A 57,671-nucleotide genomic window follows, 5' to 3' on the forward strand; every position below is an offset into this window, starting at 1 on the left:
CAGTTCATGGCCAAGCACGCTGTTATAGCGGTCCGTGTCCTCGAACTGGCTGGGCACCGGCATGACGATCGTGTCACTGTCGGGGCTGTAATAGGCCATATCGCCCTTGTGCATCAGAGAAAAATCGATCCCGGCGAAGAAGATGTCGATCGCGTCGGGATCGATGACAGGCCGCTCGGGGATGACGTAACATTCCAGCGGCAGGCCCTCGATCTGCTCGGCGCAGAAGACCGTGTAGCTTTTCAGGAAACGGAGGATCTTCGGATCGTCACCGCCGTCACCATCGACCTCTGTGGTGCGATAGAGGATAGCGGGGCAGCCCTTCTCTCCCTTGCGCACCATCGCGCCCAGACCCTCGGCCTGCTTGAAGGTGTAAAATCGCGGGTTCGACCAGCCGTTCATGGCCATCTGCATGGCGAGCAGCCACAGATTCGTGCCGGAGAAGGGCTGGCCGTCGGCCCGTGTCGGTATCTGGGGCTGGGCGCTGGTCTTCCATGGCTTGCGCCAGGGCAGGTCACCCTTGTCCATTTGATCGATCAGGCGGGCAAGCAGGGTGTCTAGGGCAGTAACGCGCATGGGGGTCTCTCCTTCATTCGCCTCCCAGTGAGGCTCACCCCTCCCCTGCCCTTTCCTTGTCTTTGGAAAAGACTGAGGCAGGTCACCCCGCCCCCCCAACTCGACGCCCCTACATGGTGACATCCATCACCGGGTACTTCTCGACGATGGCGCTCAGCACGTCATCATTGGCCGGCACGAAGACCCTCGGCACCCCGTGCAGCAGCTCGATCACGCAGCCTAGGGTCCGCAAGGTTGGATACTCGGCGCGGTCGCCGCAGACCTCCATGCGACGTTCGCCCATGAAGCGGACCGACCGGATAACCAGTCCCGGCGAGAGGTTCAAAGACGCCCCCTGCCCCATGACCAAATCACGGCAATGCCCCGCCGTCGATGGCAGCGCGGACGTGACGTCGTGCCCCAGCACGCGCCTCAGCTTCAGAGCGTCTGCCTCGATCAGCACCCGGCCAAGCCACCGTTCGCCAGAGGGCGCCTTCAGACGTTTCACACGGGCTGCGTCGGTCGGCAGGTGTTTCCAGACAGGCAGCAGAAGACCCACGACCAGGAAGATACGGTTCGACACCCACGGATCGAGCGCATCGTGTTCGGCGACCCAGGCCGCCTCCCAGGCCGATGTCTCGGCCACCTGCCAGCTCGATTCCTCGTACGTCACCAGCGCATGGGTCTCACAGACCCCGGACGGGCGATAGATTTTGATAGCGGGGATGAGATTGTCCTGTGCATCGGTCGTCGTCAGCCCTTGAATGACGAGGCCCACTCGGCCGGACTTTTCATTGCGCGCCGGCAAGGCACGGTTGGGGAAATTCTCCATCACGCGGCGGGCATAGGCTAGATCGAAGAGTTCACGGCGATGACGGATCTGAAACTGCAACATCTGGGTCTCCGCGCCGGTCTCATCAACCCGCACGACCTGGGTGTCGATCAGGTCGATCTGTTCGGCCACGAGATCTTCGACCCCGGTCTCCAGCGTCCCATCTGCAACCGCTTTTTCGATGATGGTGCGCAGACGCGCTTCGAACGCGGCGAACAAGGCGTTCTGATCGCTGATGCGCAGGGCCAACAGACGATTGAGGAAGGTCGAGATCGGCGGCAGGTCTTCGGCTGATTTGAACACCCCTTCGGCATCACGCAGCTTCAGGGCGGTCTTGTCCTCGAACTCGCCAATTGTCATGCACTCGATCTCACCGCGGTTCATAGCGCTGAAGAAGGAGACGAGCGCCCGGCGGGCAAAGGCATTTTCCAGGCTGTCTTCGGCCCGGAACATGCCGTTTGAGGCGGAGCGGCGTTCCCCTTTCGATAGGGCGCCCAGACTGTCGAGACGGCGGGCAATGGTCGAGAGGAAGCGCTTTTCGCCGACGATATCCGTGGTGACCGGGCGGAAGATGGGTGCAGACACCTGATTGGTCCGGTGCGTGCGCCCGATCCCTTGGATGGCAACGTCCGCGCGCCAGCCGGGCTCGGCCAGATACTGCACGCGACGGCGGGTGTTCGCATAGCGCCGATCGGCATGATACGATCGGCCGGTGCCACCGGCGGCGGTAAAGCACAGGATCAGCTTTTCGCCGGAATTGAAGGCATCGGTCTCAGATTTGTTGGCGGTCGATCCACGACGCTCCAGTACCCGCTTGCCGCCTTTGACCACCACACGGCGCGAACGGCCTGTCACCTCTGCCACCTTTTCGGGCCCGAAATGATGGAGGATGGCGTCGAGCGCGCCCGGTACGGCTGGCAGAAGCGCCAGTTGCAACAGCGCCTCTTCACGCAAGGCCAGCGCCTCCTGCGAGACCAGCGGCTGACCGTCCTCGTCGAAAAGGGGCACGACGGTCTTATGTCCGTTGTCGTCCTCCATCTCCTTCATTGCGTGGATGGGAAAGGCATTCGACAGGTATTCCGTCACGAAGTCGCGTGGCGTGAGGTCGATATGCAGATCGTTCCAGTCACCGGGCGATACCTCGTTCAGCCGCCGCTCCATCGACGCTTCGTTGGTGGAAATCAGCTGAACCACACAGGCATGTCCGGCGTCGATCTGGCGCTCCATGTCACGGATGATGCTGGGGGCCTTCAGGCCGCACAGGAGGGCATTGAAGAACCGCTGGCTGGTCGAGGCAAAGGCGGATTTGGCGGCAGCCTTGTGTTGGCCGGAATTGGTCCCCTCCGCCCCGACAATGTTCGTCGCCTCAAGCGCGCGATCGAGATTCCTATGGATTGTGTGGAAGGCACCGGCCCAAGCGTCCCAGATGGCGACATCCTGCTCCGTTAACTCATGGCGCAGCGCTTCGATTTCTATGCCTTCGAAGCTGATCATACGGGCGAGGTAGAGCCCCTTGGCCTTCAGTTCGCGGGCCGCCAGTTCCATGAAGGCGATGCCGCCATCGGTTGCGGCAGTGAGGAAGTCTTCACGGGTCACAAACGGCGCTTCTGCGCTCCCCCACAGGCCCAGACGCGGCGCATAGGACAGATTGGTAGGCTCGGTGGCACCGGTGGCCGAGACATACATCACGCGGGCTTTGGGAGCTCGATACTGCAACAGCAGCCCGGCCAGACCTTGCTGGGATGCCTTCTTTACGCCACGCGAGCCTTTGCCTGACGCGGCATTAGCCATTTCATGGGATTCGTCGAATATCATTGCGCCGTCGAAATCCGTACCGAGCCAGTTGACGACCTGGTCGAGACGAGACTGTTTGCCGTTGCGCGCGGCCTGACGCAAGGTGGCGTAAGTGGTGAAGAGGATGCCCCGATCCATGCGGATGGCGGCGCCGAATTTATAGGTCGACAGGGGCACGATGTCGTGGGCATCGCCGCCGATCGAGATCCAGTCGCGCTGCGCATCCTCGATCAGCGTGTCATTGCGCGAAACCCAGATGGCTTTGGTGCGGCCCTGCGCCATGTTGTCAGCGATGACAGCGCAGACCGATGTCCCCTTCCCTACCCCGGTGCCATCGCCGAGGAAAAAGCCCTGGCGCAGCGGGAAGCCTGCCGGATCATCGGCCTTGGTTTGGCTATAGCCCTGAGCGTCTTCATCCAGCTTCCAAAGACCCGGCAGTATCTTCTCATGCGCCTGACCGGCATAAATGACGACCTCCATCTGTGCCTCCGACAACTGGCTGGCAATCGCCGAGGCCGGCAAACGCGGACGATAGGTGACTTCGGGCGCGGGAGTCGTGGCCATTGCCGATGATTCCACCAAATTGGCGGGGTGCGGACGGTCCCGGTCCGGCGTGAATCGTGACAGTTGATAGGCGGAATAGAGGCCAACATCGCGTGTCTGACCCGACCAGGGTTTAGGCGTGTAGTCGATGTCCGACACCGACCCTAGAAGGCGCAGGCGCCCAGAGGCGATGGGCGCGGCCACGGACCCTACTGCAGTCGGCCGGACAACCGATCGAAAGACCCGCATCTTGGCGTTCAGACGGGCTGACACCAACTGGACGACTGACACCGCCTGTTCGAGCGTCTCGGTCACTTGAACGGAGGGCAACCCATCCGTGGCCGGGCAGCGATCAACGACGAGGAGACCCGTATCAACACTGGTGCCGTGTTTGTAAAAGGCGTTGGTGGGTAACAGGATCATGGCGCGGATCTGATAGTGCGCGGCCAGGCGCGTTACGTCCTTGCTGTTGAAATAGCTGGCCGGAACGATGGCGCAGACGCGGCCATTGTCGGCCGCACACGCAAGCGCTGCCGTCAGGTGGGCCTGCAGATCGGCGAAGGGCGGGTTCATGACGACGGCATCGAAGCGGCCGGAGTCGCTCAGACTATCTTTGAGATGTAAGGCGTCGTGGCCCGTAAGCCCGGCTTGCGGGAACAGGCCCTTCAGCACGTCGTGGCGGGTCGGGGCCAGTTCGTTCAGATGCAGCTTCGCGCCGGCGACCTCTGCGAGAATGGCCAGCAGCCCGTTGCCGGCTGAGGGTTCTAGCACCAGATCGCCCGGACGGATTTGCGCCGATAAAACAGCGAGTGCGGCGATTTCGAGCGGAGTCGAGAACTGATCCATCTCGACCTGTTCTTCCGAGCGCCGGGTGTGGGTCAGGCCAAGCGCGGTATAGCCCGCCAACAGACGCAGCGTTTCACCAGGCACGTCCTCGATACGCGACAACTGCGCCGCCATGCGCCGCGCATTGAGCACCTGTGCGGTCTCGATCGCTTCATAGGCGTGTTTCCACGTCCATACGCCGTCGGCGTCGGTTCCGCCGAAGGCAAAGCTCATAACATCGCGTACCGCCGCCGCTTCGATCTTGCGGCCACGGGTGAGAAAGGGAAAGAGGGAGCGGCCAGCACCGAGGATGGCGGAGGCCGCAGTGATTTTAGCGGGTGAAGCAGCAAAGAGTGAAAGCGTCATCTCGGGATTCCTTCGAGGCCTGGCCCATCCAGGCGTTCCCCCTTCCCGTCCCTCCCTTTTTCTTTGACCGGTCCGCGAACGCCGCGGCCGCAATGCCGCCAAGAAAAAAGCCCCCTTGCGGGGGCTGCCAAACGGCCAGTGAATGAGAGGTCAGGCGGCTTCTTGCGTGTCCTTAGGCCCGGTATCGGCCTGTGTCCCCTCCTCCGCGGGGTCGTGGGCGTGAACTTCAGCGGCGGCGTCGCCGTCCCAGTCCTCTTCTTCCAGCGCGTCGGTCTCATCGTCGTCTTCCGCATCGGCCAGACTGAGGTAGTCGGCCTCGTGGAAGTTCAGCGCCGGCGGAATGTAACCCCGCTCGAAGGCCAGTTGGTGAACCGTTTCGGCCAGAGCCCCACGCTTCAGAACGCTGAACTCATCCGGATCAAGGCCCATCTGACCTATGATGGCCAGAAGCGCCTTTTTCGAGAACGACGCGTAGAATTCCGGCTCGACCGCCAGATGATCCTTGAAATCGTGTCCGATGGCCGCGGCTATAAGTATAGCTTCGGCGCGCGCTGCCGGGCGTACGTAATCGGTGCGCGATTCCGACATGTCGATCTGCAAGGCGGTGATCAGCGCCAGCAGTTCGAGCTTGAGATTGGGATCGAGGCTCGATACCCACTCAAAGGGGTGCTGACCACTGGATTCGTAGGCGTCGCGGAATCGCTGAAGACGTGTCAGGACTGGCTGATCGAGAACGGTGTCGGGGTTTCGCATCGCGTCAGCCCGCGCGCTGGCACAGACCTTCAGCACATACTTGCCGGCATCGTGGGATCGGCAGAGCACTGCTTGCTGAAACTGGGCGGACAGTTGCACATCCAGTGCGACCAAGGGCATTTCGCAAAGGCTGCGCGCCAAGGCCCGCCCGGCGAGTGCTGTGGTACGCTGGTGATGGGCGTGACCATAGAGCGTGACGTCTGGACGCAACTGGGTCTTTGGCAGCGGCGTGTCATCGACAGGCGGGGTGTAAGCGGAGGTCGTCACCGGGTCCTGTTCGGCCTGCGCGTTCAAATGCGCATCAAGTTCGTCCTGATCGACATAGAAGCTCACGCTGAGCATACCGATTTGCCCAACGGTCGCCTTGCAGGCCTTCGGGGTGAGCGGCTTCGCCTTCTCCTTAAACGCCTCCAACTGCTTGGTCACCAGCTCGGCACAGGCTGCGACGAACGCGGCCGTGTCCTTTGCCTGTGCAGCGTCGCGCGCCTGCCCGGTCAGGGTTTCGACTTCTGTCTTCAGGGCCGCTAGGCGGTCGTCGGAAGCGTTGGTGGGGTAGCGCCAGCCCAACTCGGCAAATCCCAACGGCGCACCATAGTTCAGATCAAGCCCGAATTCGACGAGGAGCCCCTGAGCCTTGAGTGATTTAACGATCGGCTTCATGGCCACCTCCCATAGGGTCCCGACGATCTGGGGATCGAGCAAGCGGTCGGGTTGTTCTTCGAACAGGTCCTGCTCGATGCGACCACCCTTCTTGAGATAGAGGTCGAGCGGCACGGCATTCAACAGAACGTCGGTGGCAAAGACGCCGTCTTCGAAAAACTCGCGGATATTATAGTCCCGGATCTCGCCGTCGGACTCTTCGATCATATCGATGAGTGCCGCCAGCCGTTCCGCATCCTTGATCCGGGCCATTTGCCGGAGGACACCGCGCTTAAATCGCTGGGCCTTGAAGGCCTGAAGGATACGCGCATCAAGCCTGGCAAGAGCCGCCAGCTTCCTTATCTCCTTCACCTCAAGGCCGAGGGATCTGGCCATATGGTCGTAGGTGTAGCGCTCGGAGATCAGACGGTTGAGGGTCAGAAGCACATCGGCGAACTGCACCTCGCGGCGCATGGCGTTGGCGATGATAACGGCCTGCGCGATTTCGTCGTCGGTCTCGCATACGACCACCTGCACCGGATGGTGAAGGTCGATCGCCCCCGCATCGCGCAGATCCGACCAGGCGAGATAGCGGCGGCGACCATCGAGGATGTCGAAGTTCCCCTCCCCTACACCGGCTTTCACCAGTAGCGGCAGGATTTGGCCGCTTGCGCCCGGCAACAAGGTGCGCGCTAGTTCGTCAATGCCCTCGTCAGCCTCCTCACCGGCGCGGAGGTTCAGATCGGAAATGATGAGCTGCGATAGGGCGATGGATACGGTTGGCTTAGTCGAGATAGCAAACATGTCAGAAGTTCCCAGACCGGCTGAGGCCCATCCCCAGCCCTGATCCGGCCTGAAAAGCCCTTTCCTCCTTCTTTGAACGGTCGATCCGCTAAGACAGGTCCCTTTAAAACCCCTGTCAGCATAGCGACCGCACGTGCGCTTCCCAGAGGCGATGGACGGGTGCAAGACTTACGCATTTACACATGTGTAAATGTGCACGTCACTGGTGGTCGACCTATTAGGGTGCCGACGTCAAGGGGGGGTGGACTATCGTGTTTTCAGGGACCGCCCTTACGGGCAAGTGTGACCCGATCTGGACGGCGGAGCCGCCGCTCTGCCTGCATTGGCACCTGAGCCGGTGAACGTGAAAGACAAATTTTCGACAGCTATCGTGTTTTCAGGGACCGCCCACTTCCCTAAACCGATAAACTGCGTACCCGATTGCCATTGTCCCGGTAAATAAGCGCGATTCTCTTCTGGTCACTATCGTGTTTTCAGGGGCCCCATGGTATTTTTTAGCTGCCCTATCGAAGTTCGGGCCTATAGCGCCTTCCTTTAGGCGCTTAGGGCCCGTCGCTATTTGCCTCCATTCAGTATGGGTTAAAAAGAGTCTTATTAAATAGATAAAGTTAGAAGGTTAAGCGCGAAAAAGGGAAGGTTTAATCTCAATAAATCAAATGATTATGACACCCGTTAACCCTTGATAGTACGATAGATCGGCCCCTAATCGCACGACGTCAGGGTCCTTGAAATCACGTGGCCAATGGTCCCTAAAAACACGATAGTTGGGAGGACTTATCCCCACCCTGTGGATAGGCTGCCGCCCCGTGCTTTCGGATGTGATATTCTGCCTTTTCAGAAAGCCGTTTCTGGCCCCTGAAAACACGATAGATCGCGGGCGGAGGGCGCTGCTGCATGACATGCGAAACTTGGCAGCGCGAGAAACGGCGATAATAAGCGAATCTGGTCCCTGAAAACACGATAGTGGAAGCGCTTAAGGTCGAATCCGGGGAAGCCAAAATTCAAGTGAAGCCAAAACGCCTTAACATTGGGCATGGCCCTTGAAAACACGATAGGTGAAGCGTCGAGATGGGCATCAGGAACGATGCTCGCCGGCCCAATTTTGCTCTCAATAACACGCAATAGAGAGCTGATTTTGTTGAAGGTTGCGATTGGAAGCTTCGGCCGCGTCTCAACTGGGCACAGAGGCCCCTGATAACACGTGCCGCAGGACCTAGCGCGAGACGCGCCTGGGCGACTGCCCGCTGTCGATAAGATCACGGCGCTCATCTTCCAAGGCCAGCCTTTTCAAGCGCTCGCTGTCAGACCCCAGACGGCTCAGATCGGCCTGAACGGCCTGGATTTTACGATCGATGAAGTGGGCGGCCGGTGTGCCATCCTGCAGGGTTGTCAATGTCATGACGTAGCGAGGCAGTTTGTTTTCCTTGATTGCCTTTTTCATCATCTCGTTGAATTTTTTTAAGGTCGACTCGCTACCGGTCTTGCGATGGAGGACCGGAAAGCCGCAGGTCCAGCCGTTTGGTTGATTGCCGGCGTGCTTGCGGGCGATGCGATAAAGGGCGCGATCCAGGCCGCTGGTCAGGAGGAAGTATTCCCGGTCAAGCGTCAGGACGTTATCGTTCTTCAGAATGGCGTCGTGGATCCACCGAGGCAGGGTCAAAGCGATGGATTTGACGTTTTCCATCTGTTCGGGAGAATCGATATTTCCCTCCCCTTCAACTTCCGCTAACCAGTTGAAACTGGCAAAGTTTTTCTTACCTGCGCGAATATTTGTCTCAACTGATGTGTGACGTAGACGGCGGATCGCTTCGAACAGGCGCGTATATTCGGTTCCGCTGACGCCACGGGCGATGCCCCGCAAGATCTCATAGGGCGTGGTATGGATGGTGCGAGAGTCGAAATTACTCCCCCTCGCCTTCTCGGCGACGACCTTTGAGATGCACCAGATGAGGATGTCATGGTCCCATATGGTGGCCATGCCAAAATCAGGATGCGGGAGCACCTTCACGAAGACCTGCTGGTCATCGCTGACATAGTCGATCGGCTTGTTCCGCTTACGCTTTGAGAGCGAGAAAAACGGTCGTTCCATCATCGTCCGTTCCTCTTTCGGGGAGTAGTCGATGATATCCTGAACGAATAGATCGCCCATCGGATAGGGATCGTTGCGCTTTTTCACCATGGCTACCGCCGCGACCGCTTATCCGGAACGATGGCTTCGGGGGGCACGTCGTATCCTGCGTCTGCCAGAGCCTTCAACAACAGATAGGTCCGCGTCACTCTCGCATTGGCCGCGCGAACAGCGATATCACGCGCTGTGACCTGAGGCAGGAAACAGTGAAAGCGCTCCTGCGGGATAGGTTCGGTAGCTGCCGAGGTGAAGCCTTTGTGATCGCGGGCGACGGTCTGGGCCACAGCGGCGATTTCCTCGTCCCGAGGGGTGCGGGTCAGGTTGCCTCTGAGGCTGGGTCTTTGGGGCGCGCCCTCCCCTGCCGCAGCCGCGTGGGTGAGATCGACTTTGGCCGGGCGGCGCGCGATGTTCAACAGATCCTGCGCGAGTGCGGACGAATCCATGGGTCTTTTCCCGTCAAGCGACATCGGCCTGCTCCCTCATTTTATAAAGCGTTTCAAGGAGTTCGTCGGTCAACACCGAAACTTCTTTCGTGGCGGCCGAGCTCTCGTCGATTTGGCGCGGCACCTCGCTATTGATGTGCATCTCCTTATAGACTGAGCGTTCGTGCAAGACTGAGGACATGGTCCGTGCGCCGGTTTGAGAGATGGCTTCGCGAATGGAACGGGCCGCTTTAGATTCGAAGTGAAACGGAATGCGCGTCCACAGGATCGTGTAAGGAATGGTTTCGTCGCCAGGCAGACCCTTCAGGTCGCCTGCTTCCACGATTTGCTGGATGCCGCGCATAGCGTCGCGAACATCCGGGCGCGAGGTTTGGCATGGTAGAATGACAAAGTCGCTGAGCTGTAGCGCTTTCAGGTTCAGCGTCGTGGTGGCGCCGGGCAAGTCAATAAAGACCAGATCGAAGGCCTCCGCAGCGCGACGAATGGCTTTAATAACAGTGGCGTCAGTAATATCGGGCTGAAAGGTCAGATTTTCGACGGTCGAACGCTCTCCGAACAGAGCGGCGTGCTGGTTCGGGTCCGCATCTAACAAGGCGACCGAGTAGCCGCGATGGGCGCATTCCGCGGCGAGGAGAATGGCCAATGTCGTCTTGGCGACTCCGCCTTTTGGCGAATTGAGAGCTATAACTGCCATGAGACCTCGTTGCGTATCTACACATGTGTACTTACGCATGTGTATTTGCGGCGCAGTTAACAAATGGTTAACGACCGTAATTTAACTGATTCTGGTCATGCGCAGTAGCGTATTTACACATATGAGGAACCACTCATAATTAACGGAGGGTCGTTAAAAAAGTATCGTAAAAACAGAAACATACAAAATACACGTTACGGCGGGGATAGTCTCTTTCCATGCACATGCGTAAATATGCATGTACGAATTTACAACACTGCGCGCAATCGCGCATACGGCCTTACGCATATACGCAAGTGTGCAAAATGTACTCATGTGCAAATATGCAGGCAGGCGGTGACGGACTACAAGCCGCCTGCCGTGTTCTCCATACAAAGGGGATGCGTCGCCCCCGAACCGCTTCTCGGTTTGCCAGAATGCACATCGATGGCGTAAATCCTTGGGACACGGAACCCGAAGCAGCCGATACCTCTCGCAAATTGTTACATAAATGCACTTGTACATATGCACATGCGTAAGTGTGCATATGTGAATGTACATTCGCTTGCGGCTCGGTCGTAGGAATTATCGCACACCGATGAGACGTATGAGGACCCTGGTTACGCTGAAGCGCCCGTCAGGACTAAAGGGCGATGGCACCAAGCGCTTCCCGGTGCCAAGGAGTTTGCGCAAATCCACATTTACACATGCGCACTTACGCATGTGTAAATGTGGATTTGTGCTTGGGGACCTGTCTCTCGGTCTCTTGGGTTCTAGCGATTATCGGCAAGGGCACTGTTACGATCGTCTAGCTGCCTACGTGATCTTCATACTCTGCTGGATGTAACGAGGTGAGACGAGGACGAGGGGAGGGGGCTCGCCGATCTTGGAATGGAGCGTATGCAAAACAATCGACTCGATTCTGCCATCCTGGTTCCCTTAGGGTCGCCTCTTTAGACCCATATAGTCGCAGAAGTCGTTCGTTTGTTTGGTCCAGGCGGGACCGGTCTCGGTATTGCCTGCAAAAACGCGGTCTGTAGCGCCATCTTCGCCGCTTCCCGCTTAAGGGATGATGCGGATAACGGTGGCGCGTACTGATCGCGGGCGATCTTCTTGAAGGCGCCGAGTTTCGGGCTGCACCGTACGGCCTCGAGGGCGATTAGTCGGCGGAAGGCGCCGGACGTTGCATCCGACAGTACCGAAGCGAAGCGCAGGACACCGGCATTCCCGCTCTTGTCTCACGAGGAATGGGCGTAGCCTAGGGGAAGAAAGGCCAGAACGCCGGCGTTGAGGCAGGCCGGGGAGGCGACACCGGAAGTCAACCAGATCTCGCCGATGACGAGGCCACTGGATGCGTCCCAAGTCAGTGAGATGTCGTGGCCCTAAGTTCGGTTCGGAATCTAATGCCAGATACGGTCGCGGCAAACGTCACCCGAGAACTCGCTGGCGGCAACCACCACGCAATAAAGAGCAAAAAACGAACAAATGACCGAACTCAGGTAGGGCACCGCGTTACAATCTGCGGGTAACGCCGAAAGAGGTGCCGCCATGTTTGACATAATGCAGACGCCCCCATCCTCGAGTACGCCGGTGAAGCGGCGAAGGTCCATGAGACGATGATAGGTCCATAGCGCGGGTGATTGAGTGTAAGCCTTGTAGAGGTCGCGCAGAAAGGTGGGCGCCTCGAGGCGACCGATCGGGCGGGCGACCGCCACCTGGTATTGAGGATCCGCGAAAAAGACGAGTTCCGCTTTTGGGATCGTAATCGATGATCGCCCTCCGTCTCGTAAGATTGCCAGCGTCAAAGACGCCCCACGCGATTGTTCTTGCCTCTAATTGGTTACCGCTAGGCAAGCGGATGGGTGGGTCGAGTGCCTCACCACACCCGCCACCCACCTCCTGAAACGGTCGATCGTCGACCTGCCAATTTCCTCCGTCGCCTGCCGACCCCGTGACTATCCCATACCTTCGGTATTGAACATTCTGACGCGCCATTTTTCAGCATCGAAATAAGGCAATGAAGTAATTAAAAAGAAAAACCAAAAGCAAATATTATAAGCAAGTAACAAATCTCAAGTTTTATGCAAATCATTCGCGATTAGGGGCTTGTCACCGGAATCCCTATCTGCCTATGATTGCTGCAGGGCAGTAAGCTTGCCTCCTCCCTCCAATAAGTATCAATAGGTTGCGACATGGATTTCGCGGCACTGGCGCAGCTTTGCGCCCCGAACGTCCACGCCGATACGATGCATCGCATCGTCTCTGTGGAGTCAAATTTTAATCCCTACGCAATCGGAGTCGTGGGCGGAAAGCTCGAGAGACAGCCGCGTACGCTCGACGAAGCCGTAGCGACGGCAAAGATGCTTGAAGTAAATGGATATAATTATTCATTGGGGCTGGCGCAGGTTAACAAAAAGAATTTCCCCAAATATGGACTTACATTCTTAAGTGCTTTTGACCCATGTCAAAATTTGCGAACGGGTGGCGCAATACTTGAGGATTGTTACAAGCGGGCAGGGGCGTCACCCACGGCGCTTACCGACGCCTTCAGCTGCTATTACAGCGGTAGTTTCACCGCCGGATACAGTCTGGGCTATGTCGCCAAGATCCAGGCTGCGACACCGCCCTCGGTCACCGACCTGCCCTCACAATCGAGTTTCGCGGTTCCGATGATGTCGGCACGCGATCGGATGGCGCGAACCTCCATCCGCCTCCAGACCGCCAGGCGGTCCCTGCCAGTGCGCGTACCCGTACCCGATACCTTGTTCGTTTCAGCGTCGCTCTCTCCCGTCGCGGCTATGGCACCTGACACGCCCCTCCCGCAACCCGTCGCAACCCACGGGCCGGCTACGGCCCTCCTGTTTTAAGGAAAAAAACCATGGATACGAAGGCGAAAACTTTCATTGCGCGCGCCGGTTCGCTCACCGGCGTCTCCCTTTTGGTGGCCGCGCCCGCCTATGCGCAGATCGCGCAACTGGACTCCGGTCTGAGCTGGATTCAAGCCACCATCACCGGGATTGGCGTGGTGGTGATCGTCATTGCGATCATGTGGGTGGGCGTAAAAATGATGTTCCAGCACGCTAAATGGTCTGAGGTGGCGCACATCTTCTTCGGTGGCATTCTGGTGGGCGGCGCCGCGGCTATCGGCCCGCAGCTGTTCAGCGGCGGCGGGGCGGCCTGACCCATGACGTTCCGCGATCCCGTCTTCAGAGGCGCTACCCGTCCCGCCATGTTCTTAGGCGTGCCGATGGTACCGGCGATTTTGCTGACGGGATCGGCGGTCCTACTGGCTATGCTCGGCCTGTTCGTGAACGCCTATGTTTCGATCCTGATCGTCGCGGTCTATCTACCGCTTTATCTGTGGATGCGTACGGTGACCCGTCAGGATGACCAGCGGCTCAACCAGCTCGTCCTGCGGCTGCGCCTACGGGTGCGTATGCAGGGGGCGCGCGGGTTTTGGGGTGCGTTGAGCTACTCTCCTTTTAGCCTGAAAAAGAGATGACATGAAACCTCGCGCCCAACTCAAGGATGCGGTCGCCGTTCAGGTTTCCGCCAGCGAATATATCCCCTTCGGCACCCACATTGCGCCCGACGTCATCAAGCTGCGCCGGACCGGCGACTACGTGGCGACGTGGAAGCTGGCGGGCATTAGCTTCGAGACGCAGGACGAAGGCGACATCGCAGCGGCCAAAGAGAACCTGACCAATCTGCTGCGTGGCCTCAACGGCGGACAGGTCGCTCTGTGGTCGCACAAGCTGCGCCGTCGCGTCTATGAGCGTCTGTCGTCCACCTATGACAATGCGTTTGCCTGCCGCCTGGCAGCGGACTATTACGCGACGTTCGAACGCCATCGGCAGATGCGCACCGAACTCTATCTGAGCGTCGTCTGGCGTCCCGATCTGGGTAAGGTGCCCAATGTGTTCGGCAATCTGTTCGGGGCGGCCAAGCGGTCTCTGGCCGACATCAAGGCCGCCGACAGCGAAGCGCTCGATAATCTAGAAGATGTCGCCAAGATGGTCGAGCGGGCGTTGGAGCCTTATCGACCGGAACGCCTGACCACCTACACCAAAGGGAACGTCGTCTATTCGGGCCTGCTGGCCATGTATGGCTACCTGGTCAACGGGGTCTGGGAAGAGGTGCCGCTGCGTCGGGCGTCTATCGACCAGTACTTAACGACAAGCCGCCTGCATTTTGGTGATAACAATGGCCGGCTGCAGATCGTGCATCCGCTGGCGCGACGCTTTGCCGGCTTCCTCGATATCGCGGACTATCCGAAGTGGACCGAGAGCGGCGTCGGCAATGCTGTGCTCTATGCCGACTATGAATATATCGAGACACAGTCCTTCTCGATTCTGAACCGGCGTGACGCCCAAGGGGCGCTGGAACGCCAGCGCGGCCACATGCACGCAGCTGAGGATGCCTCTGAAACCGAAATCGTCGAGATCACCGAAGCCCTCGATGATCTGGTCGCTGGTCAGATCGAGGTCGGCGAATATCACTATTCGCTCGCCATCCTGACCGAAAGCGCCGAGGCCTTGGGCAAGGCCATGTCTGACGCGCGCGCGGCGTTACAGGATCAAGCCGGATTTAAAATGTCGGTCATCGATGTGGTGCCGGAAGCGGCTTGGTTTGCGCAGTTGCCGGGAAACTGGGACCTGCGTCCGCGTGAAGCCAAGCTGACCAGCCGAAACTTTGCCGGACTGTCGCCGTTCCATAATTTCGATACGGGAAAGCGATTAGGGAATCCCTGGGGCGAGGCGTTGGCCTTGTTTCAGACGCCCTCGGGCCAGCCCTATTATTTTAACTTCCATGTGTCGCCGCCGGCTCGCAACGCCGAAGGCGAAGCTCTGCCCGGCAACACCTTCATCTGCGGCACGACGGGCAGCGGCAAGACCGTGCTTCAGACCGCGCTTTTGGCCTTCTCGTTGAAGTATCCGGGCCTGCGGGCCGTCTGCTTCGATAAGGACCGCGGCATGGAGATCGGTATTCGGGCCTTAGGTGGTCAGTACCGGCCGCTGGAGCGCGGCACGCCGACCGGATTCAACCCGTTCCAGCTTGAACCGACCGAAGAGAACATCCAGTTTTGCGAAAAGCTGGTGCGACTGCTGGTTGGCGGTGAACTGACGGCGCGTGAAGAGAACGAGATATCGGAAGCGGTTCGCACCACTATGGGCGCGCATGTGTCACGCGACGTGCGCTGTCTCTCTCTGGTCTGTCAGAATCTGTCGGTCGTCGGTGAGAACTCGCTGCAGATGCGGCTGCGCAAGTGGTTGCGCGGGCAGTCGCTGGGCTGGGTCTTCGACAATGACCGGGACACCCTGGATTTCTCCAACAGCCGCCTCTACGGATTCGACTACACGGAGTTCCTGGACGATCCGGAGATCCGCACCCCGGTCATGGCCTATCTCCTGCACACGACGGAGGCCCTGATCGACGGCGCGCCGTTCCTCTACATCATGGAAGAGTTTTGGAAGCCGCTAATGGACAGCCATTTCAGCGACTTCGCGCTCAACAAGCAGAAAACGATCCGTAAGCAAAACGGGCTCGGGGTCTTCGTAACTCAGTCGCCCTCGGACGTCCTGACGCACCTAATCGGCAAGACGATGGTCGAGCAGAGCGTGACGCAGATCTACCTGCCCAACCCGCGCGCCGACCGGGCCGATTATGTCGATGGTTTCAAGGTCACGGAAGCGGAGTTTGAGGTTATTCGCTCCCTCGGCGAGACCTCACGGACCTTCCTCGTCAAGCAAGGCAAGACCAGCGCCATCTGCCGGTTCGACCTCGGCGGCTTGACCGAGGTGCTGAACGTGATTTCGGGCACCACGGAGAATGTCGCCCTGCTCGACGGTATTCGAGAGACGCACGGCGATGACCCGGACGTCTGGCTACCGGTGTTCCTCGACCGGCTCGCAAACCGAACCCAACAAAGGAGACAGATCGCATGAGATCGCACACCCTGGTCGCGCTCGCGGCCCTTACCCTGGTCAGCGCCTCAGGCGTTCGGGCGGAGAAAAAGTCGTCGTTAGACAACTTCGAATTCGATGGGATCACCACAGACCGAAGCCTGAAGCGGTCCGGAACCACCCGCGAAAGGTGGCTACAGCTCTACCCCGTCATGGCTAAAGTTTACTGGGATGCCTGGGACTGTAAGGGCAAGTCCTGCGACAGCTCGAAGAAGGCGCGGATTCGTGAGAAGGCTGCGCTCATTCCGCGACCGGCATCTGGCGATGCTTCAAATTCACCTGCGAAGCCCATGACTTCGGAAGAGGCGGGCTGAACCATGACGGTCTCGTTCTTCACTAATTTTGAAGCTGGAATGGACGAGCAACTGGCGTTTTACCTCAGCTCAACGGCTGCGAACCTGTGTGCGATCGCCGCACCAATCGTGGCGACTGGGATCGTCATCTACATCATCCTCATCGGCTATGCTGTGATGCGCGGCGAGGCGAGCGACAGCCTGCATTCCAGCATGTGGAAAGCCGTCAAGTGGTCACTTATTGCTGCGGTCTCCCTAAGCGCGGGAGGCTTCAACTCCTACATCGTCGGTGGACTGAATGGAATTGAAGCCGGTTTGTTCGAGGCGACCACAGGCGTCGCCAGCGGTGGCGAACTACTCGACCAAACGGTCGAAGCCTTTTTCGATCTTTTCAACAAGTTGCAGGAAAACTTGAAGTCCGATGGTATTGGGCTCATGCCGAATATGGCGGTCGTCATTGCCGTAATCGTTTTGGCCTTGGCGACTCTAATTTTCTTCGGCTTTGCGGTCTGCGTCTTCATGCTGGCCAAGGTCGCGGGCGTGTTGGTTATCGCTCTTGGTCCGGTATTCGTGGTCACTTTGATTTTCCCGCCTATCCAACGGTTCGCTGACGCTTGGCTTTCATCGGCGCTGAACACGATCATTATCAAGGTTTTGGCCGGCATTGTTCTGGCAATTAGCACCTTGTTTCTCGAAAACATCGTTGAACAGGTGACGGCCAACTTCGACACCACAGCCATCTTCCTCGACGTTGTGAAAGTGTTGGTTCTGTCCGTGTCCTTCGGTTTTATCTTTGGTTACATCCCCATGCTCGCCGCTTCACTGGTGGGCGGCGCGCCTATGCCGCACTTCGCCATGCCACGCATGCCCAGCCGGCGATCTTCGTGGGCGCCACCCGCCAACACGGGTTCATCTTCCGGCGGGACAATCCAACAGGGCCGCAATGCGCCCTCAACACCAGCACGACCTCTCTACCGTCGCAATTCGATTTCCCATCTCAACAAATAGGACTCCCCGCCATGTTTTTGAGTAAGAAGACCATAGCCGCCCTCGGCGGCACCCTCATGCTGACCGCCGTTTCGACCTCGGCCCTCGCTATTGGCGGCGTCGGTGGGATTGTTTACGACCCCACCAACTACGCTCAGGCGGTCAAGCAGGTGCAGGCCTGGGCACAGCAGTACAATCAGATGCGCGACAGCATCCAGAAAGCGCAGGCGACTTTCGAGCGCGTCAAGGCACAGTATGATGCGCTGACCGGGGCACGGGGGTTCGGTGACCTCCTGAACAACCCCGTCCTGCGTCACGTCGTGCCCACCGATCTGTCGATGACGCTCGATAGCCTGAACTCGACGGGACTTCTATCGGGCAAAGCTTTAGACATCCGGACGGGCTCGCAGATTTACGACTGTGGCGACATCACCGACGCTCGGGCGAAAACCTCCTGCCAGGTGCTCCTCGGTCAAAACGCGCAGGCGCTCGCGTTCCAGCGCGACACCATGGCCTTGCTGAACCAACGCACGACCCAGATCGAAGGTCTGCGGGCGCAGATCAATGCCACGCAGGACCCGAAGGCCATCGCCGAGCTCCAGGCCCGCATCGCAATCGAGGAGGCCCAGGTTTCCAACGATCAGAACAAGCTGCAGATGGCGCAGGCCATGCTGGAGAGCAATCGCCGTGCGGCGGCGCAGAGCGAGGCGGAACGGGTCAACGCCCTGATGGCCACCGACAAGGTTTCGGTGCTCGACAATTTCAACTTCACCAACCTCGGATACGCCGCCGGCCCCGATTCACAAGGGCAGTAACATGGCCAGAGACGCGACTTTTGACGCGGGTAGGGACACGGTCTCGCCCGCGAACGCTACCGCCTACTTTAAAGAGGCTCAAAACTGGGAGGCCGACCGACAGTCGCGCATCGAAAAGAGCGAGAAGCGCGCCTGGGCGGTCGCCATCGGTTCGTGCCTCCTGACGGCGGTGGCCGTCGGTGCCATCATTGTGATGTTGCCTTTGAAGAAGGTCGTCCCCTACGTCTATTCGGTCGACCGCCAGACCGGGCAGTTGACCATCATGGACGCCGCCAACCAGCGGCAGATCGCCTCCAATCAGGACCTGCTCGATAAGCATTTCGCCAATGCCTACGTGGTGTCGCGTGAAAGCTACCACTGGCGACTGTTGCAGAGCGATTTCAACAATACGGTCGCCTTCTCAGGCCCGCGCGTCGCGCAAGACTATGCGGCCCGCTTCAACGGCGCTCAAGCGGTGAACAAGGTCTGGGGTCCGAACGTCGAGCGCGAGGTGACCATTACCTCCATCCAATTGGCGCCGGACCAGATCGGGAAGAAGGCGGTCGTCCGCTACAATGTGCAGCAGCGCGATGTGCAGACGCAAAGCTTGCAGCCGCTCGAACACTATATCGCGACGCTCACCTACGAATACCACCCAGAGCGGACGGGCAAGGAACAGGATCTGATCAAGAACCCGCTGGGTTTCACGGTCACGGCCTTCCGCGCTGATCCGGAAATCGGCGGCGTCCCCGGCATCCTGCCCGGATCGGAGGTCAATCCATGAGGCCGCCCTTTCTGTTGATGCTGGCCGGTCTTGCCGCGCTCGTCGCGCCCGGCGCGAAAGCCGCTGTCAGCGCGGTGCCGAAAGATCCGCGTATACGCACGGTGGACTATGTGGCCGAAGGCGTGCTGAGTGTTCCGGTGTCCAAGGGCGTCGTCACGCGCATTGTCCTGGAGCGGGGAGAGAAAATCATTGCAGCCGCCACCGGCGTGCCGTCGAAGTGCGACGTCGCCGAACACCTGTGGTGCGTCGTGGCCGACGCCGATGCGAATGAAGTGTGGGTCAAGCCCAAGGCCGGGGCAGGGCGCAACAATCTCGAACTGAAAACCGATCGACGCGACTACTCCATCGACCTCTCCGTCGGCGCATTGACCACCTATCGCATCGTCATCCGCTACCCCCGGACGGCAGAGGCCACCGGTCTGGCGGAAGCGGCCAGGCCCGATGAAGCCGTGGTCATTCAGAAGCGTATCGAGGACAAGAAACCCGTCCGGCGCAATGAAGCCTATACATTGCAGAGCAACGGCAAGGGCGCGGATATAACACCCAAAGGCGTCTTCGACGACGGCACCTTCACCTATTTTCGCTTCCCCGGAAACTCGGAGCTGCCGACCATTTTCGTCATCGGTTCGGACGGCAAGGAAGCGCGCACCAACTACAACATGACCGACGATCTGATGGTGGTGCAGCGGCTGGGACGCAAGTTCGTCCTGCGGCTCGGCAAGTCGGTCGTCTCGGTATGGAATGAGAATTTCGACGCTGAAGGTGTGGTGCCGCCGGCCGGTACGACGGTCGACGGTGTGGCCCGGGAAACCCTTGAAACTGAGCGATTAGGAGCCGGACATGCCAACTGATACTTCGCCGTCGCCCGCGCCTGAGCCCGACAACATCAACGCCGTGCCGAACGAGGCCGCCGCCGGGGACATCGTCAGCGTCAACGACCGTGGCAAGCGCTCGAACGCCCAGGTCGGGCCTTTCCTGATGATCGGTGGGGTCGCTCTGGTCGTGCTGATCGGCGGGTTTCTAACCGTCAATGTCATGCGACAGAAAATGGCCGGGCCGAAAGCCAAGCCGGCGGCGGAAACCCCGACGAACGTCGCCATGACCTTCGATACCGAAACCCCGCCGCCTCTGCCGGGCCAGGGGAGAGCGGATGCGCAAGCGGCCAGTCTCCGTACCCCCACCTGTGCAGACGGCACGCTCGGCAATGAGCTGCGCGGCGCTGATGGAACGGTGGTCCGTAACAGCGCCGGGCAGTCTGTCAGGGTGTGCGCCAACGGGCAAGTCATCGGCCATGCCCCGCCGCAACAGGCCGAAGCCGCGCGGCCGATACCCGTCTCCGCGTCCGGGCCTGCGCCGCAACGATCGCCGGTGGCCAGCGACTCTCAACTGGTCGAGACCCCGCAAGGTTTCATGATGCTCAACAATGGTCAGTACGGCGGGGCGCAGGACCTGGTCAATCTGGCCAATCCACTGCCGGCGCTGCAGGCGGCGCAAACGGTCATTGCCGGCGGTGGAAACCCGTCGCAAGGGGAGGGGTTGCTGACCGCGCCGCGCGCCCACTCGCTTGACGCCGAACTGATCCCGTCAAAGACACCCATGGTGCAGGCGGCACGCCTTGCCAATCTGCATATGCTGATGCCGAAAGGCCGGACGATCGACTGCGGCATGTCGATGCGGATCATTTCAACGCTGGCTGGTCAGGCCAGCTGCATCGTCACGCAGAACGTCTATTCGGCGTCGGGCAAGGTGCTCTTGATCGAGCGCGGCAGCGAGGCGGTGGGCGAATATCGCTCAGGTGTCAGCGTCGGCCAGAAGCGTTTGTTCGTGCTGTGGACGCGCATCATCACCCCGTCGGGCGTGGTCGTCAATCTCAACTCGCCGGGTGCCGATGAGCTCGGCTCGACGGGTTTAACCGGCAAGGTCGATAATCACTGGTGGGAGCGCGTCGGCTCAGCCTTCCTGCTTTCAACGGTCCAGGACGCCATCCAGTACCAGATCGCGCAGGAACAGGCGCGCAGCGGCCAGACCATCGTCATGGCGTCGACGGCGCAGAGCGGCGAGACGATGGCGGAGAAGGTCCTGCAGCAGTCGATCAATATTCCACCGACCATATACAAAAACCAGGGAGATCGCGCGATCATCTACGTGGCGCGCGATCTGGATTTTTCAAATGTCTACCGTCTTCGCGCCCGCTAAGTTCGACCGCGATATCAGTGTGCGCCAACTTTTGGCGCCGCTGGAGCGCTTCTTTGCCCTTCCCGGCGTCACCGAGATCGTGATCAATCGCCCCAATGAGCTGATGTACGAGCAAGGTGCCGTCTGGACGACCGAAGCGGTCGAGGATCTGCCGTACGAGCGCCTTCATTCACTGATCCGGGCGATTGCGACCTATACCGATCAGGACATCGGGCCCCTGACACCAGTCCTTTCGGCGGTTTTGCCCGAAGGTCAGCGCGTCCAGATCGTGGTGCCGCCCGTTGTAGAAGCGGGCACGGTCAGCCTGTCGATCCGGCTGCCAGCCTCAACCATTCGCTCGCTCGACGACTATGAGGCGGATGGAGCCTTTGGGTCGTTTTGCTGGGCCGCGCCACCCGCCGATCTCAGTGTGGTGGACGGGCTGAGCACGATCGACCAGTACCTTATGACCTGTCTGCGCACCCGCAACCTCAAGGCGTTTCTCCTCGATGCCGTGCTCGCCCGGCGCAACATCGCCATCGTCGGCGATACCGGTTCAGGCAAGACGACCCTGATGAAGAGCCTCTGCCATCACATCCCAAATGCGGAACGAATCATAACCATCGAGGATGTTCGCGAATTGTCCCTGCCCAATCATGCCAACAAGGTGCATTTGCTGTACTCGAAGGGAGGGCAGGGCGTGGCGCGCGTAACTCCGGCGGACCTTATCGCCGCCACCATGCGCATGCGGCCCGACCGGGTATTATTGGCGGAATTGCGGGGCTCGGAAGCCTTCGATTTCCTCAAGCTCCTTACGACCGGCCACTCGGGCTCTATCACCTCCTTCCATGCGGAAAGCTGCGCCCTGGCGCTTGAGCGCTACGTCCTGATGGCGAAGGAGCATCCAGACGCGGCGATCTTCGACGCCGCCGGGCTAAAACGTCTGGTGACCCTGACACTTGATATCATCGTCCATATGAAGACCGAGACGGTGACCGATAGGGACGGTCATCGTCACAAGGCGCGCGTCGTCGGCGAAGTGCATTTCAACCCGGTCGCAAAGGTGGGCGAACGCTTCGGTGGCAATGCGATTGCCCTGGGAGCCGTCTCATGACCGAAAAATCCCGTGCATTGAAGGTGGCCGCCGTCTCGGCCGGCGTGGCTGTCTATATGATGGTCGCCGTCATCGCCGCGCTTTGGCTGGCGGGCGTCTTGTTCTTCCTGTTTCACAAGGCGCTGCCTCAGGATGTGACGCCGTTGACCTGGCTCTCCTACGCGGACGCCTACTGGGGGCAGCAGCGGCCGCAGGCGTTGTTGATGGCCAGCCTCTTCGGTGGAGTGATCGTCGCGTTCGCGCCCGCCTTTGCCCTCTCCATCCACCTGTCGCGCGACAAGCGTGAATTGCATGGCTCGGCGCGCTTTGCCACGCCTGGTGATGTGCGCAAAGCGGGACTGATGGACGAGACGGGGATGATTGTCGGCAAATATCGCGGCCACTTCCTGCAGTTTCCAGGACAGCAGTTTTGCCTACTCGCGGCACCGACGCGTAGCGGCAAGGGCGTGGCCTTCGTGCTGCCGAACCTGTTGAACTGGCCGGATTCCTGCGTGGTGCTCGACATCAAGCTGGAAAACTTCCTTCTGACCTCGAAGTTTCGGGCGGCGCACGGCCAGGCCGTGTTTTTGTTCAACCCGTTTGCCGACGATTACCGGACGCACCGCTGGAACCCGCTCGATGGCGTCAGCCGAGATCCGAATGTGCGGGTGGGCGACCTGCAGACCTTGGCTACGAGCCTCTATCCGGCGACGCCCGGCGATAAGGACGCGTTCTGGGCAGAGAGCGCGCGGAACCTGTTTCTCGGTCTGGCGCTGATGGTTATGGAGAGCGGGGACCTGCCCGTGACCTTGGGGGAAATCTTGCGCCAGTCGGGCGGGGGCGGGAAGGGGCTAAAGGTCCAACTCACCGAACGTATCCATGCGCGCGCAGTCGCGCAGAAGCCGTTCAGTACCGACTGCATCGAAGCGCTCAACCGATTCTTGTCGGCGTCGGAAAACACGCTGGCCAATATCGTCAGTACCTTCACCGCACCCCTGACCCTGTTTGCCAATCCGCTGGTTGATGCTGCCACCGCGCATTCTGATTTCGATATCCGCGAAGTGCGCGACCGCAAGATGACCATCTATGTCGGGATACAGCCCAACCGGCTGGCCGAGGCGTCGCTTCTGATCAACCTGTTCTTTTCGCAGCTGATCCATGCCAATACCCGCACCCTGCCATCGCGGGAACGCCATAGCCGTCCCTGCCTGCTCATTCTCGACGAATTTACGGCCATGGGCCGGATCAACATCCTGGCCAGGGCGAACGCCTTCATCGCCGGTTATAATCTCCGGCTTTTGACCATCGTTCAGAGCGTAGCGCAGTTAGAGGCTACCTATGGGCCGAACGATGCGCGAGCGCTGGTGACCAACCACGCCATGCAGGTCTTGTTCACGCCACGCGAACAGCGCGATGCCAACGCCTATAGTGAGATGCTCGGCTACTACACGATCAAGGCCACCTCGAAAGGCCGCTCGACCAATCGGGGTTTCAGTTCAGGCGGCTCTGACAGCGAGAACGTCTCCGATCAACGCCGGGCCCTGATGCTGCCCCAGGAGCTGAAGGAGTTGCCCGATGCCGAGCAGGTCATCCTCTACGAGAACACGCGGCCGATCCGCTGTGATAAGGCCCGCTATTACAGCGAAGCCGTGTTCGTGGATCGACTGAAGGCGCAGAGCCCCCACCTTGGAAAGCTGAAGGGCCTGCCCGACCGGCGGCAATTGGAGCAGGCGGCGTTCATTGATCGCGAGCTCTCAGTTGCGGTGCCTGTACTCGACGTCGCGGCCCACATCGATGCGACGCGCCGGCGCGAGCGCACCCACACGCTGGGCGCCGGCGGCATCGACCTTTCGAAACTGACGCCTGATGCCGTCCCGCCTTTGGCCGACCCTATCACGCCGTCGGATGCCGATATCAATCAAATGCTCGATGGGGTCTTCGAGGCCATTGGCGTCGATACGCAAGATGTGATGCGCCAGCTCTTCGGTGCGGCGCCCGAGACCGACAACCTGATCATGGAGGCCTGACATGCGTAAACACCTGCTCTTGATGCTGTCCACCCTGATGGTGGGACTGGCGGCCTGTTCGAGTGGCGCGCCGCGCGCGCCGCTGGGCTGGAACAAGCAACCGGCCAATCCCCCGGCTGCGGTCGATGTCGCCTCCTCCGAACGAACGAGGTGACGACATGGCCGACGAACCCGACATCGACACCCTGAGCGCGTCTGTCGCCTCGCGCCTGAAGGATATGCCCTGGACGCAACTGGTGTCTCCCGATCCCGATCTGCGTGAGGATGTGCATACCCGCGTTGCCAAGGTGCGTGAGGACCTGGCAAAGATCGAAGCGGTCGATCCCCAGCGCGCTTTGCGCATCTGGGATTTGAATGTTCTGGACGATAAGGAAGATATCGCTGCGCGCAAGGCGAAACCGGAAGGACCGCAGGATGTCGCTCCGTCGCGCCGTCGACCTTCGTCAGCAGCCCGCAGTCCAGACGATAGCTTTAGGAACACGGATGCTTACGAGGCGGCGATCGAGCGGCAGGAGAACGAGGGGATCCGGGCGGCAGAGGCCGACCTTAAAACCCAAAAACCGAGGGCGGGCGAGCCGGAGGCCGCCAACACGATTGAGCAGGGTCGAAAACGTCGCCGCGACGGCACAATCGATCCTGCACTCGTGCCGCCCAACGGGCAGGGGGGACGGGAAGAGCCGCGCGACCCGCCGCCGGCCGTTGCCAACGGGGTGGGTGATCCAACTGTCACCGCCGAAGGCGCACGCAACGCGCGTGCCGCGATGCTGATGGAAAACCTGAACAAGCGCTACACCGTGGCGGGCGACGCCTACCACTTCCGTACACCAGAGGCCGAAGTGGCGTTCGAGGCCAAGCCCAAGGCGATTTCGACCAAACTCGACGATCCGGTCGTGGCCGCTGCAATGGTCGATCTGGCCGAGGCGCGGGGATGGGATAGCCTCAAGGTCAAGGGGTCTGAGACTTTCAAACGCGAAGTCTGGATGCAGGCATCGGCGCGTGGGCTCGAAGTGGAAGGCTATGCGCCGCGCGAGGTCGACAAGGTCAGGCTTGAAGACTGGAAAGCGGAGCGCGCCGGGGCCCGCCCGGGCGAACGCGTGGAGCCTTCCTCGCCTCGGATCGGAGATCGAACGGCAGCAGTTAACGAAGAACCTCGGTTAGCTCTGACGCCTGAGCAAAAGGAGGTTGTGGCTGGGCTCCAAACGATCATGACCGCGCGTGGCGACAGCGCCGAAGCCGTAGCGAAGGCGAGCGAGATCGCCGCGGAGCGATTCCGGACGCGGCGTGTCTATGTGGGTAAAATCATCGAAACAGGCTCGGCGCCCTATCAGGACAAGGCCGAAGAAAAAGACAGTCCCTATGTCGTGCTGGTTGATGATAAGGGCCACCAGTCGAAAGTCCGGGGCGTGGATATTCCGCGCGCCATGGAGGAAGCCAAGGCGAAGCCAGGCGACAGCGTGGCCTTGGCCTTCGGCGGACGTAAGGCGGTTGTGGTGGATGTACCCAACCGTCACGAAACGACCGGCAAGGTGACCGGCTATACGCGCACGGAAGTCATGCGCAACACCTGGGAGATGGTGCCGCTCGATCAGTTGCGCGACGCGGCGCGCGCCCGTGCCGCACCGACGCCAGCCCAACAACAACCGCCTGAGCCACAGCGTGTGCGCGGCCAGGAACGGTCACGATAGGAGGGTGGTATGTCCGCATATCAGGTCGGTGGCCAGGTGCTCCCGGATACGGGAGACGACGCTTTCCAGTTCGCCCTGGCCGACCATTATCACAATCGAAAAACCGAGCCGCCGCGGTGTCTTTGCCGCGATCCTTCGATCCCTTTGTACATCGCAAGGGTTGGCGACCGCTATCACCTCAAGCGCTGGCCCAACACGGGTGGCCAGCACCACTATACGTGCGACAAATACGAGCCACCCATGGAGACCAGCGGGATCGGCTCGCTGATGGGTGGTGCCATCAAGGAAGAGCCGCTGACCGGTATGACCACGCTGACGGTTGACTTTGCCCTGAAGAAGGTGGCGCGCGGCGATATGGCGCCAAAGGCAAGCGTTCCGGAGGACGAGGCGGCGGACGACAAAAAGTCCAGCGCCTCCTCCGACACCCGCAAACTTACCCTGAAGTCGATTCTTCATTATCTCTGGGATCGGTCGGGGTTCTGCCGCTGGACACCGACGATGGAAGGTAAGCGCAACTGGGCGGTGATCTCGGCCTACCTCAACGAGACGGCGCAGACGGTCCAGGTAAAGCGCCAGCCGCTTTCGCAGCTGCTGTACATCCCACCGTCGTGGAACCAGACCGACAGCGAGCGGCAAAAGGCGCGCCGGCAGTCGGTCTTTGCGGGATTTCAGACGCGTAGCGGTCCACGACGTCTGGTGATGGTTCTAGGCGAGGTCAAGACCATCGAGCCCAGTCAGTTCGGATATCGACTGACGCTCAAACATATGGGTGAAACGCGCGTCTATCTGAGTGATCGCAAACTGGCCGAGATCAATCAACGCTTCGGATTTGAGCTGGCGTCGTGGCGTCAGCATGGCGACCCAGAGGATAACGGCAAACCGCACCATCTTATGGCGCTATTGACTGCCACGGTAACGGAAACGGGCGTACTTCAAATTGAAGATCTCACCCTTATGATTTTGACGCCACAGTGGTTGCCGTATTTTTCGCTGCACGATGGTCTGGTCGTCAGCACGGCAGTGGCGCTCAAGCGAAAATTCCTCAAGCCTATGACCTATAACCTCGGAAAAGGCCGGACCTTGCCGTCGATTATCCTCATCGACACGCAGCCGATTCAGGTCAATCTCTTCGTCAAAACCCCGGTCGACAGCGACACGCTAAACCGGTCTCGTGAGGGGCTCATCGAGCAGTCGAGGGGGCGTTCAGTCATTTGGGATACAAGCGACGTCGTGAGCGTGTTCGATTGGATTGAGGGTCTCCAACAAACCCGTCTTCTCGGAGCCGATGTCTGATATCCCGATAAGGCCCAAGGCCGAGGATCCCCAAGCGTAAAAAATGCGCTGATTTGATTGGCCAGTCCTATCGCAAACCTCATCAAGGCCAGCGGTGGAAGGTCGCACAAAGGCCGGACCTATGGTCGCACCGTTCCCATGGCTCACAAGGAAAAAGTGCCCTTGTTCGGAGCTCGTTCCACACTCAGGTAACCCTTTTCGATCCAGCCGGAAAGGGAGAGACTTTAAAGGCGCGTCAACGCTGTCAGCAACCGCACCATATCGGCTGGGGTCGAGCTATAGCCCGGCGTGACGCGCAGGCAGGCTCCGCCGTCAAGTCCTGTCCGCGTCACGGTGAACAGGCCGTGCGCGTCCAGAAGGCGTTTGGCCAGAGCCGCGTGTGCTTCGGGCGACGGATCGGCCTTAAGGCGCAGGGAGGTGATGCCGATGTGCAGGCGCGGATCGACGGGCGTCAGAATGTCGATCGTCTTCAGATCGCGCGCCGGTTCAGCCCACCGGTCGCGCAGATAACGCAGACGGGCTTCGACCGCCGCGGAGCCCAGTTTTGTGTGCAGTTCCAGTGCGTCTATGGCCGCCATTTGCGCGGCGAAATTGGCCGTGCCCGTATGGACGCGCGCCGTGACGGGATCGCGCGGATTGACGCTTTCGCCCATATAGGGGTCGATGGCCTCCACCCGGTCCTTGCGGATAAACAGGGCACCGACGCCGACGGGTGCGCCGATCCATTTGTGCAGGTTGAAGCCTGCAAATTCAAAGCCTTCGGCGCGTACATCGACCGGGCTTTGACCCCAGGCATGGGCGCTATCGACGATCGCATCGACACCGCGCGCTTTCGCCATGGCGATGATCTCACGCACAGGGAGCCGCAGACCGCTGCGGTGACCGACAGGGGTGAGCAGCATCATTCGAATCGCGGTGTTGGCCTTCAAAGCCTGTTCGTAAGCGTCGATCAGGTTTTGATACGTGGCCGGATGGGGAAGAGCGAGGCGCACCACCTCGACCCCGCGCCGCGTTTTCAGCCACTGCATGGCCGTTTGCATGCTGTCGTAATCGTGGTCGGCCATCAAAACCGCGTCACCGGGCTTCAGACGGTTATAACCGCTGATCAGGGCCTGAAGCGCCTCGGTGGCGTTGCGCGTCAGGGCGATTTCAGACGCATCGGCGTTCAGGGCCGTGGCTATCGTCTGACGCAGTTTCAGATAGTAGGGAATAAAACCCCGCCGCGTGAAGGCCGCGCCTTCCTGATTGACCTGCGCCGTATAGCGGGCAAAGGCCGCTTCGACGGCGCGCGGCATCTGACCGAAGGCCCCATATTCCAGATTGATCAGCCCCTGCGGCCGCGCCGGAAAGGCCTCAGCCATGCGCGCCCAGCCCGCCTCGTCCTGCGGCCCCAAGGGTGGTGTCAGCGCAGGGGGTGCTGATTGCGCGGCAGCGACGGCGGGCAGCAGCGCTCCGACGGCGCTCAGAAGGTGGCGGCGATGCATGGCGGGTTCCCGAAAAACAGAAAAGGGGGCAGGCTTTCACACCTGCCCCCAAAGGGTAGTTTAGCCTAAATCAAAATTTGGCGTTCAGGCGCACATAGTACTGACCGCCATAGGTATCGTAAGGCGCGTTACGCGAATATTCGATGCCGCGCGACGCCTGGAAGACGGCCTTTTCCGGATACTGGTCGAACAGGTTTTCCGCGGAAACCTTCAGTGACAGCTTGTCGGTCATGTCCCACAGTACCGAGGCATCGACGAAGTTCATCGCGCCGAAGCGTTGGAAGATGTCGCCGGTGGAATTGCCGGTCGAGTCGGTCCAGCCGCCGTAGTGACGCGCACGCACCTGATACTCAAACGCCCCTTTGCGGAAGGTGCCGGTGAAGGTGGCGTTGTTCTGCGGCAGGCCTTCTTCGAAGACGCGCTTGGTGGTCGGGTTGGCGTTGAGCGTCCCGCCGGTGATCAAGGTCTTGTTGTTGTTATAGGCGAACGTCAGGTTCAGACGGCCATTCCACAGCGGGCGCACATAGGTGGTCACCACGTCGATACCCTTGGTGCGGGTATTGTAGTCGTTGGTGTACCAATAGACCGAGGTGAAGCTGGCCGCCGCCGGATAACCCTGAGCGACCAGAGCGTTCTTTTCGGCCGTCGTCAGGGTGATCGAGGACGACTGCCCCAGACGGTTATCAACCTCGATCTGATACATGTCGAATGAGCCCGACAGGCCGAAATCGGTGCGCCAGACGAAACCGGCGCTCTTGTTGGTCGAGTCTTCCGGTTGCAGGGGCTTCGCGCCCTTGCTGACGGCGATGGGGTTCAGCGGCGACAGGCGACCATTGGTGAACACTTGCAGCGTCACCGTATCCAGACCTTGCGAGACGGAGACCGAATTGATCTGACCCGGCGTTGGTGCGCGGAAGCCGGTGGACCACGAGCCGCGCGCCGCAAAGAAGGGCGTGAACTCGTAACGGGTCGAGACCTTGCCATTGGTGGTGCTGCCGAAGCTGTCAAAGTCTTCGTAGCGCACCGCACCGCCCAGCGTCCATTCCGGCGTCAGCCTGGCTTCGACATCGACATAGGCGGCGTCGCTGTCCTGCGACCACTCACCGGCCTGCAGGTCGGAGAAGCCTGGGAAGCCGTTGGAGCCGACGGCGAGTCCGTCCTTGGCGCCGGCACCGACAGCGTAGGAGGCCTTGTCACCGGCACCGACCTTATAGGTTTCCTTGCGGTGTTCGGCCCCAAAGGCGATATTGACCGGCTCGCTCAGGCCCAGATCGAGGCGATAGACGCCATCGGCATTGACGGTGACTTCGCGCTGGGTCTGGGTGCCGAGGAAGAAGTCGAACGGTGAAGACGGGCCCAGCGAAGCGTTGATCGAATTATAGAGGTAGAATTTGGTCTCGTTTTCACCGACCGAGGCCGACAGGTCCCAGCTGAAGACGTCGCCGGTGTGGCGCACGCCACCCACGGCCTGATAGTCCTGATACTTGGCCTGTTCGCGCGGCGTGAAGCCCAGCGGATAGACCGATTTCAGATCCCAGCCGGGGAAGCTGGGTACGGTCTTATAGACGCTGGCGTTCGACGTGGCCGAGGGGATGCGCCAGTTGATATCGTTGATGCCTTCGCCCTTGGCCGCCGTGGCGAAGCCATAGGCTTCGGCAAAGCCCAGATTGAACGCGCCGTTGAGTGCCAGATTATAGCTCTGGCTGTCCGGCGCGCCCCAGTGCTGTACGGGGTCGGGCAGAACGACGCCCGGATTGGCCTTCATATAGTCGAGCGCGTCCTGACGCTGATGGCTGCGTGAGGTCATTTTGGCGTCGGCCCATTCGACCGAGGCGGTCAAAAAGCCCTGATCGAAGCGCGTTCCGGCCTTCAGACCGGCGCGCACGGTTTCGCCGTCGCCTTCGTAATATTGCGAACCTTGCACATAGGCGTTGACGCCCGGACGCTCATCCAGCTGGATATTGATGACCCCGGCGATGGCGTCCGAACCGTACTGGGCCGAAGCCCCGTCGCGCAGCACTTCGACGCGACCGACGCTCAAGGACGAAATCTTGTTCAGATCGGCCCCCTGCGCCCCGCGCTGGCCCAGAAAGGCCGAACGGTGGAAGCGCTTGCCATTGACCAGAACGAGCGTCTGATCCGACGACAGGCCGCGCAGACGCGCCGGGCGGATAAATTGCAGACCGTCCGACGACGGCAGTTTCAGTACCTGAAGCGACGGGATGACCTGCGCCAGATTGTCGGCCAGTTCCGCCGACGCGCCGTCCTGAACCGCCTTCGCCGAGATGACATCGACGGGGGTCAGGCTCTCGTATTTGGTGCGACCCTTTTCACGGGTGCCGGTGACGATGACTTCCTGCGTCTCTTGGGCAACAGGCTGAGTCTGTGCGTGTGCCGCAACCGCCGGAGCCAGCAGGAGCGCGGTGGGCAGGAGCGGCCACAAGGAGGCGGTGGCGCGCAGCGAACGCAGATGGAAGGCGAGCATGTCTTTGTCCCCAAAACATGAATGGAATGGGGCCTGACTAGGGACGCTGTACGACGCTTACGTGATGGGTGAATGAAGTTTTAAATATGACATAAAATCACAGGCTGCGCGCCTTGGGTTATCTCGCCAGGCGTGTGGCATGTAACTACCGTGTTGCTGGTGACGAAAAAACCGTCAATTTATGGCCTCAGCCACCGTACCACGCAAGGGGAGGATTGCGCGCATGCGCACCCCCAGAAGCGCCATGCCGATATTATGTATTTATAAAATTTATAACAACGGCATTTGCTTAGTTTTTCAGTGTATTGCGATTCAATTGAATTTGATTGACCATTTATTTGACGATTTTCGCAGAACGTCAGTGTCTAGTGTGTTGGGGACGCGTCGATCAATATGCCGCTCGGAGACGGGAGACCAAAACGTCCGGCGTCATTTCGCCCAGAAGTAAGGGAAATGGCGCGCCACGTCAAAACCCTGTTACAGATTCCGATCGGACTGCTTCTCTTCGTAAAAACACAGTAAGCTTCAAAAGCGATAGCCCGTCATAACCCCGAAATAGTTCCCATCCTTTCCGCCCGATGCCTTAAAGGCGTCACCGGCGATAAAGCGGGTTTCGTAAAGCTTGACCTGCAGATTTTTGTTGACCTGCCACGTGGCTTCCAGATTCATTTCGGTCCCAATGAAGCGGTCCTCACCGTAGGGAGTAAAGCTGGCTCCCGAAGAGCCTATATAGACCCCGTCAGCGGCGTTTTGACGCCACAAAAAATCAGGTCCTATGCTGAGCGTCAGCGCTTTGACCGGTTTTAGGGTGAGTGATGGATAGACATCGATCAGGTTGGCCAGGTTAAAGAAGCCGGCTTCACTGATCAGAGGCAGCCGGGGGGCGGGGGCCACAAAGGTTCCCGACTGATTGTCACCGGCTTTGTCATCGCCGCTGAAAACATTCAGTCTCAATCCAAGTCGCGGTTCGTATTTTGTATTCGGCAGGCGGTATCCGGCTTCCAGCATCATAGCATAGGCATCAATGGACTTTGTGCTGAAGGTTCCGGATTGTTTTACCATCTCCACATCGATGTCCCACTGTGACGATTTCTGCCACAGACGTGCCCCCAGACTTTTTCGCTGATCCGGACCGGTGCCTTCAAACAAGGTGGCGCGCACGCGGTCTGATTCATATCCGTAAAGATCGAGATTCAGGCCCGATACGGCTTTCGGCAGGCTTATATATCCCCCGCGGAAGTGCGTGTTGCGGTTCACGGCGTCGTCAAACGTCCCTTTTTGTATATCTACGGGATACACGTCGAAGAGCGTAACCGAGGCCCGCCGCGCGAGGCTGTAGTTTAATTGAGCGCCCTGATAGGTGTAGCGCATGTTCAGCCCTTCGCGGACGCCAACAAGTTTCCCATTGCCAAGAGGCATTTCGAACCGCCCCGGACGTAAGGTCAGGCGCTGCGACCCTGACAGGGGTACAGTCACATCCATAAAGGCCTGATAGAGGTCAAGCTTATCCTGATTGGGGGCTGTTGCCGTCGTTTCACCAGTTTCACGATTGTCGCCAATCTCGACATAGGCCCTCAGATATGGGCTCGCGTGCACGTCGGCCGAAAGCCTGAGACGGGTCTGGGTCGGGCTGTTGCTGTCGGCATTTCGCAAGCCCAGCGACGCATGTGTCCAGTCCGTATAATAGATGCGTGCTTCTCCCCCAAGGGTCAGGTAGGCTCCGCCCTGACCAAGACTTATGTGCTTGAGACGACGGGTGAAGGGCGCATCATCTTCGGGTTCTGCTGACCAGTCTTCCGCCCACCGATGGGTCTGAAAGGATTTCGGAGCACCGGTTCGGCCACCAGCGACCGCCTCTGCCGGGGCAGGGGGCAGGACCGCCGGCCTGTTGGCGGGCATGGCTGCGTCCGGCGAGGTTTGTGCGTGGACCGTAAAGGCGTAGAAACCAAGGGTAGCCAAGGAGGCTGTTTTAAAAAACACATTTTTCATGACGGACTCCTATCAGGCAACGGTTTGTTCACGGTAGTGGACGCGGGTAAGCACCAGGGCACCGACGGCTGTTCCGGAAGCAAGAGCCAGGGCCACGGCAGGCAATAGCCATCCCTGCGTGAATAACAGACCCGCCAGAATCGGCCCCAGAGCTGCTCCCGCCCGCCCTATGCCGATGACGAAACCGGTTCCGCCTGCACGCAAAGATGCGGGAAAGGATTGCGCGATGACCGCATAGAGGCCTGCGGTTGCCCCATTGGTGAAAAAGCCTCCGATACACGCCACCACGGATAAGGCGGCCAGGGTGTGAAAGCCCTGCCCAAAGATCGTCACTGTAATAGCGCCCATCAACATGGCGCTGACGACCAGTTTGCGTACGCCGATCTTCTGTGTCAGCAGACTCATTGTGAAGGCACCTGTGGCACCCCCTACGTTCGCCCAGACGAGTACGCTGCCGGCCAGAGACGGCGCAAACCCGAAGTCCGCAACAATTTTGGGGATCCATTTTACGAGAAAATAGAAGGTCATCATGTGCCCGAAATAGGCGACTGTCAGAAGCAGGGTAATCAGTGCCATGTCAGGTTTAAGCAGCGCCAGAAGGCTCACCTTGGATGTCTGCACCTCGCGCGGGGGCAAAGCGTCCAGAGCCGCGCGCCCTTGTCGTTTCAGGCTCTTATTGATCTTTTCAAGCGCACCCTTTGGACGTTTGTGCAAAAGGAAGGCGATGGTTTCCGGGACGAGCCATAAAACGACAGGAATGAAGACAAAGGTTATGACGGCACCGATTTCAAAAACCGTCTGCCAGCGCCCTGAGATACTCATGAGCCAGGATGCCAGCATGCCGCCAAGTATGGCGCCGATCGGATATCCTCCGGTCATGATGGCTACGGACAGGTTGCGGCGTCGGGCATTTGAGCATTCGGCCACCACAGCGTTCGTCGCTGCCAACATACCGCCGATACCCAAGCCGGTAAGAAGGCGGAACACCGACAAACTCACGACGTCCTGAGCAATCGATGCCAATCCCATCCCTGAACCCATGATCACAAGACAGGTCAATATCGTCGGACGTCGGCCAAGACGATCGGCAAGGGCGCCCAGCAAAAGGGCGCCAATGCCCATGCCGAATAGTTCCATGGACAGCACCACCCCCAGCGCCGCGCGATCAATGCCCCAGTCTTTTGCAATACCGGGGGCGGCGAAGCTGATCGAGAGGACGTCAAATCCGTCGAGAGCGTTGAGTGCGGTAGCTATGCCAATCGCCAGAATCTGGCGAAAATGCATGGGTTCACGCGCAATGATTGAGCGGGGATCTTCCATAAGCGTCTCCGTTACCTCTTCGAACCATCGAGAGGTCTTTTGATTGAATAGTGATAAGGGGCTTGCGCCTAAAGCTTGGGGGCGACCGAGTAGGTGACCTGCTGATTGCGCGTCTTTTGGAACGCTTCGAGGCTTTCTCCGCGCATGGCGGCGTAGATGTGGAGGTTTGAGATACCGCAGACCGCGCCGAGCTTCTCAAGGAGAAAGAAGATTACCCCGTAATGAATGAGGCCTCGCCAATCCCGGCGCCGCACGAGATCGCGTTCGTCAGCCGAGAGGCCCGCCGCTTCAAAACAGGCTTCCTCATCCTGACGAAACCGGGTGCGAAACTCAGGGACAATTAACTGATGCAGGAACTTATTTAAACGATACCCTGTTGCGCTGCGCTCCAGGGTGTAAGGATAGGTGCCTTCCAGGACGTCCGCGCCGGCGAGTTGATGAGCGATATGCGTCCTTTGCGCGCTTTGCGCTTCAGGACTTGCGGCTTCATCCTGTTCTGACTCGAAAACCGCTGTCGCAATGCCTGTCATCGAGGGGAGGTAGTAGCTTTTATGTACGCAGCGTATATGTTCGGGCAATGCCCCGCGCATGATCAGCCACATGATGACCTCGGCACCCTCCAGGCCTCCAAGCGTCGCATATTGCGCGTGAGTCATGGACGCGAGCTGTTCAGGGTCTTTTTCGATCAGTTCCAGAAAACGCGCATCCCATTCAGGATTGTTAAACCCCGCCCGTTCGCCGTGAACCTGATGCGACAGACCGCCCGTCGCCACAATGGCCACATCAAGGTCTTCAGGGTAGCTCTCGATCGCTTTGCGCAGGGCCTGCCCCAGCTTGAAGCAACGGCGTGCAGTCGGCAGCGGGAACTGCAAAACGCCTACCTGCAGAGGAACAATCTGAACCGGCCAGTCGGCCTGGGTGTCCGGCATCAGCACTGACAGGGGCGAAAAGCACCCGTGGTCAAGCGGCTTATCGCGGAAGAAGGCCATATCGAATTCATCAGCCATCAAGCTTTGACCTATATGCCGGGCAAGCGCGGCGTGCCCTTTGACCGCGGGCAAGTCTCTCGATCCTCCACCTTCATCAGCCACGCAATACTGGTCATCAACCCCAAGACAGAACGCGGAGTAATGGTCGAAGAAAAAAGATGTGATGTGATCGTTATAAATGAAAAACAGCACATCGGGTTTGCGCGCGCTAAGCCAGTCCTGAATCGGGCTATAGGCATCAAAGATGGGCTTCCAGGCAGGGTCGGCGTGCTTATTGGTGTCGCGCGCGTAACCGATCGTGGGCGTATGCGAGCTGGCGATCGCGCCAATTATCTGAGCCATTAGGACTAACTTTCACGAGGTCTTGGATAGCGCCGCTCTGTGCCGGGCGCGAGCCTGATGTATCCCTGACAGACGGCGGTGCCTTTGCCGCCGACTTATAAGTTAGCTTACTGCTGACGCGAAACGTAGAAAAACGCAAAACGGATTTGCGCACAGTCTATAGAATTATGTTATAGGGTGTTTATGAGGGATCCGGGTATATTCAATCTTCGGCATTTGGAAGCGGCGGCTGAGGTGGCTCGCCTGGGTACGATTAGCCGTGCATCTGCCGTCGTAAATCTATCGCAACCTACGCTTACGCAAGGTATAGCGAAGCTTGAGCTTCAGATAGGGCAACGCTTGTTTAATCGGGAACGAGGAGGGTGCGCGCCGACCCCGGCCGGTCAAATATTTTTGCCGCGTGTGGACAGAGCCCTAAGCCGCATTGAAGAATGCTGTAGCCACATCCGTAAAGTGGGCCGCCTTTCGCCATTATCGTTTCCACAGCGACATATTTCGTCAACTCAGCTTCGTGCGTTTCTGTTTGTCGAACGCTTCGGTAGTTTTAGCGAGGCGGCGCGGCAGCTTTCGTTGTCACAGCCAGCAATCCATCGGGCCACACGTGAACTGGAACTGGTGCTCGGCGTTTCGCTGTTCATCAGGGTGGGGCAGTATCTTCGTCCTACGGTGTCCGGGGAGCGCCTCGGCAGGGATGTGCGCCTCGCATTGGCAGAATTGCGGGCCGGGCTCGATGATATTGCGTCGTTGAGTTCCGTGCATTCCGGGCGGCTTACGATCGGGACTCTGCCTCTGGCCAGAGCCGCTCTTCTGCCGCAAACCCTGTCGCGCTTCTATTCTATAGCGCCCGCTGCGGAGATTGTCGTTCTGGAGGGGCCTTATCTTGAGCACCTTTCGGCGCTTCAGGGCGGTGAGATTGATGTGATAATCGGCGCGCTGCGGAGCACCGAAGGCCTGCCTGACATCAGACAGGTGACCCTTTTTGAGGATGATCTCTACATTGTCGGTCGCAAAGGGCATCCTCTCGAAGGCCAGCCTGTCCCTTATGAGGCCTTGTCTTGTTACCCTTGGGTAATTGGAGCGCCCGGTGCCCCTATGCGCCTTTATTGGGAGCGCCTGTTTGAACACGCTTCCCGACCGGCCCAGACGGTGCAATGCAGCTCCATACTGACAACCAGAGGTCTTCTTCTTGCCGGTGACTGGCTGGCCCTCATGTCGGCCGATCAGTTTCGGATTGAACAGGCGGCGGGCCTGCTGCAACCTTTGAGTGGTTGCCTAGCGGGCTCAAGACGAGACATCGGCATCACATTCAGACGTGATTGGCTTCCCAGCTCTTTGCAGGCCGCCTTTCTTGAAACCCTGAAAGCCGTTGCAGCCGAAAGACGTTCAGGCAGCCCGGACTAAGGCGGCCTTAAATGCGTTATAAAGCTGGGTTGTGCGGAAGTGCTTTCGCTCGGCCAGCCCTATCGAGCGTTCCGTACCCTCAAGGGGTGGGCCAATGACCACAAGAGAGCCAGCCTCAAGTTCGAACTGTACCTGCCGGGGGGATAGGGGCGTGACGATATCCGTCAGGCTCAAAAGCCCCCTGAGAGCCGCCAAAGACCCGCATTCTACGGTTTCGGAGGGTGCACTAAGGTTATAACGAGAAAAGAAGGCGTTGAACATCTGTCGTGCCGGCGTATCCGGTCGGGGCAAAGCCCATGTCAGGGTATGCAAAACGTCAGGGGTGACGGCTGTCATCCCTGCCAGAGGATGACCTGATCGGGCAATCACGGATAAAGGATCCGAAAACAAAGGATACTGAACTATGTCGGTAACGTCTTTTTCGGGCCGTAGGGCACCGATCACCATGTCTACGTCGCCATCGAGAAGGGCATGCCGTAATTCGGCATAGGAGCCGTCAATGATCTTGATGCGTGCGCGAGGGTAGGTGTCCAAAAGCGCGGCAATGGCCATAGGTGCCCAGATAGCTCGTGCAAGGGGCAGGACGCCTATGCGCAACTGGCCATCAAACACGCCTTTTTGTTCCATCATAGCTTCGCGCGCGAGTTCCATTCCTCGCAAGGTAAGAGCCGAGGCCCGAGCTACCACCTCACCTGTGGGAGTAAGGGTGATGCCGGCGGGCGCGCGTCGCCATAGGGTGAGTCTGCTGAGCGTTTCCAATTCCCGCGCCGCGCGATGAACCGCGGCCGCCGCCATGTTGAGACTTTGTGCTGCCAGAGTAAAGCGACCGGTTCGGGAAAGGGCGACGACCGTTCTAAGGTGGAGCTCGTTTACCTGACGCGGCCAGGTCGGGTTAGGTGCCGCGCCTTTGGCACACTGTCTTGCCGCGTCGTTGAGAATATCGAATGCCTCTGCACTGCGGGCACAAAAGACCTCCCCTTCGGCGGTAGGCCTCATGCCCTTCGAGGATCGCTCAAAAAGGGGAGTGTCCAGGTCCGATTCCAGTCGGGCAATTGCCTCAGTAACGCTAGGCTGAGACAGATGTAACCGCTCCGCCGCGCCCGCCGCGCTTCCAGTCTGTCTGATAGCTAAAGCCACCCTAATGCGTCGAAGTTTGATCATCGTCAGAAGAGAGTAACAAAAACCTATAGCAAGTTCCACCCTTCCGATTTCCGCTCTCGAAGCCCCGATTATATCCACGGTTCAAGAGATGGAGAGGAAGACATGCCTATTGTTGTTACCGATATTCAACGCCCAGATCCTTCTGCGGTTGCCACGCTGGAACGCCACGGTGTCGCTACGGTGCATGAGGCGCAGGGCCGAAAGGGTCTTATGGCCGCTTCAATCCGGCCGATCTATCCCGCCGCGATCGCCGGACCGGCGGTTACGGTGGAGCTGGCGCCCGGCGACAACTGGATGATCCACGTCGCCGTCGAACAGTGCCAGCCGGGTGACGTTCTGGTCGTGACGCCGACTTCACCGAGTGAAGATGGCTATTTCGGCGATCTTCTGGCCACATCGCTGAAGGCAAGAGGTGTGAGGGGTCTGATCATCAATGCCGGGGTCCGCGATACTTCGACCCTGCAGGAGATCGGCTTCCCAGTGTGGTCGAAGGCAATTTTCGCCCGTGGCTGCGTGCGGGCGACTCTGGGGAATGTCAATGTGCCGGTCGTCTGCGCCGACGCCTGTGTGCGTCCCGGCGATGTGATCGTGGCCGATAGAGACGGTGTCTGCGTTGTGCCGTTGGAAAAGGCCACAGAAGTTGCGGCCAGGGCCGATGCCCGCGCCGCTTCCGAAGAGGCGCGCCGGGTGCGGTTTGAGAACGGCGAACTGGGTCTCGATATCTACGACATGCGCCAGAAGCTGAAGGATATGGGGCTGGTCTACGTCTCACAGGCGGATTACCTGAAATGAGTCAGCGCGCCATTCCGGCCAGCCTGATGCGCGGCGGCACTTCAAAAGGGCTCTATATCCTCAAAGCGGATCTGCCCACTGATGTGGCAACGCGCGATGCCGTGCTTCTGGCGGCGATGGGATCGCCCGATCCGCGTCAGATCGACGGCGTGGGCGGGGCGCATCCGCTGACCAGCAAGATCGCCGTGGTGTCAAAATCCGAACGTGCCGACGCCGATATCGACTACCTGTTTCTGCAAATCTTCCCGGACAGGGCCATCGTCACCGATCAGCAGAACTGTGGCAATATCCTCGCCGGGATCGGTCCCTTCGCCATCGAAAACGGCCTGATCTCTGCGACCGGCGATGTGACGAGGGTGCGCATCTTCATGGTCAACACCGCCTCTATTGCCGAAGCGACGGTCCAGACCCCGGGCGGACGCGTGACCTATGCCGGTGAGGCGCGCATCGACGGCGTCCCGGGGACGCATGCCCCTGTCATGCTCAACTTCCTCGACGTGGCGGGATCAAGCACGGGGGCGCTTTTGCCCACCGGTAACGCGACGGACGAAATCGACGGCGTGAAGGTCACCCTTATCGACAACGGTATGCCAGTCGTGGTCATGCAGGCCTCTGACTTCGGCCTGAGCGGGGTGGAGAGCCCCGAAGAGATCGAGGCCAATGCTGAGGTCCGTGCCCGCGTCGAAGCCATCCGCCTCAAGGCCGGACCCTTGATGAACCTCGGCGACGTGACAAAAAAGTCGGTGCCGAAAATGACGCTGATTTCCCCGGCGCGTGAGGGCGGTGATGTGTCGACCCGCACCTTCATCCCCCATCGTGTGCATGACGCTATCGGCGTTCTGGGTGCGGTCAGCGTCGCTACGGCTCTGGCGCTCAAAGGTTCGGTCGCGGGGGGCAAAGGCATATCTGGTGCGAAGACCTTCGACATCGAGCACCCGAGCGGCTTTTTCAGCATCGAGATGGAGATGACGGGCGAAGGGGCGGGCCTGAAGGTCACCCGTTCGGCCCTGCTGCGGACTGCGCGCCTGCTGATGCGCGGTGAGGTGCTCGTGCCGAAAACCCTGTGGCCAGAGGATGCGGCATGAGCGTGAAAACCATCCTGCTTCTGGGGTTCGGTGAGGTGGGTCAGGCTCTGGCGGCGGCATTGCAGGCGCGCGCCGATCTGACGCTGAAAACCTTCGATCTGACTCTTGCCGATGGGAGTTCTCCTGTCGCGCGGGCCGCCGCACGTATGGAAATTGTCAGGGGACGCACAGCCGTTGAGGCGGCCCACGGCGCGGACCTGATCCTTTCGGCGGTGACGGCAGCTCAGACCGTAAGAGCCGCCCAGAGCGTTATCGGTGGCCTTAAGCCTGGAGCCATCTACCTCGATCTCAACTCAGCCTCACCCGGCACCAAGTTCGAGGCGGCACTGGCCATCGAACGCGCAGGCGGGCGGTTTCTCGAGGCCTCGGTCATGTCGCCGATCCACCCTCAGACCATCGCCGCGCCGATACTGCTCAGCGGTCCGCACGCCCGTGACGTGCTGCCGGTCCTTCAGGGACTGGGCTTTGCGGGCGCGAAATTCTGCTCGGAGAGCTGGGGGCGGGCCGCCGCCACCAAGCTGTGCCGCAGCGTGATGATCAAGGGGCTTGAGGCGCTGATTACCGAATCCCTGCTGGCGGCGCGTTTTCACGGGGTTGAGGCCGAGGTTCTGGCCTCGCTCAACAACCTGTTCCCGCATCCCGACTGGCATGGCTATGCCCACTATATGATTTCGCGGACGCTGGAACACGGCACGCGACGCTCCGAAGAGATGTTCGAGGCGGCAAAGACCGTGGAGCAGGCGGGGGTTCCCGCCCTGATGGCCACGGCCACGGCCCACCTTCAGGCGCAAATGCCCGCCTTCGCCTCGGCCCTGCGTGAGGCCGATCTGATCAGCATGCTCGACGCCATAAGGGCGCAACTTACTCAGGAGGAGGCAGCTCAATGAGCCTCGAAACACCCCTCATCATCGACTGCCATGGCCATTACACGACCGCACCTTCGCCGCTTCAGGTTTTCCGCGACGGGCAATTGGCAAAGATCCGCGATCCACTGAAGCCCGATCCCGACGGCCCGGTCATCAGCGACGACGAAATCCGCGAAAGCATCGAAAAGAACCAGTTGCGCCTTCTGAAGGAACGTGGCGCGGACATGACCATCTTTTCCCCGCGCGCCTCGGTGATGGCGCACCACATCGGCGATGAGGGCGTGTCGCAGCGCTGGACGGTCGAATGCAACGATCTGATCAAGCGGGTGGTCGACCTCTATCCCGACTATTTCATCGGGGTCTGTCAGTTGCCGCAGTCGCCGGGGGTGTCGCTGGAAGGCTCGATCCGTGAACTGGAACGCTGCGTTGACATGGGCTTTGTCGGCTGCAATCTCAATCCCGATCCATCGGGCGGGCATTTTTCCGCGCCGCCGCTTTACGACAGATACTGGTATCCGTTTTTCGAGAAGATGGTCGAACTGGATGTTCCGGCGATGATCCATGTGTCGGGCTCGTGCAATCCGGCTTTCCATGCCACCGGGGCCTATTACATCAATGCCGACACCACGGCCTTCATGCAGTTCATCGAAGGCGACCTGTTTAGGGACTTCCCGACCTTACGCCTCATCATCCCGCATGGCGGCGGCGCGGTGCCCTACCATTGGGGCCGTTATCGCGGGCTGGCGGACATGCTGAAGAAGCCGGACCTGCGCGAACATGTCATGAAGAACGTCTACTTCGACACCTGCGTCTATCATCAGCCCGGCATCGACCTGCTGTTCGAAGTTATCGACACGAAAAACATCCTGTTCGGGTCGGAAATGGTCGGGGCCGTGCGCGGTATCGACCCGCAGACCGGCTTTTATTTCGATGATACAAAGCGCTATGTCGACGCTCTGGCGATTTCGCCTGAGGACAAATACAATGTCTTCGAAGGAAATGCCCGCCGCGTTTACCCGCGCCTCGATGCCGCTCTTAAATCCCGAGGCCTCTAGGTCTTTCTCCCAAAAGCTTTCCAGACAGGACTACAGAAATGACTAATCGACGCCAGATCATGCAGGCCACGCTTGCCACAGGTATCCTCAGTGGCATGGGTGTGGTCGGGGCGCGGGCTCAGACACGCAGTCTCGTTTTCGATACCAATAATTTTACACAGCTGACGAAAACGATTCAGACGGCGCAGGGAGATCGCGTGGTTGCCTATCGCTTCTATAAGGCCATTCCTTACGTCTCCGCGCCTGTAGATATTACCTATCAGAGCCTGAATATCAGCGTTCCGGTCAGCATAGATGGCAAGCCGGTCGACAGCTCAGCTTCCCCCATTCTTTTCTCCAACTCTGTCGGTGGCTATATGCCGTCCTCGGTGGCAGAGGCTACGGGCGTCGGTGGGGCACCCATGAGAGGTCTGCCGCCTATGGGTATGCAACTCTCACCGCAAGCCGCACCTCTGACTGGGATAGGCGCTGAGGTTCAAAGTGGCGGGAACGCTATGATCGCCGGAGGAAAGCGTGTTTCCAATGCCGATCTGGCACTGGCTGCGGGGATGACGGTCGTGGAGCCGGGCGCGCGCGGGCGGACCCTGACCGATGCTGCGGGAAACTATTATGGCGTGGCACCGGCTGCGATTGTGGACCTGAAAGCAGCCGTAAAATACGTGCGTTTTAACAAAGGTCGTATTCCAGGCGATACGGATCGGATTGTTTCTTCCGGGACCAGCGCCGGCGGTGCCTTGTCCGCCTTGCTAGGGGCATCGGGCGATAGCCCTCTCTTTGCACCCTATCTGGAGGAGATAGGCGCGGCGGACGCCAGCGATGCAATCTTTGCGGTCGGTTCGTGGTGCCCGATCACCGACCTTGAACACGCCGATATGGCCTACGAATGGAACTGGGGCACAAACCCGCTCAGCAGGGGTTCCGCGGTGGATCAGAACCTGTCGGTTCAGTTGAAAAGCGGATTTGCCGCCTATCAGTCCTCCCTTAAACTCAAGGGTCTTGGTGGCTTTGGACCTTTAACATCGGCTAACTATGCAGACTATCTGCTCAAAATGTATCTTCAGCCCGCGGCCACACACTACATGTCGAAGCTCTCTTCAGAAGATCGTGCCGCGTATCTCGCCAAGAATCCTCATATTCGCTGGAAATCCGGAAAGGCCAGCTTTGGCTGGTCTGATTATATTTCCCACGTCGGGGCTCGCAAAAAAGGTCTTCCCGCTTTCGACGCGTTTGACCTGTCGGCGGGCGAAAACAATCTGTTCGGTCGGGATAAGACCAAGGCCAGACATTTCACGGCATTCAGTCAAAAACACGTCTCAGGCGCCCCTGCTATTGACGCTGATATTCCGCACTTACTGAACCTTATGAATCCTATGTTCTTCATCGGAAAGTCCGACGTGTCCACGGCTAAGCATTGGTGGATACGCGTCGGCACCAAGGATACCGACACGTCGCTCTCCGTTGTCGCAAATCTGTCCGCGGCGCTGAATGCAAACAAGCGCACAGTGAATTCGGCGATGTACTGGGATGCAGGCCATGGCGCGAACGAGGACGCGGACGCGTTCATCAACTGGTTTACGTCATTGTGAAGCTAAGGCTAAGATGTGGAGCATACATGGTATCCCCATTGCACCGAGCGGAGCCTGGCCGCAACAAATGCCGAAAAGATCAAGGTGCCGACGCACGGAACGCTCATCAGCCGACGACAGTTGACGTCGTTCTGGCTGATCTATTCGATCTCTCGTGACAACGTCTCGATGAGTACATCGAGCCACAACCAGTTTTCATAGAGACCGTTGATCAGTTGGCTCATCCGGTGCGAGATTTCATCCGCACGGGTGTCGAGAATCTCAAACAGCGAGTTGCGTAAGGCTCGTACGCCGACTCGGACCGTGATGCCCGGCTAAATAAGGAAGGCGCGCATCCGGTTGAACGCGCGGACTGCACGATCTTCGATCAGATCAAGTCCGCCCGCTTCCCGGCTACAAGGATAAGCGACCTTCAGGCCCTCACCTACAAACTTCAAGTTAAACGCGATTGGGGAAAGATTTACGAGGCGGAGCGCATTTTTTCAACGAAAGAGCCAACTTCGCTCTCTAGAACCGTCGAACGGTGGGCGAGATCGTCCGAAAGAGCCCTCAGTTGCTCTGCGGCGGCGCCTGTTTCGTGAGCCGCTGCCGAGATAGTAGCGATCTGCTGGGTCACCTCGACCGTTCCATTCGCGGCCTCGACCGTGCTCGCAGCGATGTCTTGCGTGGCCGTACCTTGTTGAGAAACGGCGCCGGCTATAGCGGTCGTTGACTGACGGATAAGTTCGATCGTTTGCACGATCTCGCCGATCGAACTGACGGTTACCGTGGTAGCGGATTGGATTTCGTTCACCTTTGCGGCTATCTCGTCGGTCGCACGTGCGGTCTGATTCGCCAGCGATTTGACCTCGGTCGCGACGACCGCGAAGCCTTTGCCTGCATCGCCCGCCCGTGCGGCTTCAATCGTGGCGTTTAGAGCAAGTAGATTGGTTTGCGCTGCAATCTCGCGGATTAGTACGATCACATCGCCAATCCTTGAAGCTGCATCTGTCAGAACGGATATGTTTTCACTTGTCGCGGAAGCGGCGGTAGCTGCTGACCCTGCTATTTCTGCGGAGCGAGCGACCTGAGTGTTGATTTCCTGAATGGAATGAGCAAGCTCTCCGGTTCCCGAGGCAGCGGTGTTGACGTTTCTGGCGGCTGCCTGTGCGTAAGTTGTTACTTTTGCGGTTGTCTGTGTGGTCTCCTGTACCGCCCCGCTGAGGCCCTTCGCGGCCTGAGCGATTTCGTGTGCGTTTTGATTGAAGCCCTTCGTCATATTTTGCACTTGAGCGATCAGGGATTTGGCCAACTCATCACGTCGAAGGACTTGGCGCATCTCTTCTTCTTTTACTGCCGCTTCTCGTTGCGACATCGCCTTCGTCTCGGCTTCTGCGGCCCGCGCACTGTCCAGCGCGTCGCTCGCGTCATGGAAGCTTTGCTGAAGTGTGCGCACGATCCATACGAGGACGCCTGTTTGCCCTACGAGGATAATGGCGTGTATGACCACACGCTCGAGATCTGGGCTACTCGACGGGAAAACTGCCGTCGGCATGACGTAATTCAACCCCAAATGATGGACAGCCACGATAGCGCTGTAACCAACTAAGGCGCGCCAGTCACACCAGCCGGCCACCAGCGCCAACGAGGCGAAAAAGTACATATGCATGTCGACTTGGTACCCGTGACCGTCGAATACGTAGACCAGTTCACAAGCGAGAACGGCCAAGGCCATGGAGCTAACCATGCGGGACTGCGGGCCCGTTCGATCTTGCCACCAAAGGAAGGTCGCCAACCCAGTGACAGCACAAGCGATAGCGAAAGGAAATAGGAGTGAGGCACCCGTGCGGAACACAACTGGCAAAGCGGCGACTGCTACGACGTTGATCCAAAGAAAGGCTATAAAGGCGGCGCCAAACCGGTTTCTGAGGGAATTTAGAAGATTCATATCTATGACCTTTGGCAACCGGCGAGAACGCGGGGATTGAAAACCAGAAACGCCCCATGTTTGTAGAGGCGGATCACAAAACCAGGAGATTTCGATTGCGCAATGACTATCCGACCCGAAGGGGTGCCGGAAATCAGCTCTCCATCAGCCTGCAATATCACGTCTATGACGTCGAAATCTGCATTCGATGAGAGTGGATTGGCGATAACGGCTACGGGCCCGCTCGACTTAGGCGTAAGTGCTACGCAGAAAGTAAGTAGAGTGAATATGACACCAATCGAGGCCATTGCCGCGGATTTTTGGAGTTCTGTGTTCGCCATCGCAACTTCAATGCTAAGGTTAACCCCCTGGCAACGTAACGCCGTTTTGTTAATTGGATGTTACTGCTTGAGCCTAAGTGTTAGCTGAGTCTCAGATCCCTCTTCGAGAGATGGCAATAATGACACGCTGAACCCATTTCGTCGTCTTTTTGTTCGCTTGGCGCAAAGGGGTAATGATTACCGTCTGGACCCAATAAGCGGGTTTTCATGAGTGGGATGTCGTGATTCAATCCTTCGTCCATGAGGGTGAGATGGCTGCTTTCTTTTGGTTTTCCGATGCACAATGGGAGCGGATCGAGCCCTCGTTACCGACTGATGCGCGGGGCAAGCGCGTGTTCATGACCGCCGCGCATGTGCGGCATGGGCTGCCGCAATGAGCCTTGACATGACCGTTACATCACGAGGTCTTGAAGTTTCTTGCGACCCAAAGGTCGGAAACTGCCAGTAATGCCGGCGGCGGCCTCGCGGTTGATCGCCATTGGAGGATGGCGCCTAAACTAAGCCAATCTGTCGGAATTTGTGCGCAACGGTTGCATCATCAAAAGGCTTTATGATGTACTCATCCGCGCCTTCGCAGAGCGCGTCGCTAACATGTACCATGTCCCCTTCGGTCGTACAAAAGACCACTCGTGGTTGTTTGATCGAACCCAGTCCTCTCAATTCCTTTAAAAACGTCAGGCCGTCCATAACAGGCATGTTCCAGTCTAACAGGATCGCATCGGGCATATTACGTTCGCACAAAAGAAGGGCATGTGCCCCATTGCGCGCCTCGCTCACCTCGAACGCCAGATGTTCGAGAATTGATCGCGCATATTTTCGCACAGTTCGGCTGTCGTCGACGATTAGACATGTGTGAACGATGACATTTGGCATTTTGTTCTCCGGCCTTCCTTAAGAGCTCACATTACTTCTGCCTGTAAGCTCGCGTGACTTATTCCCGCTACCTTGGCGACTGCCAGTTGTCGAAGAGACTGAAATCCTTCAACCATGCAAGCGCCAGCACTGATCCGCGCCGCTGCGCTCAGGAGTGACAGCTGGCTCTCAAGTTCAGTGTCGTCGGTTTCGCCTGCGTCAATACAGACGCTTACGCCACCGAGGCCGCAATCCTTGACGCCCGATATAGATTTGGGATTGGCCTTTACGCTGCCGATGCAGGTCATTGAGAACGGTCGCAGCATAGCAACAATCTCTGACATCCGACCCGTCGGTACGCCGTCGATGTCTTTAACTTCGAAAATGCATCTAATCCCGAGCTCCTTACAACCCCTGGACACTTCTGTAATCATCCTGGCGCGCCCACGAGTGCTTGAAAACGTCGAAAAGGCGGCAGGGACAACCATGACCATACGTCGTTGATCAGGCGCTTTTGCCCGGAGCTGACTTATGCCTAACTGCAAATTGGCGATGTCTATACGCTCACGTATCGACCAGTCGAGGTTAGCTAACTGCTTCCGGTCTACAGCGCTGTTGCTATCTAGGGGTAGGACGGTGACCTTGAGCCTATGACCTATCATCGTCAATTTACGCATCTCGAAAAGAGGCTCAAGTGTGCAAAGTATGCGATACGGGGTCTCAGCCACTTTCCACAAAGCACCGTGTTTGTGAGTTCTAACAGCGGTTGAATCTGTAAAATTTTGCGCACCGCCGTGTTGAGAAGCCTCACTGCTGTCGCTGGCATCGTAAAATCCAAAGGGCGTCATCGCATGAAGATAGAGACGGTCCGTGTCGGTTACCGTCACCCAATACAGCCTGGGGGGCTCATCAACGCTGCCCACGAAATGGTCAACAACAGCCTGACGCAGGTCGGCCGTTGCACGGGCTCCGGCATTTTCGCCGAGGGTCGGCATCACGCATAAAAATAAGTGCTCTGATAACGGAAGGCACCAATTTGGTTCGGGATGTTTCTTTTTGAAGGTTGTAATCAGGAGATCAACTACAAAAGGCTGTTTACGATCCCACTTTTCATTCAAAACGTCGCAAAGTGGCGCGAGATCAATGATAAACGCCCGACGCAGCTCTGCTGCGCGGGTCTCGCGTAACCGTTCAACGATATAAGCGGCGTCCTCTCGGGGAATGTGGAGTATAAGGTCTTCCCTGTTCCCTGCGGTATGTAAGTAGTCTCTGTTTACACCAGGCATTTCTTTGCCCTCACTCACTGAATAACGATGATACGTGAGGTGCTGTTTCGAGTTTATTAAAATGTGACGTTAATGAAGGGTTGCGATACGACAGGTTCGAATGGAATTGATCTGGCTGCCATTGTCGACGTTACCTCACGCTTTATCCACGGCTCAGTCCGCTCCGGCGGTCAACTGTAGAGAAACACCCGGTCAGGGCGATTGTTGCCATTGAGGGTCGAGGCTGGTGCTGGGGGGTGAGAGAAACACCTTGACGTCGGATTACTTGGGCTAGCACTCGGCATGTGCACCGCTGTATCCGTCACTCCACACGCCAGGTAGACCTTCACATTCCCCCGACGGCCCGATCATGACGCTTCCACGCACGCGATCAATGACGACAAAAGCCCTCGATCCAGATCCGCCGGCACCTTCAGGCTGCGACCGCCGCGCACCAAGATCTCAACGATCTCCTTCGCATTTGGGTTACACTCAATTTCCCGCGCTAAATATTGGAATTGTGCCAAGCAATAGTGCGGCCGCAAATATACCTCCTCGCAGAGCGCTCCCAGGGATGTCTAGATCGAGCCCAAATGCGTCCTGCGTAGCTTCAACGGCGCAGTCAATGAAGCTCGACAACGCGCCCACTAAAAAAAGAAATATTGCACTAACAAAGAAGGGTTCTAAAATGGGAATTGCATAGACGTTTGAATATGAAGAGCCTTTCCATTTAAAATACGCACTGAGCGTCACAGCAAAACTGGAGATGGCGCCAGCCATTACTCTGACGTCGCGACCTGTCCAGTGCGCAGGCCCATCAACTCTTCCACGAAAATACCAAAGGCTAAGAAGTGCTGTAGCAAACAAACCGCCTATGCTCAGGGAATGCAACAGGATCGGAATTTCCAAATAATAATAATGAAGTATTTCAAATTTAAAAAAATTCGTATTTATTTCCATTTTATTTATCAATAAAGTGAGAGCGCAGCCTAATGAAAAAACTAGTCCGCTAGCCACAAAAAGTCCGTGCTGCAGACGTCTAATAGGAAAAATAATATAAAAAGATGCTAACGCAGCAGCACAGGTAATCGAAATCAATTCAGGTCCGCCGTAAACGTAGGTCGACAATATAATCACGAGTTTAGTTACATGAAAAATAATTTCGGCGCATGATAAAAATAAAACTCCATAGGATATAAATAGAACCATTTTTTTTATTATCGATTTTTCGCATCTGTTTCCTGTTAATAAGCGAGAAATTCCATCAGCAAAAAATGTTGCTATTACGAGAAATGATAAATTTGATGAATCTTGAAATTCAAAGCGTTTATGATTTATTAACTGAAAAACAGCGGGTATAAAAATTGAAATGGGAATGAGAGCTACGTTAAACGGCTGTCTATAATCTTGGGTCGAGCGTCTTGTCCCTAAATTTTTATTATAAAAAAGTGAGAAAATTATACATGACGCAACTGTTACAATTATACCCGACAAAGGCGATCTCCAGCCATTATGACAATCTTTCAGATTGTACGCGCGTATCCTTGTCTACCCTTTGGTAAATCCCTTTTTTGCCCACAGAAGTGTCACGCGTTTGCAACTAGATTCCCGGCCGATGTGGCGGGCGCAGAGCACAATAATTTCGTCGCAGTGTACGTACATCCTCATGCGCCGCGGCTTCTGTACCTCGTCGCCATCATGGACTGGTTCAGCCGCAAGGTCCTGGCCTGGCGGCTCAGCAATACGATGGATGTCGAGTTCAGCAACGAGGCCCTGGAAAAAGCGATGGCGAAACACGGTCGACCAGACATCTTCAATACCGATCAGGGCAGCCAGTTCACCAGTCCGAGGTTCACAGAGCTCTTGCGTGACGCCAGCGTCCGCCTGTCCATGGACGGACGCGGACGCAGGCTTGACACTGTTCTTATCGAGCGGCTTTGGCGCTCGCTGAAATACGAGTGCGTCTATCTACGACGGGAAGCAATTTGGCACACATGTTGATAACGCGATGCGACAATTGAAAGGATCAGAAATTCGGGTGTGCGCTGATTATTGAATACACCTGCGGGGAACATAGTGTGAAGCTAACTGCATGCGGCATGATACTAAATCCTGCCTCCAGCTTGCACCGCATCACCTAAGTAACTTGCGGCATTCGGTTCGCTGCCTTCTTTTGGATACTAAGTCTCATCCGCCATGACGCGGCACGAGCGATGCTCTTTCAAATGGATTACTCCATTCAAAGCCTTTCGTTAACGACAGGAGCCGATCATGCGGATCTCGTGCAACTTATTGGTGTTTATCAGAACTTTTAGCATCGATCGTCTGAGATTGATCGTGAAATTTTGGGCGGACGATCGTTTGCCGTGTCCGTCATCTGACGTAGCGCCACGCACTCCTTAAGCTGCTCTGATATCCTGCAGAAACTGGCTCGCAACCTTTCGCAAGTTGAGCGTCTGGTTAGACAGCTCGACGATCTCGTCAAACGAATCCCTCGCCTTGATGCCAGTATCCCGCGCAGACTGAGACACCTCGTTCACCGCTGTCGTAATGCGCGACGTTGTGGCTGCGACTTCCTGGGTGGATTGGGAAATCTCGCTGACCGCAGAGGTCTGTTCTCCCACGGAGTGGGAAATCTCTTCAGAGATACCTTTCATCCGCAGTACGGCTTCGGAAATAGCCGCCACTGCTGCACCCGCATTTTGGGTGGCGAACTGAACGCCCTCGACCTGTTTTGTGATTTCCTCTGTGGCCTTGGCAGTTTGCTGGGCAAGTGCCTTTACTTCAGCGGCAACGACCGAGAACCCTTTCCCAGCCTCGCCAGCTCGCGCGGCCTCAATGGTCGCATTCAGAGCCAGCAGGTTGGTCTGGGATGTGATGCTGGCGATCAGCTCGACCGCCGTACCAATGCGCTCCGCCGCCAATTGCATCTCCGACATGACCGACATGGCCTGATCAGCCTCTCCGGCGGCACTCTCGGCTGCAACCGCGGCGGTTTGGGCCTGATGGGCAATCGACTGCGTCGAGGCGGCCATTTCTTCGGTCGCGCCAGCCACGGATTGCACACTCATGCTTGTGCCCTCCATGCTGTTCGCCACCAGATCACTGTTCGAGGACGTGTTCTCGGCAACGACAGCCAGGCTTTCTGAGACCGCTCGAAGCCGTTGAGCCGAGGCTCCCAGACGATCCACAATCGTCATCACCGTGGCTTCGAATGTATCGGCCAGTTCAAGCATGGCCGCCCGGCGTTCGTTGATAGCATCTTCTTCGAGGCGGTGTTGGACCGTCCGCATGCGTTCCGTCTCTTCGAGATTGGCCCGAAAAGCGGTTAGCGTACTGACAATGACACCCGTCTCATGCCTGTCGTCCTGGAACGGTATGGTTCCGACGTCTTTACCTTTGCTGAGCGAGTCCAGTGCGCCAGACAAGACGCGAAGTCGGCGGGAGAGCCCGGAGGCTATCACGAGGGTAAGTCCAAGGGCCAGTAGCAGGATGGCCGCAGACGATCCGACTTCAATCCAGATCCGACCCCATTCCCGTTCAATGCGGTCTTCCAGCAGGGCCGCCAGATCGGCATTGCCCTCTGCGAACACCGCTTCCGATGCCTTGACGACGGCTTTCCATGTTTCCGGTGTGGGCTGTTTGGCGAATGCCTCACCCGCAGTGTCGAAGCTCTGAAGGGCCTCCGCAAGCGAGCGGGGGACGACTTTGTCGGGGCGAGCAGCCGCTGTCCTTGTTGCGGATGCTTTGAGGGCTCGAAGCTGAGCATCGAATATGGCGGTATTGCTCCCAGCGTCTTGCGCAAGCGCTCGGCCTTCTATGAGAACGGCGGGCAGTTTTGTCGTAAGCAAGTCCATGATGTAGAAGCTGTCGAGATCCGGATCGAGCGTTAGGCTCGATTTGTCGGCGACGTCCTGAAATAGGCCGGTTGAAGCTTGCAGCCGTTCGGACGCAGGCAGGGTTTCAAGCTCTTTGAACGCCTCCGGAGATAAAATGGCCTCGACGCCTGCGGGCAGCGTCTGCGCGACGGGTGCGGTTTCTGACGTATTGTGCGCGCTTGTCGCCATATGTGGCCATACAACTGCAAGGCCCTCCGTCCCGAACAGTTCTGAGCGCGCAAAATCGATGGTGTTCAAATGGGCCCTGAACAGGAACCCGCCTGTAACGATGACAGGAATAACCATCAAAGCGCCAAGAAGCCACATGCGGGTGACGATGCTCAGTCGGGCATTGATGCGGTCGGCAAGTTTCAGCACGCTTGTCCCCATTTGAAGCGCAAAAAGAAAGCACTGATATTAAACAATAAGGTTATCGCCGCGTTAATGAAGCGCCCCCAAATCTGGGGTTGCGCTGCGCCGCAGCAAACGCCAAGGTGTTGAAGCCACTGATTGTTTGCGATAATGGAGGCGGCGACCTTCTCCTAAATGGATCACACAGATGCCCAGTTACGTAGCGGCGCGAACTTCGGATATCGAGCTTCAGGCCCTGCTTGAGACTCGTTCCAGCGCCTTTGGTACGGCGAGGGCCGAGTATCCGCTTCTAATGCGCCTGCGCCAGCTTGTACCCTTTGAGCATTTCGCGATTTCCGGTCTAAATTACGAGGGCTTTGGCATCGGGAAGGGTGTGTTCCTGGCGAGTAACCTTCCAGTAGAGGCCATCGAGGCCTATCTGGAGCGGCGACTTGTCGAGCGCGACCCCGTGGCAAGACGACTCTCGCCAGACAATCCGGTGACGAGTTGCCATGATTTGTCTGCCGAGGAGCTATCAAGCCCAGAGGGCGTTGAGATTTATGGATTTTGCAAACTCTATGGGATCGCGCCGCGAACGTCGTTTGCCTTGTGTCATGAAAATCGGATGTACGGCGCGGCAACGTTCACACGTCAAACACCGTTTTCGGAAGACGAACGTCTGATACTCTTAGCGGTTGCCCGGCAGGCTCACGATCAGCTCTCAAATGAACAGCTCGCCGCAATGAACCAGCATCTCGGTCTTACTCAAGGGGAGCGCGTTTCCCTCCAAGCGATTTGCGATGGTCTGTCCGTGGAGGAGGCCGCTGACCGATTGGGATATACACCGGAAACAGTCCAGTCCTATCTCAAAACTGTAATGAGAAAACTCGGGGTTAACAATCGCGCACATGTCGTTGCAGAGGCTTTTCGCCGACACCTCGTTCACTGAAGCCCCTTTCTCAGCGGAAATCAACACGTCCGGCGCACAATCTAAGAGAGGGGACAAGGCGCAACCTTCAATCATGAAACAACGGCACGCGCAAAGTCGTGCCCGTAACAATTAAACAATGTGCAAAAAAATGCCCACCGCAAAGCGCAGTGGGCAGTTGGGTCTCTGGGGAGCAGGGAGATGGACTTTAATACTTATACGTCAGACCGAAGGTGATCGTCCGCCCGATGCGGGTTTCAAACAGCGTGTCCTGACGGTTGGAGTCGATATAGAGGCGGTTTTGCTCGTCGGTCAGGTTTTGCGCTTCCAGCGACAGCTTCAGGCGATCCGTGACCTGGTAGGAGGCCGAAGCATCCACATACAAGGTATCGTCATTGCCTTGCAGATCGCTGCCCGCAGACGCCGGGATGGCTCGGATGTACTTGCCGCGATAAGAGGCCGTGCTGCGCACGCTGAACTTGTCATTTTCCCAATAAAGCGTGCCGGACGCCGATTCACGCGACAGGTTGGTCAGGTCGTTTGTCGTTGACGTCAGCGGAACACCCGTGGGCGAGCTGCTAAGGACGTAATTGATCTCCGAGGTAATGTGCGTGTAGTTGGCCAGCACGCCGAAGTGACTCCAGAAGCCCGGCAGGAAGTCGAGGTCGGCCTGAAGGTTCAGTTCGATGCCCTTCAACGGGCCACCCGGTGTATTCACGAAGCGCGCCACGTTGAACAGGTCGGTCGCTGACGCACCGGACGCATTGCCCACCAGCAGCTCCAGCGGCAGACCCAGTTCGTTGTAGGGAACGGTCTGATTGATGCGCTGAATGAAGGTCTTGATGTCCTTATGGAAATAGCCGACCGACACCAGAGAGCCGGGGCGGAAGTACCATTCCAGAGCCGCATCAAAGGTCGTGGCGCGGATCGGTTCGAGATAGGGGTTGTTGATCGTCCCCGTGCGGGTGGTGAAGGTCACGCCGCTGGAGGGGGTGAGGTTCCCCAGTTCCGGACGGGTCATCACCTTGGCGGCCGAGAAACGCGCCAGCAGGTCCGGCTTCAGCTCAAATACGATGTTCGCTGACGGCAGAATATCGTGATATTCGCGCTCGACCTGATTGCGGACGCCGCGCGTCGGATATTGTGAGCCTGCGGGCGCTGTGGCGGCGATATGGCCGACCGCGAACTGCTTCGTATAGACCGAACGCACGCCGACATCGCCGCGCACCGGAACGGGCAGCCAGGTGTCCGAATTGAATTCGGCCATGATGTAGCTGCTGCGGACCGTTTCCTTGATCTGCGACTGCGGGGCGCCACATTCGATACCGCAATATTGCAGGGAATCGAATTTGAAGGCCTCACGCCATTTGGCCGGGTCGATGGCCACCCAGCTTGCCGGAGCGCCATTGCCCCACAGATCGTTGACCCCGGTGATCTGCTTGGTCAGGCTGGCCAGGGTGACGCCGGCGGGCAGGGCGGTGACGGCCACCTGAGTGGGGATGAGGTTCAGAGAGCGCGAATTGAAGTCGTTTTCGCGGTACTGCACCCCGAACTTGACCGTGATCGAGTCGGTCGCGTCGTATTTGCCATCCAGGTTGATGGTGGTGATGTCGGTAGTGTTCCACTGTGGCTTACCCTGAACCGAGAAGCCGCCGGTGACTGTACCGTCCGACTGTCCGGGGGCGTAGGCGAAGTTCGCCGGATTGGAAACATCGATGCCGAAATTGATGACCGGGGTCGTGCCACCACCGCGATAGTCGATGGAGAAGTTATCGACATCGATAGCGTCAATGAAGGTTTGCAGGCGCATCGGCCCGTCCCAGGTCGAGGTCGATTTGCCAATAAAGCCCGTGACTTCGAAGCGTTCGTTGATGCGGTGACGCGCGTTCAGGTTCACCTGCGTGAATTCCGAGGTGAAGACATCGACCAGACCTTCGGAGCGCACGTCCATGCCGTCAAACAGGCCGTACAGCAGCGAGCCGTTCGATTTGAACTGCATGTCCTTAACCGAGACCATCGGTTGACCGTTATTGCCGACGTTACGCGCCAGCGACAGGCCGGCGATATAGTTGTCACGCCGTTCGACATCGAATTTGGAATAGAGCACGTCCAGCGATACGTCCGTATTGGCATCGGGGCGCCACTGGAAGGTCAGGCTGCCGGCCAGACGCTCGGTGTCCTGTTCCGAATTCACGTAACGCGGAATGCGCGGCAAGAACGCGCCGGAACCAGGTGTATTCGGAAGGTCAGCGCGGCGTAAATTGGCCACCGCATTGTAAGCGGCCACCGTAGAGGTGCGTGGGTTGTTGGTGGAACACATGGTCGCCGTCGCCCCTTTGGCGGCCTGAGCCGTCGGCGAAGGGCTGGTCGTTGGGTAACCAATGGGTGTGCAGAAGGGGTGCACCACACCATCGACCGTAAGGCCATTGGTGTTGGCCGACAGGATGTCCACGGCGGAGTAACCGACTTCGCGCGTATGCTTTTCCTGATAGGTGAGGGTGCCGAGGATACCGAAGGTACCATCAGCGAACTTTTTGGAAGCAAGCAGCGTCAGGCGCGGATCGGTCTTTTTGGCCAGTTCGTTATAGGTGCCCTTGGCCGAGAAGCTGAACACTTCCGATTTGCTGTAGTCGAACGGCTTGGGCGCGCGCAGGTCAACCGTCGCCCCCAGTGAGCCTTCTTCGACGTCCGCCGAGGCGGTCTTACGCGCCGCCAGAGACGAGAAGATTTCCGACGGGAAAATGTTGAAGTCAAAGCTGCGACCGTTATTGCCGGCGCCATAGATGTCGGCGGAGCCGGACTGCGCCGCGCCTTCCATACCGTTCAGACGAACGCGGGTATATTGTGGCCCAAGGCCCCGCACCGAAATATTGCGGCCTTCACCGCCGTCGCCGCGCGACAGGGTGACGCCGGGGATGCGTTGCATCGACTCGGCAAGGTTGGAGTCCGGAAACTTACCCACATCCTCGGCCAAGATCGAATCGATAGTCGCCGCGCTATTCTTCTTGACGTTCAGAGCGCTTTTCAGCGAGCTACGGAAGCCCGTTACGGTAACGGTTTCGATCGGTTCCTGCGCCGGTGTCGCCTCTTGGGCGACTGCAGGCGCCGTAGCCACAAGTGCGACACACATTATCGCGGATGTACGAAGTAGTTTCGCTTTGCGAAGCGAATTAATAGGGATTGGCATTTTTTCCTCACTTATAGTCGCTCGCTTATTGCGATCGACTCACCTGTTCATGTCTCGGCCTGAGGCCGTATTTTTTTGCACGCGCTGAACGCGTTTGGTCGATTGATCAACACCGATCAGATTACACTGTTTTCTTCAAATGCGCAACGAGGCACGCGAGAAAATTTGAGTATATCTGCGCGAAACCGATCTAAATTGACAGAACGATGTTTGATCGTGATTAAAAATAGGCCTGATTGAAATCGCTGGGTGAGGGTGTTTTCACCCATCATCACGAACCTGCAGAAGGTGTACCAGTGCCCAATCCTGATCGTTCGCGTAGGCATCGTAGAAGCGCCCGGTCTGGCCGTTGACCGTGACCGGGTAAAGATACGCGGCGGAGCCGTGGCCGTCGGCGGTAAACAGGCTAAGATTGTTTCGGAGCACTTCATCTGCCCGGCGCGCATAGGCCTGATTCCCCGTCGCCTTTGCATAGTGGTGGAAGACGATGCCCGTCACGCCGCTCCAGTAATGTGGGAAGGTATCGCCGAACATGCGGGACTTGCCGAACCAATAACCATCCCAATGGCGAATGGCGATCTCATTCAGGTGATGATCGGGCTGGCGTCCGTTGAACAGCTCCAGAAGCGCCACATGCGGCTTGGCCGCTTCCAGCCACTGTTTGTCGCCGGTGACACGATGTAGTTCGAGCAGAATCTGAGCGGCCGGGCCGACGATTGACTGCTCGTAATTGACCTCAGACTCCGGATAGTTCGTGCCCTGCGCCGCGAGTTTGCGACCATGGCCAAGAACGAGGTTCAGCAGCTTGCCATAGTCGGCCATGCGGTTGGCCGCTTTCAGTGCTGTCAGGCCCTCGTAGATCGGAAGACCTATAGCGTAGAAGCTGTCACCGCCGTTGGCGTAATAGCTCTCCATGGTTTTGACGAACCAGTCGTAGTCCTCGGTGCGCCCCAGGAGTC

The 57,671-nt window shown here is 58.3% G+C and carries 44 protein-coding genes and 1 pseudogene (1 of these 45 running past the window's edge); 25 read left to right on the plus strand and 20 right to left on the minus strand.

Annotated features, from left to right (window positions below):
- From ACK8OE_RS16910 to ACK8OE_RS16940, 7 genes are all read right to left on the minus strand, one after another.
- The coding region (locus ACK8OE_RS16910; protein WP_410273533.1) for an ArdC-like ssDNA-binding domain-containing protein at positions 1-576 on the minus strand (576 nt) is incomplete at its 3' end.
- A 109-nt stretch (positions 577-685) separates the two neighbouring features.
- Entirely contained in the window at positions 686-4,915 is a 4,230-nt protein-coding gene (locus ACK8OE_RS16915) for a strawberry notch-like NTP hydrolase domain-containing protein (RefSeq protein ID WP_410273534.1), read from the minus strand.
- 150 nt (positions 4,916-5,065) lie between these two features.
- Positions 5,066-7,111, minus strand: a complete 2,046-nt coding sequence (locus ACK8OE_RS16920) for a ParB/RepB/Spo0J family partition protein (protein WP_410273535.1) — start codon at positions 7,109-7,111, stop codon at positions 5,066-5,068.
- Between the two features lie 1,213 nt (positions 7,112-8,324).
- Positions 8,325-9,290: a replication initiator protein A gene (locus tag ACK8OE_RS16925; protein ID WP_410273536.1), complete on the minus strand. Its 966-nt coding sequence runs from the start codon at positions 9,288-9,290 to the stop codon at positions 8,325-8,327.
- A gap of 2 nt (positions 9,291-9,292) precedes the next feature.
- Positions 9,293-9,682: a hypothetical protein gene (locus ACK8OE_RS16930; RefSeq protein ID WP_410273537.1), complete on the minus strand. Its 390-nt coding sequence runs from the start codon at positions 9,680-9,682 to the stop codon at positions 9,293-9,295.
- Between the two features lie 13 nt (positions 9,683-9,695).
- Positions 9,696-10,376, minus strand: a complete 681-nt coding sequence (locus tag ACK8OE_RS16935) for an AAA family ATPase (protein ID WP_410273538.1) — start codon at positions 10,374-10,376, stop codon at positions 9,696-9,698.
- A gap of 1,379 nt (positions 10,377-11,755) precedes the next feature.
- Positions 11,756-12,160 carry a hypothetical protein gene (locus ACK8OE_RS16940; RefSeq protein ID WP_410273539.1) on the minus strand — a complete coding sequence of 135 codons (405 nt, stop codon included), beginning with the start codon at positions 12,158-12,160 and terminating at the stop codon, positions 11,756-11,758.
- Positions 12,161-12,547: 387 nt separating this feature from the next.
- Here ACK8OE_RS16940 and ACK8OE_RS16945 point away from each other — a divergent pair, with 387 nt between their 5' ends.
- The 15 genes from ACK8OE_RS16945 to ACK8OE_RS17015 are packed head-to-tail and all read left to right on the plus strand — an operon-like array spanning position 12,548 to position 27,449.
- Complete coding sequence (locus ACK8OE_RS16945; protein WP_410273540.1) at positions 12,548-13,222, plus strand: lytic transglycosylase domain-containing protein; 675 nt, start codon at positions 12,548-12,550, stop codon at positions 13,220-13,222.
- Positions 13,223-13,233: 11 nt separating this feature from the next.
- Positions 13,234-13,536, plus strand: a complete 303-nt coding sequence (locus ACK8OE_RS16950) for a TrbC/VirB2 family protein (RefSeq protein ID WP_410273541.1) — start codon at positions 13,234-13,236, stop codon at positions 13,534-13,536.
- A 3-nt stretch (positions 13,537-13,539) separates the two neighbouring features.
- Positions 13,540-13,857 carry a VirB3 family type IV secretion system protein gene (locus ACK8OE_RS16955; RefSeq protein WP_410273542.1) on the plus strand — a complete coding sequence of 106 codons (318 nt, stop codon included), beginning with the start codon at positions 13,540-13,542 and terminating at the stop codon, positions 13,855-13,857.
- Between the two features lies 1 nt (position 13,858).
- Positions 13,859-16,300, plus strand: a complete 2,442-nt coding sequence (locus ACK8OE_RS16960) for a VirB4 family type IV secretion/conjugal transfer ATPase (protein ID WP_410273543.1) — start codon at positions 13,859-13,861, stop codon at positions 16,298-16,300.
- Positions 16,297-16,632 (plus strand): hypothetical protein, encoded by a 336-nt coding sequence (locus tag ACK8OE_RS16965; protein WP_410273544.1) that lies wholly within the window; start codon positions 16,297-16,299, stop codon positions 16,630-16,632. Before ACK8OE_RS16960 ends, ACK8OE_RS16965 begins: the two co-directional genes overlap by 4 nt.
- 3 nt (positions 16,633-16,635) lie before the next feature.
- Positions 16,636-17,619: a type IV secretion system protein gene (locus ACK8OE_RS16970; RefSeq protein WP_410273545.1), complete on the plus strand. Its 984-nt coding sequence runs from the start codon at positions 16,636-16,638 to the stop codon at positions 17,617-17,619.
- Positions 17,620-17,630: 11 nt separating this feature from the next.
- The gene (locus ACK8OE_RS16975) at positions 17,631-18,413 is read left to right on the plus strand and encodes a type IV secretion system protein (RefSeq protein WP_410273546.1); all 783 of its coding nucleotides are present in this window, start codon (positions 17,631-17,633) and stop codon (positions 18,411-18,413) included.
- Position 18,414: 1 nt separating this feature from the next.
- Positions 18,415-19,176: a virB8 family protein gene (locus tag ACK8OE_RS16980; RefSeq protein ID WP_410273547.1), complete on the plus strand. Its 762-nt coding sequence runs from the start codon at positions 18,415-18,417 to the stop codon at positions 19,174-19,176.
- Positions 19,173-20,027 (plus strand): TrbG/VirB9 family P-type conjugative transfer protein, encoded by an 855-nt coding sequence (locus tag ACK8OE_RS16985; protein WP_410273548.1) that lies wholly within the window; start codon positions 19,173-19,175, stop codon positions 20,025-20,027. Before ACK8OE_RS16980 ends, ACK8OE_RS16985 begins: the two co-directional genes overlap by 4 nt.
- Positions 20,017-21,372, plus strand: a complete 1,356-nt coding sequence (virB10, locus tag ACK8OE_RS16990; protein WP_410273549.1) for a type IV secretion system protein VirB10 — start codon at positions 20,017-20,019, stop codon at positions 21,370-21,372. Before ACK8OE_RS16985 ends, virB10 begins: the two co-directional genes overlap by 11 nt.
- Positions 21,347-22,465: a P-type DNA transfer ATPase VirB11 gene (gene virB11, locus ACK8OE_RS16995; protein WP_410273550.1), complete on the plus strand. Its 1,119-nt coding sequence runs from the start codon at positions 21,347-21,349 to the stop codon at positions 22,463-22,465. Before virB10 ends, virB11 begins: the two co-directional genes overlap by 26 nt.
- Positions 22,462-24,471, plus strand: coding sequence for a type IV secretory system conjugative DNA transfer family protein (locus tag ACK8OE_RS17000; protein ID WP_410273551.1), 2,010 nt, complete (start codon positions 22,462-22,464; stop codon positions 24,469-24,471). Before virB11 ends, ACK8OE_RS17000 begins: the two co-directional genes overlap by 4 nt.
- Position 24,472: 1 nt before the next feature.
- Positions 24,473-24,625: a hypothetical protein gene (locus tag ACK8OE_RS17005; RefSeq protein WP_410273552.1), complete on the plus strand. Its 153-nt coding sequence runs from the start codon at positions 24,473-24,475 to the stop codon at positions 24,623-24,625.
- Positions 24,597-26,156 carry an LPD7 domain-containing protein gene (locus ACK8OE_RS17010; protein WP_410273553.1) on the plus strand — a complete coding sequence of 520 codons (1,560 nt, stop codon included), beginning with the start codon at positions 24,597-24,599 and terminating at the stop codon, positions 26,154-26,156. The genes ACK8OE_RS17005 and ACK8OE_RS17010 overlap by 29 nt, the downstream gene beginning before the upstream one ends.
- 9 nt (positions 26,157-26,165) lie before the next feature.
- The gene (locus tag ACK8OE_RS17015) at positions 26,166-27,449 is read left to right on the plus strand and encodes a DUF1173 family protein (protein WP_410273554.1); all 1,284 of its coding nucleotides are present in this window, start codon (positions 26,166-26,168) and stop codon (positions 27,447-27,449) included.
- A 224-nt stretch (positions 27,450-27,673) separates the two neighbouring features.
- On the opposite strand, the gene ACK8OE_RS17020 is transcribed toward ACK8OE_RS17015, so the two are convergent.
- The 5 genes from ACK8OE_RS17020 to ACK8OE_RS17040 all read right to left on the minus strand — a co-directional run bounded on the left by ACK8OE_RS17020 (position 27,674) and on the right by ACK8OE_RS17040 (position 36,058).
- Positions 27,674-28,933 (minus strand): aminotransferase class V-fold PLP-dependent enzyme, encoded by a 1,260-nt coding sequence (locus ACK8OE_RS17020; protein ID WP_410273555.1) that lies wholly within the window; start codon positions 28,931-28,933, stop codon positions 27,674-27,676.
- 70 nt (positions 28,934-29,003) lie between these two features.
- Positions 29,004-31,418 carry a TonB-dependent receptor plug domain-containing protein gene (locus ACK8OE_RS17025; protein WP_410273556.1) on the minus strand — a complete coding sequence of 805 codons (2,415 nt, stop codon included), beginning with the start codon at positions 31,416-31,418 and terminating at the stop codon, positions 29,004-29,006.
- A 525-nt stretch (positions 31,419-31,943) separates the two neighbouring features.
- The gene (locus ACK8OE_RS17030) at positions 31,944-33,407 is read right to left on the minus strand and encodes an alginate export family protein (RefSeq protein WP_410273557.1); all 1,464 of its coding nucleotides are present in this window, start codon (positions 33,405-33,407) and stop codon (positions 31,944-31,946) included.
- Positions 33,408-33,419: 12 nt separating this feature from the next.
- Positions 33,420-34,727 carry an MFS transporter gene (locus ACK8OE_RS17035; protein ID WP_410273558.1) on the minus strand — a complete coding sequence of 436 codons (1,308 nt, stop codon included), beginning with the start codon at positions 34,725-34,727 and terminating at the stop codon, positions 33,420-33,422.
- A 68-nt stretch (positions 34,728-34,795) separates the two neighbouring features.
- The gene (locus ACK8OE_RS17040; protein ID WP_410273559.1) at positions 34,796-36,058 is read right to left on the minus strand and encodes a gallate dioxygenase; all 1,263 of its coding nucleotides are present in this window, start codon (positions 36,056-36,058) and stop codon (positions 34,796-34,798) included.
- A gap of 183 nt (positions 36,059-36,241) precedes the next feature.
- On the opposite strand from ACK8OE_RS17040, the gene ACK8OE_RS17045 reads away from it, so the two are divergent.
- Positions 36,242-37,459: a LysR family transcriptional regulator gene (locus ACK8OE_RS17045; RefSeq protein WP_410273560.1), complete on the plus strand. Its 1,218-nt coding sequence runs from the start codon at positions 36,242-36,244 to the stop codon at positions 37,457-37,459.
- Here the strand turns inward: ACK8OE_RS17045 and ACK8OE_RS17050 are convergent.
- A complete protein-coding gene (locus tag ACK8OE_RS17050; RefSeq protein WP_410273589.1) occupies positions 37,442-38,620 on the minus strand; it encodes a LysR family transcriptional regulator in 1,179 nt (392 codons plus the stop codon). The two genes, ACK8OE_RS17045 and ACK8OE_RS17050, sit on opposite strands and share 18 nt — an antisense overlap.
- Before the next feature lie 102 nt (positions 38,621-38,722).
- Between ACK8OE_RS17050 and ACK8OE_RS17055 the strand changes: the two genes are divergently transcribed.
- The 5 genes from ACK8OE_RS17055 to ACK8OE_RS17075 are packed head-to-tail and all read left to right on the plus strand — an operon-like array spanning position 38,723 to position 44,004.
- On the plus strand, positions 38,723-39,412 hold the full coding sequence (locus tag ACK8OE_RS17055) for a 4-carboxy-4-hydroxy-2-oxoadipate aldolase/oxaloacetate decarboxylase (RefSeq protein WP_410273561.1): 690 nt from the start codon (positions 38,723-38,725) through the stop codon (positions 39,410-39,412).
- A complete protein-coding gene (locus ACK8OE_RS17060; protein ID WP_410273562.1) occupies positions 39,409-40,497 on the plus strand; it encodes a 4-oxalomesaconate tautomerase in 1,089 nt (362 codons plus the stop codon). The genes ACK8OE_RS17055 and ACK8OE_RS17060 overlap by 4 nt, the downstream gene beginning before the upstream one ends.
- The gene (locus ACK8OE_RS17065; RefSeq protein WP_410273563.1) at positions 40,494-41,384 is read left to right on the plus strand and encodes a DUF1932 domain-containing protein; all 891 of its coding nucleotides are present in this window, start codon (positions 40,494-40,496) and stop codon (positions 41,382-41,384) included. Before ACK8OE_RS17060 ends, ACK8OE_RS17065 begins: the two co-directional genes overlap by 4 nt.
- Positions 41,381-42,418 carry an amidohydrolase family protein gene (locus tag ACK8OE_RS17070; protein WP_410273564.1) on the plus strand — a complete coding sequence of 346 codons (1,038 nt, stop codon included), beginning with the start codon at positions 41,381-41,383 and terminating at the stop codon, positions 42,416-42,418. The genes ACK8OE_RS17065 and ACK8OE_RS17070 overlap by 4 nt, the downstream gene beginning before the upstream one ends.
- A 38-nt stretch (positions 42,419-42,456) precedes the next feature.
- Positions 42,457-44,004 (plus strand): subtype B tannase, encoded by a 1,548-nt coding sequence (locus ACK8OE_RS17075; protein WP_410273565.1) that lies wholly within the window; start codon positions 42,457-42,459, stop codon positions 44,002-44,004.
- Between the two features lie 460 nt (positions 44,005-44,464).
- On the opposite strand, the gene ACK8OE_RS17080 is transcribed toward ACK8OE_RS17075, so the two are convergent.
- Complete coding sequence (locus ACK8OE_RS17080) at positions 44,465-45,718, minus strand: methyl-accepting chemotaxis protein (RefSeq protein WP_410273566.1); 1,254 nt, start codon at positions 45,716-45,718, stop codon at positions 44,465-44,467.
- 784 nt (positions 45,719-46,502) lie between these two features.
- Between ACK8OE_RS17080 and ACK8OE_RS17085 the strand changes: the two genes are divergently transcribed.
- Positions 46,503-46,628 (plus strand): hypothetical protein, encoded by a 126-nt coding sequence (locus tag ACK8OE_RS17085; RefSeq protein ID WP_410273567.1) that lies wholly within the window; start codon positions 46,503-46,505, stop codon positions 46,626-46,628.
- Positions 46,629-46,743: 115 nt separating this feature from the next.
- On the opposite strand, the gene ACK8OE_RS17090 is transcribed toward ACK8OE_RS17085, so the two are convergent.
- The 3 genes from ACK8OE_RS17090 to ACK8OE_RS17100 form a co-directional block, all read right to left on the minus strand.
- Complete coding sequence (locus ACK8OE_RS17090; protein ID WP_410273568.1) at positions 46,744-47,124, minus strand: PleD family two-component system response regulator; 381 nt, start codon at positions 47,122-47,124, stop codon at positions 46,744-46,746.
- A gap of 26 nt (positions 47,125-47,150) precedes the next feature.
- Positions 47,151-48,389: a hypothetical protein gene (locus ACK8OE_RS17095; protein ID WP_410273569.1), complete on the minus strand. Its 1,239-nt coding sequence runs from the start codon at positions 48,387-48,389 to the stop codon at positions 47,151-47,153.
- A gap of 471 nt (positions 48,390-48,860) precedes the next feature.
- Positions 48,861-49,862, minus strand: coding sequence for a hypothetical protein (locus tag ACK8OE_RS17100; protein WP_410273570.1), 1,002 nt, complete (start codon positions 49,860-49,862; stop codon positions 48,861-48,863).
- A 160-nt stretch (positions 49,863-50,022) separates the two neighbouring features.
- Here ACK8OE_RS17100 and ACK8OE_RS17105 point away from each other — a divergent pair.
- Positions 50,023-50,339, plus strand: a pseudogene (locus ACK8OE_RS17105) (transposase); the annotation flags it as partial.
- A 218-nt stretch (positions 50,340-50,557) separates the two neighbouring features.
- Positions 50,558-50,683 (plus strand): hypothetical protein, encoded by a 126-nt coding sequence (locus ACK8OE_RS17110; RefSeq protein WP_410273590.1) that lies wholly within the window; start codon positions 50,558-50,560, stop codon positions 50,681-50,683.
- 84 nt (positions 50,684-50,767) lie between these two features.
- Here ACK8OE_RS17110 and ACK8OE_RS17115 read toward each other — a convergent pair whose 3' ends face one another.
- Positions 50,768-52,624 (minus strand): methyl-accepting chemotaxis protein, encoded by a 1,857-nt coding sequence (locus tag ACK8OE_RS17115; RefSeq protein ID WP_410273571.1) that lies wholly within the window; start codon positions 52,622-52,624, stop codon positions 50,768-50,770.
- Positions 52,625-52,805: 181 nt separating this feature from the next.
- On the opposite strand from ACK8OE_RS17115, the gene ACK8OE_RS17120 reads away from it, so the two are divergent.
- Entirely contained in the window at positions 52,806-53,546 is a 741-nt protein-coding gene (locus tag ACK8OE_RS17120) for a response regulator transcription factor (RefSeq protein WP_410273572.1), read from the plus strand.
- A gap of 187 nt (positions 53,547-53,733) precedes the next feature.
- On the opposite strand, the gene ACK8OE_RS17125 is transcribed toward ACK8OE_RS17120, so the two are convergent.
- Both ACK8OE_RS17125 and ACK8OE_RS17130 read right to left on the minus strand, forming a co-directional pair.
- Positions 53,734-56,640, minus strand: coding sequence for a TonB-dependent receptor (locus ACK8OE_RS17125; protein WP_410273573.1), 2,907 nt, complete (start codon positions 56,638-56,640; stop codon positions 53,734-53,736).
- A gap of 333 nt (positions 56,641-56,973) precedes the next feature.
- Positions 56,974-57,671, minus strand: the 3' end of a protein-coding gene (locus ACK8OE_RS17130; protein ID WP_410273574.1) for a hypothetical protein. The gene runs 1,390 nt beyond the window's last position; the window shows 698 of its 2,088 coding nt (coding positions 1,391-2,088); the start codon falls outside the window, past its right edge; the stop codon is at positions 56,974-56,976.

Source organism: Asticcacaulis sp. W401b (assembly GCF_046503825.1).
Lineage (GTDB): Bacteria > Pseudomonadota > Alphaproteobacteria > Caulobacterales > Caulobacteraceae > Asticcacaulis.

Coding starts and splice junctions, on each gene's coding strand:
- ACK8OE_RS16915 (WP_410273534.1), bottom strand. CDS start 4,915: ATGACGCTTTCACTCTTTGCTGCTTCACCCGCTAAAATCACTGCGGCC.
- ACK8OE_RS17015 (WP_410273554.1), top strand. CDS start 26,166: ATGTCCGCATATCAGGTCGGTGGCCAGGTGCTCCCGGATACGGGAGAC.
- ACK8OE_RS17075 (WP_410273565.1), top strand. CDS start 42,457: ATGACTAATCGACGCCAGATCATGCAGGCCACGCTTGCCACAGGTATC.
- ACK8OE_RS17090 (WP_410273568.1), bottom strand. CDS start 47,124: ATGCCAAATGTCATCGTTCACACATGTCTAATCGTCGACGACAGCCGA.
- ACK8OE_RS16950 (WP_410273541.1), top strand. CDS start 13,234: ATGGATACGAAGGCGAAAACTTTCATTGCGCGCGCCGGTTCGCTCACC.
- ACK8OE_RS17040 (WP_410273559.1), bottom strand. CDS start 36,058: ATGGCTCAGATAATTGGCGCGATCGCCAGCTCGCATACGCCCACGATC.
- ACK8OE_RS17000 (WP_410273551.1), top strand. CDS start 22,462: ATGACCGAAAAATCCCGTGCATTGAAGGTGGCCGCCGTCTCGGCCGGC.
- ACK8OE_RS16985 (WP_410273548.1), top strand. CDS start 19,173: ATGAGGCCGCCCTTTCTGTTGATGCTGGCCGGTCTTGCCGCGCTCGTC.
- virB11 (WP_410273550.1), top strand. CDS start 21,347: ATGTCTACCGTCTTCGCGCCCGCTAAGTTCGACCGCGATATCAGTGTG.
- ACK8OE_RS17035 (WP_410273558.1), bottom strand. CDS start 34,727: ATGGAAGATCCCCGCTCAATCATTGCGCGTGAACCCATGCATTTTCGC.
- ACK8OE_RS16975 (WP_410273546.1), top strand. CDS start 17,631: ATGTTTTTGAGTAAGAAGACCATAGCCGCCCTCGGCGGCACCCTCATG.
- ACK8OE_RS17005 (WP_410273552.1), top strand. CDS start 24,473: ATGCGTAAACACCTGCTCTTGATGCTGTCCACCCTGATGGTGGGACTG.
- ACK8OE_RS16920 (WP_410273535.1), bottom strand. CDS start 7,111: ATGTTTGCTATCTCGACTAAGCCAACCGTATCCATCGCCCTATCGCAG.
- ACK8OE_RS16960 (WP_410273543.1), top strand. CDS start 13,859: ATGAAACCTCGCGCCCAACTCAAGGATGCGGTCGCCGTTCAGGTTTCC.
- ACK8OE_RS17120 (WP_410273572.1), top strand. CDS start 52,806: ATGCCCAGTTACGTAGCGGCGCGAACTTCGGATATCGAGCTTCAGGCC.
- ACK8OE_RS17050 (WP_410273589.1), bottom strand. CDS start 38,620: ATGATCAAACTTCGACGCATTAGGGTGGCTTTAGCTATCAGACAGACT.
- ACK8OE_RS16955 (WP_410273542.1), top strand. CDS start 13,540: ATGACGTTCCGCGATCCCGTCTTCAGAGGCGCTACCCGTCCCGCCATG.
- ACK8OE_RS17030 (WP_410273557.1), bottom strand. CDS start 33,407: ATGAAAAATGTGTTTTTTAAAACAGCCTCCTTGGCTACCCTTGGTTTC.
- ACK8OE_RS16945 (WP_410273540.1), top strand. CDS start 12,548: ATGGATTTCGCGGCACTGGCGCAGCTTTGCGCCCCGAACGTCCACGCC.
- virB10 (WP_410273549.1), top strand. CDS start 20,017: ATGCCAACTGATACTTCGCCGTCGCCCGCGCCTGAGCCCGACAACATC.
- ACK8OE_RS17095 (WP_410273569.1), bottom strand. CDS start 48,389: ATGCCTGGTGTAAACAGAGACTACTTACATACCGCAGGGAACAGGGAA.
- ACK8OE_RS17025 (WP_410273556.1), bottom strand. CDS start 31,418: ATGCTCGCCTTCCATCTGCGTTCGCTGCGCGCCACCGCCTCCTTGTGG.
- ACK8OE_RS17085 (WP_410273567.1), top strand. CDS start 46,503: ATGGCTGCTTTCTTTTGGTTTTCCGATGCACAATGGGAGCGGATCGAG.
- ACK8OE_RS16970 (WP_410273545.1), top strand. CDS start 16,636: ATGACGGTCTCGTTCTTCACTAATTTTGAAGCTGGAATGGACGAGCAA.
- ACK8OE_RS17045 (WP_410273560.1), top strand. CDS start 36,242: ATGAGGGATCCGGGTATATTCAATCTTCGGCATTTGGAAGCGGCGGCT.
- ACK8OE_RS16930 (WP_410273537.1), bottom strand. CDS start 9,682: ATGGATTCGTCCGCACTCGCGCAGGATCTGTTGAACATCGCGCGCCGC.
- ACK8OE_RS16980 (WP_410273547.1), top strand. CDS start 18,415: ATGGCCAGAGACGCGACTTTTGACGCGGGTAGGGACACGGTCTCGCCC.
- ACK8OE_RS17065 (WP_410273563.1), top strand. CDS start 40,494: ATGAGCGTGAAAACCATCCTGCTTCTGGGGTTCGGTGAGGTGGGTCAG.
- ACK8OE_RS17070 (WP_410273564.1), top strand. CDS start 41,381: ATGAGCCTCGAAACACCCCTCATCATCGACTGCCATGGCCATTACACG.
- ACK8OE_RS16925 (WP_410273536.1), bottom strand. CDS start 9,290: ATGGTGAAAAAGCGCAACGATCCCTATCCGATGGGCGATCTATTCGTT.
- ACK8OE_RS16965 (WP_410273544.1), top strand. CDS start 16,297: ATGAGATCGCACACCCTGGTCGCGCTCGCGGCCCTTACCCTGGTCAGC.
- ACK8OE_RS16935 (WP_410273538.1), bottom strand. CDS start 10,376: ATGGCAGTTATAGCTCTCAATTCGCCAAAAGGCGGAGTCGCCAAGACG.
- ACK8OE_RS17080 (WP_410273566.1), bottom strand. CDS start 45,718: ATGGCCTTGGCCGTTCTCGCTTGTGAACTGGTCTACGTATTCGACGGT.
- ACK8OE_RS17055 (WP_410273561.1), top strand. CDS start 38,723: ATGCCTATTGTTGTTACCGATATTCAACGCCCAGATCCTTCTGCGGTT.
- ACK8OE_RS17020 (WP_410273555.1), bottom strand. CDS start 28,933: ATGCATCGCCGCCACCTTCTGAGCGCCGTCGGAGCGCTGCTGCCCGCC.
- ACK8OE_RS17060 (WP_410273562.1), top strand. CDS start 39,409: ATGAGTCAGCGCGCCATTCCGGCCAGCCTGATGCGCGGCGGCACTTCA.
- ACK8OE_RS17010 (WP_410273553.1), top strand. CDS start 24,597: ATGTCGCCTCCTCCGAACGAACGAGGTGACGACATGGCCGACGAACCC.